Annotated in this window: 53 protein-coding genes (2 of these 53 running past the window's edge); 28 read left to right on the top strand and 25 right to left on the bottom strand. The window is 64.5% G+C overall.

Translation table 11 applies throughout. From position 1 onward, the window contains the following. From EB815_RS15225 to EB815_RS15175, 11 genes are all read left to right on the top strand, one after another. On the top strand, window positions 1–337 hold the 3' end of the coding sequence (locus EB815_RS15225) for a glucose 1-dehydrogenase (protein WP_056570816.1). The gene continues 407 nt to the left of window position 1, outside the view; 337 of the gene's 744 nt are visible here — the last part of the coding sequence; the start codon falls outside the window, past its left edge; its stop codon occupies window positions 335–337. 27 nt (window positions 338–364) lie between these two features. Next, window positions 365–1,462: an isocitrate/isopropylmalate dehydrogenase family protein gene (locus EB815_RS15220; RefSeq protein WP_065005251.1), complete on the top strand. Its 1,098-nt coding sequence runs from the start codon at window positions 365–367 to the stop codon at window positions 1,460–1,462. Window positions 1,463–1,555: 93 nt separating this feature from the next. Beyond that, window positions 1,556–2,401 carry a Rossmann-like and DUF2520 domain-containing protein gene (locus tag EB815_RS15215; protein WP_065005362.1) on the top strand — a complete coding sequence of 282 codons (846 nt, stop codon included), beginning with the start codon at window positions 1,556–1,558 and terminating at the stop codon, window positions 2,399–2,401. A gap of 1 nt (window position 2,402) precedes the next feature. Further along, the gene (locus tag EB815_RS15210) at window positions 2,403–3,542 is read left to right on the top strand and encodes an alpha-hydroxy acid oxidase (RefSeq protein WP_056570813.1); all 1,140 of its coding nucleotides are present in this window, start codon (window positions 2,403–2,405) and stop codon (window positions 3,540–3,542) included. A gap of 184 nt (window positions 3,543–3,726) precedes the next feature. Further along, window positions 3,727–5,238 (top strand): sugar ABC transporter ATP-binding protein, encoded by a 1,512-nt coding sequence (locus tag EB815_RS15205; RefSeq protein WP_065005250.1) that lies wholly within the window; start codon window positions 3,727–3,729, stop codon window positions 5,236–5,238. Between the two features lie 35 nt (window positions 5,239–5,273). Next, window positions 5,274–6,239 carry an ABC transporter permease gene (locus EB815_RS15200; RefSeq protein WP_245303349.1) on the top strand — a complete coding sequence of 322 codons (966 nt, stop codon included), beginning with the start codon at window positions 5,274–5,276 and terminating at the stop codon, window positions 6,237–6,239. Window positions 6,240–6,268: 29 nt separating this feature from the next. Next, window positions 6,269–7,225 carry an ABC transporter permease gene (locus tag EB815_RS15195; RefSeq protein WP_155772430.1) on the top strand — a complete coding sequence of 319 codons (957 nt, stop codon included), beginning with the start codon at window positions 6,269–6,271 and terminating at the stop codon, window positions 7,223–7,225. A 204-nt stretch (window positions 7,226–7,429) separates the two neighbouring features. Continuing rightward, window positions 7,430–8,407, top strand: coding sequence for a sugar ABC transporter substrate-binding protein (locus EB815_RS15190; RefSeq protein WP_056570809.1), 978 nt, complete (start codon window positions 7,430–7,432; stop codon window positions 8,405–8,407). Between the two features lie 66 nt (window positions 8,408–8,473). Then, a complete protein-coding gene (locus EB815_RS15185) occupies window positions 8,474–9,271 on the top strand; it encodes an SDR family NAD(P)-dependent oxidoreductase (RefSeq protein WP_056570808.1) in 798 nt (265 codons plus the stop codon). An 11-nt stretch (window positions 9,272–9,282) separates the two neighbouring features. Next, entirely contained in the window at window positions 9,283–10,140 is an 858-nt protein-coding gene (locus EB815_RS15180) for a sugar phosphate isomerase/epimerase family protein (RefSeq protein ID WP_056570807.1), read from the top strand. A gap of 11 nt (window positions 10,141–10,151) precedes the next feature. Beyond that, window positions 10,152–10,958: an SDR family NAD(P)-dependent oxidoreductase gene (locus EB815_RS15175; RefSeq protein WP_056570806.1), complete on the top strand. Its 807-nt coding sequence runs from the start codon at window positions 10,152–10,154 to the stop codon at window positions 10,956–10,958. Between the two features lie 3 nt (window positions 10,959–10,961). On the opposite strand, the gene EB815_RS15170 is transcribed toward EB815_RS15175, so the two are convergent. The 4 genes from EB815_RS15170 to EB815_RS15155 all read right to left on the bottom strand — a co-directional run bounded on the left by EB815_RS15170 (window position 10,962) and on the right by EB815_RS15155 (window position 15,078). After that, window positions 10,962–12,659 carry an extracellular solute-binding protein gene (locus tag EB815_RS15170; RefSeq protein WP_056570805.1) on the bottom strand — a complete coding sequence of 566 codons (1,698 nt, stop codon included), beginning with the start codon at window positions 12,657–12,659 and terminating at the stop codon, window positions 10,962–10,964. A gap of 91 nt (window positions 12,660–12,750) precedes the next feature. Then, the gene (locus tag EB815_RS15165; RefSeq protein WP_056570804.1) at window positions 12,751–13,668 is read right to left on the bottom strand and encodes an intradiol ring-cleavage dioxygenase; all 918 of its coding nucleotides are present in this window, start codon (window positions 13,666–13,668) and stop codon (window positions 12,751–12,753) included. A gap of 30 nt (window positions 13,669–13,698) precedes the next feature. Beyond that, window positions 13,699–14,760 (bottom strand): maleylacetate reductase, encoded by a 1,062-nt coding sequence (locus tag EB815_RS15160; protein WP_056570803.1) that lies wholly within the window; start codon window positions 14,758–14,760, stop codon window positions 13,699–13,701. 15 nt (window positions 14,761–14,775) lie between these two features. Then, a complete protein-coding gene (locus EB815_RS15155; protein WP_196772379.1) occupies window positions 14,776–15,078 on the bottom strand; it encodes a YciI family protein in 303 nt (100 codons plus the stop codon). Window positions 15,079–15,397: 319 nt separating this feature from the next. Between EB815_RS15155 and EB815_RS15150 the strand changes: the two genes are divergently transcribed. Together EB815_RS15150 and EB815_RS15145 are read left to right on the top strand one after the other, a co-directional pair. After that, complete coding sequence (locus tag EB815_RS15150) at window positions 15,398–17,500, top strand: FAD-dependent oxidoreductase (RefSeq protein WP_056570802.1); 2,103 nt, start codon at window positions 15,398–15,400, stop codon at window positions 17,498–17,500. Between the two features lie 68 nt (window positions 17,501–17,568). Next, window positions 17,569–19,107 (top strand): trimethylamine methyltransferase family protein, encoded by a 1,539-nt coding sequence (locus tag EB815_RS15145; protein WP_065005249.1) that lies wholly within the window; start codon window positions 17,569–17,571, stop codon window positions 19,105–19,107. On the opposite strand, the gene EB815_RS15140 is transcribed toward EB815_RS15145, so the two are convergent. From EB815_RS15140 to EB815_RS15110, 7 genes are all read right to left on the bottom strand, one after another. Then, entirely contained in the window at window positions 19,104–19,784 is a 681-nt protein-coding gene (locus EB815_RS15140; protein ID WP_056570800.1) for a TetR/AcrR family transcriptional regulator, read from the bottom strand. The genes EB815_RS15145 and EB815_RS15140 overlap by 4 nt on opposite strands. A gap of 142 nt (window positions 19,785–19,926) precedes the next feature. After that, window positions 19,927–21,474: an ABC transporter substrate-binding protein gene (locus tag EB815_RS15135; protein ID WP_244494059.1), complete on the bottom strand. Its 1,548-nt coding sequence runs from the start codon at window positions 21,472–21,474 to the stop codon at window positions 19,927–19,929. Between the two features lie 16 nt (window positions 21,475–21,490). Next, complete coding sequence (locus EB815_RS15130) at window positions 21,491–22,519, bottom strand: oligopeptide/dipeptide ABC transporter ATP-binding protein (protein ID WP_056570798.1); 1,029 nt, start codon at window positions 22,517–22,519, stop codon at window positions 21,491–21,493. Further along, entirely contained in the window at window positions 22,516–23,481 is a 966-nt protein-coding gene (locus tag EB815_RS15125; protein WP_056570797.1) for an ABC transporter ATP-binding protein, read from the bottom strand. Before EB815_RS15125 ends, EB815_RS15130 begins: the two co-directional genes overlap by 4 nt. Continuing rightward, window positions 23,478–24,365, bottom strand: a complete 888-nt coding sequence (locus EB815_RS15120; protein ID WP_056570796.1) for an ABC transporter permease — start codon at window positions 24,363–24,365, stop codon at window positions 23,478–23,480. Before EB815_RS15120 ends, EB815_RS15125 begins: the two co-directional genes overlap by 4 nt. Continuing rightward, a complete protein-coding gene (locus EB815_RS15115) occupies window positions 24,349–25,299 on the bottom strand; it encodes an ABC transporter permease (RefSeq protein WP_056570795.1) in 951 nt (316 codons plus the stop codon). The genes EB815_RS15120 and EB815_RS15115 overlap by 17 nt, the downstream gene beginning before the upstream one ends. 15 nt (window positions 25,300–25,314) lie before the next feature. Further along, complete coding sequence (locus EB815_RS15110) at window positions 25,315–27,324, bottom strand: CocE/NonD family hydrolase (protein ID WP_065005248.1); 2,010 nt, start codon at window positions 27,322–27,324, stop codon at window positions 25,315–25,317. A gap of 275 nt (window positions 27,325–27,599) precedes the next feature. Between EB815_RS15110 and EB815_RS15105 the strand changes: the two genes are divergently transcribed. Further along, window positions 27,600–28,814, top strand: coding sequence for a pyridoxal phosphate-dependent aminotransferase (locus EB815_RS15105; protein ID WP_056570791.1), 1,215 nt, complete (start codon window positions 27,600–27,602; stop codon window positions 28,812–28,814). 90 nt (window positions 28,815–28,904) lie between these two features. On the opposite strand, the gene EB815_RS15100 is transcribed toward EB815_RS15105, so the two are convergent. The 4 genes from EB815_RS15100 to EB815_RS15085 are packed head-to-tail and all read right to left on the bottom strand — an operon-like array spanning window position 28,905 to window position 33,972. Continuing rightward, the gene (locus tag EB815_RS15100) at window positions 28,905–29,570 is read right to left on the bottom strand and encodes a hypothetical protein (RefSeq protein WP_056570789.1); all 666 of its coding nucleotides are present in this window, start codon (window positions 29,568–29,570) and stop codon (window positions 28,905–28,907) included. A gap of 1 nt (window position 29,571) precedes the next feature. Further along, complete coding sequence (locus EB815_RS15095) at window positions 29,572–32,466, bottom strand: 2Fe-2S iron-sulfur cluster-binding protein (RefSeq protein WP_056570787.1); 2,895 nt, start codon at window positions 32,464–32,466, stop codon at window positions 29,572–29,574. Between the two features lies 1 nt (window position 32,467). Further along, complete coding sequence (locus tag EB815_RS15090; RefSeq protein ID WP_056570785.1) at window positions 32,468–32,719, bottom strand: sarcosine oxidase subunit delta; 252 nt, start codon at window positions 32,717–32,719, stop codon at window positions 32,468–32,470. A gap of 11 nt (window positions 32,720–32,730) precedes the next feature. Continuing rightward, window positions 32,731–33,972 (bottom strand): FAD-dependent oxidoreductase, encoded by a 1,242-nt coding sequence (locus EB815_RS15085; RefSeq protein WP_056570783.1) that lies wholly within the window; start codon window positions 33,970–33,972, stop codon window positions 32,731–32,733. Between the two features lie 128 nt (window positions 33,973–34,100). On the opposite strand from EB815_RS15085, the gene EB815_RS15080 reads away from it, so the two are divergent. Next, complete coding sequence (locus EB815_RS15080; RefSeq protein ID WP_162258919.1) at window positions 34,101–34,994, top strand: LysR family transcriptional regulator; 894 nt, start codon at window positions 34,101–34,103, stop codon at window positions 34,992–34,994. Between the two features lie 551 nt (window positions 34,995–35,545). On the opposite strand, the gene EB815_RS15070 is transcribed toward EB815_RS15080, so the two are convergent. From EB815_RS15070 to EB815_RS15035, 8 genes are all read right to left on the bottom strand, one after another. After that, window positions 35,546–36,370, bottom strand: a complete 825-nt coding sequence (locus EB815_RS15070) for an HpcH/HpaI aldolase/citrate lyase family protein (RefSeq protein ID WP_081294843.1) — start codon at window positions 36,368–36,370, stop codon at window positions 35,546–35,548. Beyond that, the gene (locus tag EB815_RS15065) at window positions 36,367–37,230 is read right to left on the bottom strand and encodes an FAS1-like dehydratase domain-containing protein (RefSeq protein WP_065005247.1); all 864 of its coding nucleotides are present in this window, start codon (window positions 37,228–37,230) and stop codon (window positions 36,367–36,369) included. Before EB815_RS15065 ends, EB815_RS15070 begins: the two co-directional genes overlap by 4 nt. An 11-nt stretch (window positions 37,231–37,241) precedes the next feature. Further along, window positions 37,242–38,399 (bottom strand): acyl-CoA dehydrogenase family protein, encoded by a 1,158-nt coding sequence (locus tag EB815_RS15060; protein WP_056570776.1) that lies wholly within the window; start codon window positions 38,397–38,399, stop codon window positions 37,242–37,244. Next, complete coding sequence (locus EB815_RS15055; protein ID WP_056570774.1) at window positions 38,399–39,733, bottom strand: MmgE/PrpD family protein; 1,335 nt, start codon at window positions 39,731–39,733, stop codon at window positions 38,399–38,401. The genes EB815_RS15060 and EB815_RS15055 overlap by 1 nt, the downstream gene beginning before the upstream one ends. Further along, on the bottom strand, window positions 39,730–40,896 hold the full coding sequence (locus tag EB815_RS15050) for a CaiB/BaiF CoA transferase family protein (protein WP_056572032.1): 1,167 nt from the start codon (window positions 40,894–40,896) through the stop codon (window positions 39,730–39,732). Before EB815_RS15050 ends, EB815_RS15055 begins: the two co-directional genes overlap by 4 nt. A gap of 118 nt (window positions 40,897–41,014) precedes the next feature. Then, complete coding sequence (locus tag EB815_RS15045) at window positions 41,015–41,977, bottom strand: LysR family transcriptional regulator (protein WP_065005360.1); 963 nt, start codon at window positions 41,975–41,977, stop codon at window positions 41,015–41,017. 77 nt (window positions 41,978–42,054) lie between these two features. Next, window positions 42,055–42,888: a class I fructose-bisphosphate aldolase gene (locus tag EB815_RS15040; protein ID WP_171883293.1), complete on the bottom strand. Its 834-nt coding sequence runs from the start codon at window positions 42,886–42,888 to the stop codon at window positions 42,055–42,057. A 33-nt stretch (window positions 42,889–42,921) separates the two neighbouring features. Continuing rightward, window positions 42,922–43,707 carry a DeoR/GlpR family DNA-binding transcription regulator gene (locus tag EB815_RS15035; RefSeq protein WP_056570769.1) on the bottom strand — a complete coding sequence of 262 codons (786 nt, stop codon included), beginning with the start codon at window positions 43,705–43,707 and terminating at the stop codon, window positions 42,922–42,924. 369 nt (window positions 43,708–44,076) lie between these two features. On the opposite strand from EB815_RS15035, the gene EB815_RS15030 reads away from it, so the two are divergent. From EB815_RS15030 to EB815_RS14980, 11 genes are all read left to right on the top strand, one after another. After that, window positions 44,077–45,486, top strand: coding sequence for an ABC transporter substrate-binding protein (locus EB815_RS15030; protein ID WP_056570767.1), 1,410 nt, complete (start codon window positions 44,077–44,079; stop codon window positions 45,484–45,486). A gap of 101 nt (window positions 45,487–45,587) precedes the next feature. Next, window positions 45,588–46,460: a carbohydrate ABC transporter permease gene (locus EB815_RS15025; protein WP_081294842.1), complete on the top strand. Its 873-nt coding sequence runs from the start codon at window positions 45,588–45,590 to the stop codon at window positions 46,458–46,460. 3 nt (window positions 46,461–46,463) lie between these two features. Continuing rightward, entirely contained in the window at window positions 46,464–47,414 is a 951-nt protein-coding gene (locus tag EB815_RS15020) for a carbohydrate ABC transporter permease (protein WP_056570763.1), read from the top strand. Beyond that, on the top strand, window positions 47,414–48,502 hold the full coding sequence (locus EB815_RS15015; protein ID WP_056570762.1) for an ABC transporter ATP-binding protein: 1,089 nt from the start codon (window positions 47,414–47,416) through the stop codon (window positions 48,500–48,502). The genes EB815_RS15020 and EB815_RS15015 overlap by 1 nt, the downstream gene beginning before the upstream one ends. Continuing rightward, window positions 48,499–49,605 (top strand): ABC transporter ATP-binding protein, encoded by a 1,107-nt coding sequence (locus EB815_RS15010; RefSeq protein ID WP_081294841.1) that lies wholly within the window; start codon window positions 48,499–48,501, stop codon window positions 49,603–49,605. Before EB815_RS15015 ends, EB815_RS15010 begins: the two co-directional genes overlap by 4 nt. Continuing rightward, entirely contained in the window at window positions 49,605–49,808 is a 204-nt protein-coding gene (locus tag EB815_RS15005; RefSeq protein ID WP_056570758.1) for a hypothetical protein, read from the top strand. The genes EB815_RS15010 and EB815_RS15005 overlap by 1 nt, the downstream gene beginning before the upstream one ends. A gap of 43 nt (window positions 49,809–49,851) precedes the next feature. Further along, window positions 49,852–50,805 (top strand): dihydroxyacetone kinase subunit DhaK, encoded by a 954-nt coding sequence (locus EB815_RS15000; protein WP_056570756.1) that lies wholly within the window; start codon window positions 49,852–49,854, stop codon window positions 50,803–50,805. A 5-nt stretch (window positions 50,806–50,810) separates the two neighbouring features. Continuing rightward, complete coding sequence (dhaL, locus tag EB815_RS14995) at window positions 50,811–51,446, top strand: dihydroxyacetone kinase subunit DhaL (RefSeq protein ID WP_056570754.1); 636 nt, start codon at window positions 50,811–50,813, stop codon at window positions 51,444–51,446. A 30-nt stretch (window positions 51,447–51,476) separates the two neighbouring features. Beyond that, complete coding sequence (lsrF, locus tag EB815_RS14990) at window positions 51,477–52,364, top strand: 3-hydroxy-5-phosphonooxypentane-2,4-dione thiolase (RefSeq protein WP_056570751.1); 888 nt, start codon at window positions 51,477–51,479, stop codon at window positions 52,362–52,364. A gap of 2 nt (window positions 52,365–52,366) precedes the next feature. Continuing rightward, window positions 52,367–53,161, top strand: a complete 795-nt coding sequence (locus EB815_RS14985; protein ID WP_056570749.1) for an SDR family oxidoreductase — start codon at window positions 52,367–52,369, stop codon at window positions 53,159–53,161. 236 nt (window positions 53,162–53,397) lie between these two features. Next, the gene (locus EB815_RS14980) at window positions 53,398–53,901 is read left to right on the top strand and encodes a hypothetical protein (RefSeq protein WP_244494058.1); all 504 of its coding nucleotides are present in this window, start codon (window positions 53,398–53,400) and stop codon (window positions 53,899–53,901) included. A 41-nt stretch (window positions 53,902–53,942) separates the two neighbouring features. On the opposite strand, the gene EB815_RS14975 is transcribed toward EB815_RS14980, so the two are convergent. Both EB815_RS14975 and EB815_RS34255 read right to left on the bottom strand, forming a co-directional pair. Further along, window positions 53,943–54,881, bottom strand: a complete 939-nt coding sequence (locus EB815_RS14975) for a D-cysteine desulfhydrase (protein WP_245303361.1) — start codon at window positions 54,879–54,881, stop codon at window positions 53,943–53,945. Window positions 54,882–54,948: 67 nt separating this feature from the next. Beyond that, window positions 54,949–55,068, bottom strand: a complete 120-nt coding sequence (locus EB815_RS34255; RefSeq protein ID WP_413814133.1) for a hypothetical protein — start codon at window positions 55,066–55,068, stop codon at window positions 54,949–54,951. Window positions 55,069–55,224: 156 nt separating this feature from the next. Between EB815_RS34255 and EB815_RS14965 the strand changes: the two genes are divergently transcribed. After that, on the top strand, window positions 55,225–55,911 hold the full coding sequence (locus tag EB815_RS14965) for a helix-turn-helix domain-containing protein (RefSeq protein ID WP_413814130.1): 687 nt from the start codon (window positions 55,225–55,227) through the stop codon (window positions 55,909–55,911). A 127-nt stretch (window positions 55,912–56,038) separates the two neighbouring features. Beyond that, a protein-coding gene (locus EB815_RS14960) for an ABC transporter substrate-binding protein (protein WP_056570742.1) crosses the window boundary here: on the top strand, window positions 56,039–57,025 show its 5' portion. It continues 561 nt past the right edge of the window; 987 of the gene's 1,548 nt are visible here — the first part of the coding sequence; its start codon is at window positions 56,039–56,041; its stop codon lies beyond the right edge, outside the window.

Below are 57,025 nucleotides of genomic sequence, written 5' to 3'. Positions count from 1 at the left end.
CGTCGCCTCCACAGGCGGCGTCTCGCCGCGCCCGAACCTCACCTGGTACAACGCCTCCAAGGGCTGGGCGATCGCCGCGACCCGGGCCATGGCGGTGGAACTCGCCCCCTTCGGCATCCGCGTCAACGCCATCAACCCGGTCGCCGGCGACACGCCGCTGCTGTCGACCTTCATCGGCTCCGGCGAGGAGAATCGCGCCCGCGTCGTCGCCACCATCCCGATCGGCCGGCTGTCGACGCCCCAGGACATGGGCAATGCCGCCGCCTTCCTGTGCTCGGACGAGGCCAGCATGATCACCGGCGTCGACCTCAACGTCGATGGCGGCAAGTGCATCTGAGAAACTGTTGTCCGTGAGGTTTTGGCGATGAAGGATATCTACGAGATCGCCGTGGTGCATGGCGACGGCATCGGCCCGGAAGTCTGCGCCGCCACGATCGAGGTGGTGAAGGCCGCGCTCGGGCCCGACAGCCCGCTGCGCTTCAGCGAATATCCGGCCGGCGCCGAGCATTTCCTGAAGACCGGCCAGAGCTTTCCCGAACCGACCTTCCTGGCCTGCCGGGCGGCGGACGCCATCCTGCATGGCGCGGGCGGCCTGCCCGGCGTCGTCCATCCCGACGGCACCGAAGCGGGGCTGGATTTCACGCTCAAGCTGCGCTTCGAACTCGACCTCTACGCCAACATCCGCCCCATCAGGCTCTTCGAGGGTGTTGAGAGTCCCTTGCGCGGCGTCAAGGCCGGCGACATCGACTACATCATCCTGCGCGAGAACAGCGAAGGGCTCTACGCCGCGCGCGGCTCGGGCGCGCGGCTGCGCGGCGAGGTCGCGGTCGATACGCTGGTGCAGACCCGCACCGGCATCGAACGTATCGTCCGCAAGGCCTTCGAACTGGCACGCCAGTCGGACGGCGCGCCACGCGACGGCGTGCGCCGGGTGACTTGCTGCGACAAGGCCAACGTGCTGCGCAGCTATGCCTTTTTCCGCTCGGTCTTCGACGAGGTGGCCAAGGACTATCCCGACATCGCGACCGAATATGCGCTGGTCGACGCCATGGCCATGCACCTCGTGCTGAAGCCAGGCCACTTCAATGTCATCGTCAGCGAGAACATGTTCGGCGACATCCTGTCCGACCTTGCCGCCGCCACCGTCGGCGGCATGGGCATGGCGCCCTCGGCCGAGATCGGCGACGCCAACGGCTTCTTCCAGGCAGCGCACGGCTCGGCGCCCGACATTGCCGGCAAGGGCATCGCCAATCCCTATGGCACCATCCTGTCGGCCGCCTCCATGCTCGACTGGCTCGGCCACAAGCATGGCGACGCGAAGCTCAACCAGGCAGCCGGGCGCATCCGAAGCGTGACGGAAGCCTGCCTTGCCGGCGGCCTGCTCAGCGCCGACCTGAAAGGCAGCGCGTCCACCCGCCAGATAACCCATTCAGTCTGCGACCGGCTCGCGGCCGCGGCGTGAGGTCTCACGCCAGAGCCGCTGGCCGGGACAAGTTTGCGCCTGCTTTGCCAAAGCCGATCCTATAGCCTTCGGCCAATGTCGAATGAGGCTGAAATGACGAAGCTCAAGATCAATCTGATTGGGCCCGGCAAGGTGGGCCAGACCCTCATGCGCCGGATCGTCCTGGCCGGCGGGCACGAGGTTCAGGACATTGCAGGCCGCGACGTGGAGGCTGCCTCCCGGGCGGTTCAATTCATCGGCGCGGGAACCGCCGTTTCCGCGCTTGCCGACATGCGACCGGCCGATCTCTGGTTGCTCACCGTGTCGGACACGCGGATCGCGGACGTGGCGGCCCGGCTTGCGGAACTGGCCCCGGACCGGCCCTCCATCGCCGTGCATTGCAGCGGCTTCCTGCCGGCGGCCGAGATGCAGCCCTTGCGTGCCCTCGGCTGGCATCTGGCTAGCGTCCATCCCGTGCTGACATTCGCCGATCCGGCAAGGGCTGTCGGACAGTTCGAAGGGACACTTTGCGGCGTCGAAGGCGATACCGAGGCTGTTACGGTTGTCGATGCGCTGATACGCGACATTGGCGGCCAGCCGTTTCCGCTCAGCTCGCAACACAAGGCGATCTACCACGCGGCCGCCGTGTTCTCGAACAATTTCACCGTGGTGCTGCAGGCGGTGGCGCGGGAAGCCTGGGCGCGCGCCGGCGTTCCAGAGGAAATCATCGGGCAACTGAACGCGCGCCTGCTTGCCGCCACGGCCGAGAATGTCGGAAGGCTGGGGCCGGCCGCGGCGCTGACCGGGCCGGCGGCGCGCGGCGATCTCGCGATCGTCGCGCAACAGGAGGCGGCGGTGCGCTCTTGGCATCCGGACGCCGGCAAGGCCTATGCCGAGCTCAGCCTCCTTGCCGGCCGCCTCAAGCGGACGGGCACGACGCTCGAAACAGGCGGGGTTTGAGATGGGCGCTCTCGCGCGCAGGGTTTCAGTCGACGATTTCCGCACCCTTGCCCGCCGCCGCCTGCCGAAGTCGATCTTCGAATTCGTCGATGGCGGGGCAGGACAGGAATTGACGCTTCGCGCCAACCGCGCCGATTTCGAGCGTATCCGGCTGCTGCCGCGCGTGTTGACCGACGTATCGCGGCCGGACCTGACCACATCGCTATGGTCGCAAACCTTCACCACACCACTGGTGATCAGCCCGATGGGCTCATGCGCGCTGGTCTGGCCGCGGGCCGACATCGCCATCGCCAGGGCGGCGACCGCGCGCGGCATTCCCTACACGCTGTCCACCATGTCGACGACCAGCATCGAACGCATGGCCAGGGCCGTGCAGGGGCCGCTCTGGTTTCAGCTCTATGTGCTCAGGGAATTCGACTTCAACCGCGAGCTTGTGCGGCGGGCGGAAGAATTCGGCTATTCGACGCTGGTGGTGACCGTCGACCTGCAGGCCGGGGGAAAACGCGAAAAGGATATCAGGAACGGCATATCGATCCCGCTGCGCCCCTCGCCTCGCCATCTCTGGGAAGGCATGCTTCATCCCGGCTGGTCGCTGCGCCTGCTGCGCGGCGGGCTGCCCCAGTTCGAGAACGTTCGCGGCTATCTTGGCGACACCAGCGCCGGGTTGACCATCGCCGCGCGTGTCGGCAGCAATCTCCACGCCGGTTTCGACTGGGATGATTTCCGCCGGATCCGCGACTGGTGGAAGGGCCGGCTGCTGGTAAAGGGCGTCCTGCACCCCGCCGATGCCGCAGGCCTGGTGGCGGCCGGCGCCGACGGCATCTGGGTCTCCAACCATGGCGGCCGCCAGCTCGACAGCGCCATATCAAGCATCGATGCGCTGCCCGCCATCCGCCAGGCGGTGGCCGCCGAGGTTCCGATCCTGATCGATTCGGGCATCCGCACCGGAATGGACGTGATCAAGGCCAGGGCGCGCGGCGCTGCCGCCGCGGCGATCGGCCGAGCCGCCCTGTTTGGAGCGGCGGCCGGCGAAGCCGGCGTGGCCAGGGTGCTCGACATCCTGCTGGACGACATCGCCAACGGCCTGAAGCTCGCGGGCATGCCGGCGTTCAGCCAGATCGGTCCCGACCTGATCGCGTGAGACGGCCTAGCGTCGGCAGGCAGGACTGGTGGGCGTGATCGCCGCCGTCTTGGACCAGGCCCCGCGGCACATCGACGGCACTGCAGATCCGTTAGTCCAATCTGGACAAAATTGCCGCCATCGCACCCACCGTCATTCTGTAGCGTAGCCCTCACGCCGTTTCAAACGGTTGTGGGAGGAAATCATGGAGACGCCAGCCGTTCTGACGGTCAGAGGCCTGCGGAAATCCTTCGGAGGAGTCCAGGCTCTGAAAGGCGTCGACTTCGATCTCGAAGCCGGTGAGATCCATGCGCTGTGCGGCGAGAACGGTGCCGGCAAGAGCACGCTGGTGCGGATGATCGCCGGGCTGATGAGCCCGGACGAAGGAGAGATCCGCGTTGATGGCAATCTGCTCAAGCCGGGGCAACTGACCAGCGTCAGGCAGGTCTCGGTCGTCTACCAGGAACTGTCGATCATCCCGCATCTGTCCGTTCTGGACAACGTTCTTCTGGGCGATCCCGATGTCGGCCAGCTCTATATCCGCAAGCGCTACGCCGCCCGCGCGCGCCAGACCCTCGACCAGCTCGGCCTGGCGGAGGTGCCGCTCGATATCGAGGCCGGCTGCCTGGCGATCGCCGAACAGCAGCTGCTCGAAATCTGCCGCGCCGTCATGCGCGGCGCCCGCATCCTGATCCTGGACGAGCCGACCGCGAGCCTTTCCGACGCCGAGATCCAGCGCGTCTTCAAGACGGTCCGCTGGCTGCGCGAAAACGGCACCGCCGTCATCTATATCAGCCATCGCCTGCCCGAGATCTTCGCGCTCACCGACCGCGTCACCGTGTTCCGCAACGGCCAGCGGGTTCTGACCAAACCGACGGCGCAGTGGACCAACGAGGAATTGGTCGCCGAGATGATCGGCCGGGAGATAAAATCCGCCCATTCGGTGCGTGACCGTGCCGATCTCCAGCAGGCCGCCAAGGTCCTTGAACTCAAGGCGCTCGCGGTGGCCGGAAAATACCGGCCGGTGACGCTGGATTTCCGCGCCGGCGAAGTCGTCGGCGTCATCGGCCAGCTTGGATCGGGCGCCAATGCACTGATCGAGACGCTGGCAGGGTTGGAAAGCCGCCATGAAGGCACAGTGTTCCTGAATGGCACCGCCATCGACGTCACCTCGCTGTCGTCGGCGATGGCCCGCGGCATTGCCTATGTCCCGGAAGATCGCGGCGGCAAGAGCCTGTTCCTCGGCGCGCCGATCGAGGTCAACCTCACATCCGCCATACTCGACCGCCTGAACCGCGCCGGCGTGCTTTCCCTCGGCGAGGCCCGCAAGCGGGCGCTGGACCTTGCGCGCCGTTTCCAGATCGACGGCCGGCGGCTGCCGTCGGCGGCGTCGACGCTTTCGGGCGGCAACCAGCAGAAGGTCGCCATTGCCAAGTCCGTCGCGCTGGAGCCGAAAGTGCTGGTTCTCAACGAGCCGACGCGCGGCGTCGATGTGGGGGCGCGGACCGAGATCTACCGCGAGCTCCAGGCGCTCGCGCGCCAGGGGCTGGTCGTCCTGTTCTTCTCGACCGACCTCGAGGAAATCCGCGAACTGTCGCAGCGCGTGATCACCGTTTTTCGCGGCGAGATCGTCAACGATCTGCCGGTCGAGGAAACCGCCATGGACTCGATCCTGGGTGACGTCCTGCGCGGACCAGGCATGGCGAGGGCGGCATGAGCATCGAAACAAGGACAGGAAGCGGAGGTTCCGGCTTGGCCGCTCTCGAGATGAAGTCGGTGGGCGCGGCATTGCTGAGCCCCGAGCGTGTGCAATCGACGGCCGTATGGATCGGCACCATCCTTCTGGCCATCTGGGCCAGTGCCGCGGTGCCCGGCTTTGCGTCGAGCGCCAACATTTCGGCGATCATGTATTCGACATCGGCGGTCGGCATCGCTGCCGTCGGCATGGCGTTCATCACCCTCTCGGGCAACCTCTTCATGCTTTCGATGGGCGCGACGGCCGCTGTTTCGACGATCGTGTTTGCCTCCTTTCTTCATCTTGGTCTCCTCCCGAGCATCGTCGTGGTGGTGTTGGTCGGTGCCTTGTTCGGACTTGCCCAGGGCATTGCCGTGGGTGTCTTCAAGACAAATCCGATCATCACCACCATTGCGATGGCTTCGATCATCACCGGCGCCGGCTCCTTCTATTCGGGTGGCCTGACCATTGTCGGGCAAGGCGATGCGAGCTGGCTCGGCATCGGCCGCACGGCCGGCATCCCCAACCAGATCGTGCTGTTCCTGCTTGCGGCGCTCGTCTTCAGCTTCATCGTCGAGCGGACCCGCTTCGGCCGCGAATTGCGCCTGATCGGGCTCAATCCGAAGGCCGCGCATTTCACTGGCCTGCGCGTCGGACGAACCCTGGTGATCGCCTATGTGCTGGCGGCGGCGGCCGCGGCCTTTGCCGGTGCGCTCTACGGCTCGCAGGCCGCGCAGGGCAACCTCAAGCTCGGTGCCGGGCTGGATTTCGACGCCATCGCCGCCGTGCTCGTCGGCGGGGTGGCGATCAAGGGCGGCCAGGGCCGCATCCTCGACGCGGCCATCGGCGCGGTTTTCCTGGCCATCATCACCAACATCCTGCTGCTCAAGGGCCTGTCGCTGGAAATCCAGCTGATCGTGAAAGGCCTGGTCGTGATCGCCTCGGTCATTCTCGGCGCGCTGGCGCTCGGCGGGAGGAAATGACCATGGCCTCCCCAAGGAAGTCACAGCCCATGTCCACGGCCACCTTGCTGCGCATCGCGCTCCTGATCGCCCTGGTCGTCGCCTTCGCGCTGTGGAACCCGGCCTTCATCAGCGGCCGCAACATCTACGCGCTGACGCAGTCATTCGCGCTGCTCGGCCTGGTGGCGCTCGGCCTGTCGCTCACCATGATCGCCGGTGAATTCGACCTCAGCGTCGGCTCCATGGTCGCGGTCGGCGGCCTGCTGACGCTGGTGGCGGGCGGAAGCAATCTCGTCCATGGCATGGGTGTCGCATTGGCCTTCGCGGTGGTGATCGGCGCGGCCAACGCCTTCGTCGTCAACCGCTTCAACGTATCCTCGCTGGTGGTCACCGTCGGCTCGATGATGGCGCTTTCGGGGTTTGCCTTCTGGCTTGCCGGCGGCAAGGTGATCAGCACCGACAATTTCGACCTGGGCTTTGCCCTCGACAACCCGATCCTGACGGTCCTCTCCTGGCGTGGCGCGATCACGCTGGCTGCCTTCCTCCTGGCCGGACTGTTCATGCGCCACACGCTGATGGGCCGCGACATCCGCGTCATCGGCAGCAAACGGCTGGTGGCGGCGGCGAGCGGGGCGAAGGTCGGGCTGTCGCTTTATATCGTCTTCATCGTCTCGGCCCTTTGCGCCGCCCTCGCAGGCAGCCTTCTCTCGATGAGCCTCGCCAGCGCGGCCGCGACCACCGGGAACAATCTCATGCTGCAGGCGGTGTCGGCGGCCATCGTCGGCGGCGTGGCCCTGTCGGGCGGAGCCGGCTCGCCGCTGCATGTGCTGATCGGCTCGCTGATCCTGACGGTGATGAACAACGGACTGAGTTTGATGGGCATGGGCGCGACGGGAATCCTGTTCGCGAACGGGCTCGTGCTGATGGGAATCGTGCTGCTCGACGGACAGTTGGGGGCATGGATGAGTGAACGGTTCGCGGCATCGCGGGCCAGGCATTCCGCCTAGAGTCGGATGATTTCAGATCATGCCGATCTGAAATCTGAATCCGCCTCTAAATCAAAGAGATAGAGCATGATGTCGTCCGAAAACCGCTTCACACTTTTCGGCATCATGCTCTAGCGGAAGTAACCGACGAAACCCAGTTCTGCCTGCGCCGTGTTGGGCGGCGGGGATGGGCGACGTGCAACCTGAAACGGGAGGAAAGACGACATGAATACCGCAAAACTGACCAAACTCGCGCTGATGGCCAGCGTGTTCACGGGACTGGCCATGCCCGGCATGGCATTCGCCGGTGCCAAGGGATCGAAAGTGATCCTGCTGACGGTGAGCGAGGAATGCGAATACTGCGCCCTCCACCAGCGCGCCTTCAAGGAAGTCGCCAGCGCCGCCGGCATCGATCTTGACGTGAAGATCACCAACTTCGATGCCGCCGAGCAGGCATCGCAGGTCGACCAGGCGCTTGCCCAGAACCCGGCCGCGATCGTGCTTTGGCCGGCGGACGCGAGCGCCATCGTGCCCTCGCTGCGCAAGATCAACCAGGCCGGCATTCCGCTGGTCATCACCAACTCGAAGCCCGACGACAAATACGCGGACTATTGGAACGTCTTCACCGGCCCTTCCGATATCGGCAACGGCCAGTCCGCCGGCGAGGCCATGATCAAGGGTTTCGCCGAGAAGAAGTTCGGCACGGAAGGCAAGATCTTCATCGTCGAGGGTGTGCCGGGAACGCCGCCGCAGATCGCGCGCTCCAAGGGCCTCGAGGAGGTGCTGGCCGAGAAGGCCAAGGGCATCGTCGTCGCCGGCAAGCAGAACGGCAATTGGGACCAGACGAAGGCCACCGACGCCGCCGCCGCGCTCTTCACCCAGGTCGGTCCCGAGGTGAAGGGCGTCTACGCCCAGGCCGACAACATGATGTCGGGCGTGATCGTGGCGGCCAAGCGCGCCGGCATCGATCCGGCCAGCCTCGTGCTCGTCGGGTCCAACTGCTCGATCGAAGGCGTCAACCAGATCAAGGACGGCACGCAATACGCGACCGTGCTGCAGTCGCCGATCGATGACGGCAAATACGCGGCCAAGGCGGTGATCGATCTCCTCGACGGCAAGAAGGTCGAGAAGGAGATCTTCCTGCCGCACGAGATCATCACCAAGGCCAATATTTCCGACTGCGACGCCGCCATCGGGCGCTGATCCATTCAGGCGCGGCGGGCCTCCCGCCGCGCCTTCCAATCTGACTTATGAACCGAGGAGTACCCCATGGCCGAGGAGCCACTGTTTACCAATGTTCTGCCTGAGCTCGTCGTGGTTTCAGGCACGGCTTCCGGTCTGGGCACCAAGATCGCCCATCTTCTGGTCGCGAGCGGCGTGCGCACCATCGGCGTCGATCTCGCGCCCGCGCCTTCCGAGCTCTCCAGCGAGCTCTATACGCATGTCCGGGGCGACGTATCCCTTGAGGAGACCTGGAGCGATATCGCCCGCTCCGTGACCGCCATCGATCCGGGAACGCTCGGACTGGTCACCTCGGCCGCCATGCTGAACGTCGGCACCGTGCTGGAGTTCGACAAGGCGGCGATGGAAAAGACCATGTCCGTCAACTTCATCGGCACGGCGCTTGCCTTCCGCGCGCTGCTGCCGCTGATGATCGCGCGCGGCGGCGGCCCGATCGTCGCCGTTGCCAGCATTGACGCGACCTTCGCCGAGCAGCAACTCGCGATCTACGCCGCCTCCAAGGGGGCCGTTCGCCAGCTGACGCGAACCGTGGCCATGGACCACGCCCGCCAGGGCATTCGCGCCAATGTGCTGAGCCCCGGCCCGATGCTGGCCGGCCTGTTCGAACGGCATATGAAGTCGGCCAGCGACCCGGACCGCTTCCTTGCCACGCGCGCCAATCGCCAGCCTTCGGGCCGGATCCTTGATCCGGGCGAAGTCGCCCGCGCGGCGCTTTTCCTGCTCTGTGACGCCTCGACCGCGCTCAACGGCGCCGAAATCGTCGCCGATGGCGGCCTGACGACCAGCTTCGACTTCCGGACCGGGTCCGAAGGCGCATCGGTCTGAAGGGGCGAACCATGATGAAGAACACGGAACTCGTTGCCGCCTACTGGACGATCGCGGGCGATGTCTATCCCTTCGCGCCCAACGAGATCAGCCCCTTCCCCTTCGCCCAACGCGTCGAGGCGGCGGCCAGGGCCGGCTACAAGGGCGTCGGTCTTATTCACGCCGACCTCCAGGCCACGCGCGAACGGATCGGCCTCGAGGAAATGCGCCGCATTCTCGATGCCAACGGCATGCCGCATGTGGAGCTGGAATTCATCACCCACTGGTTCTCCGGCGGCGAGCTGAAGCTTGCCTCCGACAAGGTGCGCAGGGAGTTGTTCGAGGCGGCCGAGGCGCTTGGCGCGCGCGACGTCAAGATCGCACCGGAATTCGACGCCACGACCATCGACCTGGCGCATGTGACCGACAGCTTCGCCGAGATCTGCCAGGATGCGGCGCGCTACGGAACCAGCATCGCCCTGGAGGTGATGCCGTTTTCCAATGTCGGCACGCTGGAAACCGCGCGCGCCATTGTCGAGGGCGCGGCCCAGCGCAATGGCGGCCTGCTGCTGGACATCTGGCATATCGGCCGCGGCGGCATCCCCTATGAGGCGGTGGCCAAGGTTCCCCGACAATATGTCGTCTCCGTCGAACTGGACGACGCCGATGCCGATGTCGTCGGCACGCTCTGGGAAGACACGATCTATCAGCGGCGGCTTTGCGGCGAAGGCGTACTCGATCCGCCGGCCTTCATCGACGCGATCCAGCGTACCGGCTTCGACGGTTTCTACTCGGTCGAAGTGATCTCCAGGAAACACCGCGTCCTGCCGCTCGAGGAAGCGGCGCGGCGCTCTTTCGAAACCACCATGGCGCAGTTCGCCGGGACATAAGGGAGGATAGGATGGATACCAATCTCAAGGGCAAGACGGTGCTGATCACCGGCGCCGCCAAGGGCATCGGCCGGGAAACCGCGATCGCCTTCGGGCGCGAGGGGAGCCGCCTGGCGCTGCTCGACATCGATGCCACGGGCCTCGGCGAAACAGTGGAGGCCGTGAAGGCGGCCGGCGGACAGGCCACGGCCTTCAAGGCCGATCTCTCCTCCGCCACTGATATCGAGGACAAGGTCGGCGCCGCGATCGCCCATCTGGGCGGCGGGCTCGACGTCCTCGTCAACAATGTCGGCTCGGGCGCGGTCCGAACCTTCGACCAGCTGACCGATTCGGAGTGGGACAAGACCTTCTCGCTCAATTTCATGAGCTATGTGCGCACCACGCGCATCGTGCTGCCGGTGATGCGCAAGCAGGGCAAGGGTGCGATCGTCAACAATGCTTCCGATCTTGCCCGGCAGCCCGAAGGCGTGCCGATCGACTATTCCGCCTCCAAGGCGGCGGTGCTCGCGCTGACCAAGGGGCTGGCCCGCAGCGAAGGGGCAAACAACATCCGCATCAACGCCGTGGCGCCGGGCCCGGTCTGGACGCCTTTCTGGACGCAGCCGGGCGGGTTTGCCGAGACCATGGGCAAGTTCCACAACATGGAACCGCAGAAGGCCGTCGAACACGAAATGTCGTTGCGTCAGCTCCCGCTCGGCCGGCTCGGCAAGCCCGAGGAAGTCGCCAACGTGATCGTCTTCCTCGCTTCCGACCTTGCGTCCTTCGTCACGTCCTCTGTCTGGGGCGTGGATGGCGGCTCGATCCGCGCCATAGCTTGATGGTCACACGCCGATCGTGCTGTCGATGATCCGGTCGAGGCGATTCTGCGCGTCCTTCAGAGCCGCCCGGTCGGATTTTCCGCCGGACAATGCGTCATGGATTTCCTCGCCGATGATGCGCTCCATGTCGGTGTAGAAGGGAACCGGCGGCCGCTGCCAGTTCCTGAGCAGGTTGCGGTTGCCGAGGTTGCCGACGAAGCGCACCAGCTGCGAACGGCCGGTGGCTTCGGGATCCGCGCTCACCGAAAAGCGCGGCGCAACCGGAAAACCGTTCTTCACATGCTCTTTCATCGCTTCGCGTGAGGCCATCCAGGCAAGCGCCTCCGTTGCCAGCGGCAGTCTTTTCGGATCGATGTTGGAGGGGATGCAGAGCAGGAAGCCGCCGATCGGCGACGTGTTGGTGCCGCCAGGTCCGCTGGGCTGCGGCACATAGGAGACCCGGCGCTTCACGGCCGAGCGCACTTCCGCCTCGAACTGCGCCGCGCGCATGGTCCAGACATAGCCCATGGCGCTCTGGCCCTTCAGGAACACCGCGCAGGAATCGTCCCAATGCGCATCGAGCGCGCCCGGCTGGGCGATTTCGAGAAGCCTGTGCATGTAGTCAAGCACGGTGAGTGCGGCCTCGCTGTCGATCTGCGGCCGCATGTGCTGGCGGTCGAGATTTTCCGTCGAGTAGCCGGTCGGCGTGCGCCGGATCGACAGCACTGTCTGGCCGCAGCAGCCGAGAAAGAACATGAAGCTTGACGCGAGCGGCATGCGCGCCGCGTTCCAGGCAATGCCGTAGCGCTCAGCGGACGAATTGTGGAAGGTCCGGCCGGCCGAGATCACCTCCTCGAAGGTCCTGGGCAGGGCGAGACCGGCACCGTCGAAAAGGTCGCTGCGGCAGGCGAGCACCTCGATGGTGCAATAGATCGGCACCCCGTATTCCACCCTCTGCCAGGTCGTCGTCGACCAGATCGACGGATGGAAATCCATTGGATTGATGCCGGATTCGCGGATCATGTCGCCGATCGGCATGACCAGGCCCCTGCCCGCGAACTCGCCGAGCCAGGGCATGTCGATGGCGATGATGTCATAGGCCGACACCGAGCGCTGGCCGTTGGCCAGACCTTCGCGGTAAAGGTCGTTCTGGTGGACGAGCTTGAAGCTCCTGGCGCTGGCGAGGTTGTTGCGGAAATCCGACCACATGTTGCGCATCGCCGCGAAATAATTGTCGTCGTTGAGCAGGAACTGCAGCTCGACGCCTTCGGTGACCCGGCTTTTCAGCAGGTTGATCGGCGGAATGACCGGATTGCCGCGTCGCGGCGCGCCGAAATAGTAGTTGGTTTCGTGTTCCTCCGTGCCGCGCCCGCCCAGGATCTCCGCGATCAGAGCCTTGGTTTCCGCCGCATAGTTGACGGCGAGCGTCGTCAGCTCCTCCGTCGGATGCAGCGTGAAGCTCTTCGGCTTGTCCGGCGACGGCCTGCGCTCGACAAGCCCCTTGCCGATCATATCCTGGATGCGCCGGATCGCCGTTCCGTGGCTGAGGCCGGAGACGAGCGCGAGCTTGCTCATCGTCACCGGATAGCCTTCGAGCTCCGATCGCATGATGTAATGGACCATGCGCCACGACGCCTCGTCCTCGACATCGGCGACACCGAGGAACGGCGTCCTCAGCCGATCGACGAAATCGTAGACGCGCAGGAATTCGTGGTCGTTCATGAGACCTCCTCTGGGTCGCGCCAAAAAGGGCGGCGCTATGATCTAGTCCAAAATGGACGAAACTATAGCGGTGTCGGAGGAATGTCGGATCTCAGGCCGTACCCGCCGATTTGCGCGCCAGCACGAAATCCCAGTTCACCGCCCAGTAGGGAGACGTGAAGCCAAGCTCCGCCGCGCTTGTCGGGTCGGTGATCTCCTTGAAATCCGCGATCAGCGAATCCTTCACGCCGAAGACCGCGTCCTCGGCGAGATACTGGCAATCGGGCGCGAAGATATGGGTGATGACCGGGTCATAGCCCGGCGCGCTGATGATGAAATGGATATGCGCGGCCCGGTTGGGATGGCGTCCCAGCGCGGCAAGCATCTTGCCCACGGGTCCGTCGTCCGGGATCGGATAGTAGCGCGGCTTGACGGCCCGGTACCAATAGTCGCCGTTCTCGCCGCTGGTGAACACGCCGCGCAGGTTCCAATCCGGCTGCAGCCCCTTCTGCTGGACGTCGTAGAAGCCGTCGTCATTTGTCTGCCAGACGTCGATCAGCGCGCCGGCCACCGGTTTGCCTTCGGTATCCACCACGCGTCCGCGCACCACCAGCGGCTCGCCCTTGCCGTCCAGGCAGATGTTCGCGCCGTGCTCGTAGCGCGGCGCCTCGGGCACGTAGAACGGTCCGAGAATCGTGTTCTCGGTCGCGCCATTCGGACGCCGGTGATTGATGGCGTCGACCAGCATCGAGACGCCGAGCGTGTCGGACAGGAGGATGAATTCCTGCCGCCACTCGGAACACATCTGGCCGACTTCCGTCAGGAAGGTGATGCCCTTGAGCCATTCCTCATGGGTGGGCTCGATCTCCTTGATGGCGGCGTGCAGGTGCTTGACCAGCACGCTCATCACCTCGCGCAGGCGCGGATCGACGTCCGGCCCCATGCGGGCGTTGACGACGTCGACCGAGATCTCCTCCTCGAAATACGGATATTTCGGCGGCCGCGGATGGCTGGCCTCTGCTTTGCCCAAGATCGATCCTCCTCCAGATTTCGCCACGCCTCAGGAGCGCGGCCGTTCGCCTGCATAAGCCCGGCCGATCAGCCCCTTCAGCGCCTCGCGCTCAAGGGGGCGCGGGTTCCAGTAGGGGTTGGACAGCGCCCTGTCCGTCGCAAGCTCGATGCCACTTTCAGGCATGCCGATATCCGCGAGCGCTCGCCGGGCGCCGACCCTGCCGGCAAGATCGTAGAGCGCCATGGCCGGGTCGTCCGTGCCGAGCACGTCGCGCAGCCTCTGCATCACGTCGGGCACTGCCGGGGCATTGTAGGCAAGCGCGTGCGGAAGCACGATCGCATGCGTTTCGGCATGCGGCAGGTCGAAGCTGCCGCCGAGCGTATGGCAAAGCTTGTGGTGCAGCGCCATGCCGACCGAGCCCAGGCAGATGCCGCAAAGCCAGGCGCCGTAAAGCGCCTTTGAACGCGCTTCCCGGTTGTCGGGCTCGACGGCGATCGTCGGCAAGGCCGCGGCAAGCGCGCCGATCGCCTCTGTCGCCATCAGGCTGATGACCGGGTTGCGCTCGCGTGCATAAAGCGCTTCGACCGCATGCGCGATCGCGTTGAGCCCGCTGGTGCCGGACATGGCCGCGGGCAGCGACAGAGTGAGGTCGATATCGTAGATCACGACCTCGGGCAGCACCTTGGGGCTCGACTGGGTAACCTTCACTCCGTCCCTGGTCTCACCGAGGATGGGCGTCATTTCCGAGCCGGCATAGGTGGTCGGCACCACGATCTGCGGCAGGTCGGTCCGCAGTGCGATGGCCTTGGCAAGGCCCGTGGTCGAGCCACCGCCCACGGCGACGAGCCCGTCGGCCTTGAGGTCCACAATGACACGCAGCGCATCCTCGGTGACCTCCACCGGCGTATGCATCGTCGCCCGCGCGTAGACGCCGGCGGCGCGGCCGCCGAGCTGTTCGACGAGCCGCCGCGCTTCCGGCTCCTGCGGCGGCGTTGCCAGCACGGCGACCCGCTTCAAACCCAGCCGGTCCAGTTCCGCCGGCAGCTGCTGTATGGTGCCGGATCCGAAAATGACGCGGGCCGGCTGGCCGTTATAGACGAAGGTGTCCATGAATTCGCCTCGGGCTTAGAGCAATTCCAGGCTCCGGTTGTCGACGCGCATCAGGAACGGGTTGATGCTGACCGACCGCCAGACATTGGCCGCGTTGAAGGGATCGGCGGCATTGAATGCCCTGACATCCTCGATCTTTTCGGCGGAAAACACAAAGAGCGAGCCGATCATCGTCTCCCCGTCCTCTGCCACCAGCGGACCCGAGATGACGGTCTTCACACGCCCCTGGGCGAGATGCGCCTTGTGCGCGTCATAATTGGCCAGGCGCCTCGGCAAGGCATCGGCATGGTCCAGGCAGTGGACGGCAAACAGTGTCACGACATTCCTCCCAAAAGGCCCGGCAGGCCGTTGCCAGCGATCGTAACGAAACGACCCCAAAAACGGTCGAATGACATTCGAGGGCTCGCGACGAAAGACGGGCCGACAGACGTTAGCCCGAAACAGGGCTGACCGGCTTCAAGATCTGTCCAATTTGGACAAATGCGATGCTGTTGTGAACCCACCCGTCCCAACACCGTCGCATGGGCCCTGCCGTCGAACCGATCCCCAGCGCCATCGCTTTGGGCCATTGCGTTCTGCAATGCCGGCGAATATGCTTGTTGTACGATCGTTCAACAAGCATATTCGCCGAGCCCCGATGACCTGCAATCCCCGCTACGAGATCCTGTTCGAGCCGATGCGGATCGGGCCGGTCACCGCGCCGAACCGCTTCTACCAGGTGCCGCATGCCAGCGGCATGACCAACGCCCTTCCAAGGGTGCGCGCGGCCTTTCGCGAAGCCAAGGCCGAGGGCGGATGGGGCGTGATCTGCACCGGAGCCTGTTCGATCGATCCGAGCTCGGACGACACGCCGCTGCCTTTCGCCACCTTGTGGGACGATAATGATATCCGCGCCCATGCGCTGATGACGGAAGCCGTGCATCGCCATGGCGCGCTTGCCGGCGTGGAACTCTGGCATGGCGGCGCGTCCGTCATGAACAGGACGAGCCGGCTGCCGCCGCTGTCGCCATCGGGAATTCCCTGGATGGCCACGCATGTCGGCTTCATGGGCAATCTGCGGCCGAAGACCATGGACAAGGCCGACATGAAAGAGGTGCTGCGGTGCCAGGCCGAGGCGGCGCGCAAGGCGCGCACCGCCGGCTTCGACGTGGTCTATGTCTATGCCGGCATGGGCTATCTCGGCTACGAATTCCTGCTGCCGGAGTACAACCATCGCACCGACGAGTACGGCGGACCGATCGAGAACCGCGTACGCTTCGTGCGCGAGATGATCGAGGTCACCAGGGATGCCGTGGGCAAGGACTGCGGCGTCGCCTTGCGCGTCAGCCTCGAGGAACTGCGCGGCCGGCCCGGCCGCAACCAGCCCTCCGAGGCGCATGAGCTGATCGAACTTTTGGCCGACCTGCCCGACCTGTTCGACGTCAAGATGGATTCCAGCCCGACCGACTGTTCCGCATCGCGTTTCACCGGCGAAGGCAGCCATGAGCCGGTGATCGATTTCGTCAAGTCGCTGACGAAGAAGCCCGTTGTCGGCGTCGGGCGCTTCACCTCGCCCGACACCATGGTGTCGCAGATCAGGCGCGGTGTGCTCGACTTCATCGGCGGCGCGAGGCCCTCGATCGCCGACCCCTTCCTGCCGGCCAAGATCCGCGAGGGCCGCGAGGCCGAAATCCGCGAATGCATCGGCTGCAACATCTGCATTTCCAGCTGGCACGACGGCGTGCCGGTGCGCTGCACGCAGAACCCGACCGCCGGCGAGGAATGGCGGCGCGGCTGGCACCCCGAACGCGTCGAGCGTGCCGACACACCGGAGCGCATCCTGATTGTCGGCGGCGGACCGGCCGGGCTCGAATGCGCGCTGACGCTTGGCCAGCGTGGCCATGAGGTGACGCTCGCCGACGGCAGCCGCGGCTTCGGCGGGCGGCTGACCTTCGAGAAGACACTGCCCGGCCTGTCGGCCTGGAACCGCGTCGTCGACTACCGCCTCGGCCGTCTCGGCGATATCAGCAATGTCTCGCTCTATCCCGAGAGTTTTTTGGGCGCCGACGAGATCATCGACCTCGCGCCGGACCGGGTCGTGCTTGCGACCGGCGCACGCTGGACCAACATGCTCTATTCCTCGCTGGAGATACCGGTCGGCCGGCTCGACCACGCGGAAGTGTTCACACCCGATGACATCGCCGCCGGCCGGCTCCCGCAGGGGCCGACGCTGGTCTTCGATTTCGACAATTACTACATGGGCGGTGTCCTCACCGAGCATCTGGCCGCACAGGGCGTTCCGGTCAGCTATGTCACACCGGCCGGCCAAGCGTCCGCCTGGACGATCATGACCAACGAGCTGCCGCTGGTGCATCGTGCGCTGGCGTACCGCAACGTGCCGGTGACGACGTTGCATCTGTTGAAATCCTTCGACGGCGAGACCGCGACGCTGGCCCATCTGTTCACCGGCTGGGAGAGCCGCATTGCCTGCCGCTCGGTGCTGATCGTCGGGCTGCGCTTGCCGCGCAGCGAGCTGTTCGAGGCGCTGACGGAACGGGCGGACGCGCTTGCGGCCGTCGGCATCCGCAGCGTCGATCGTATCGGCGACACGCTGGCGCCGGGCGCCATCGTCCACGCCGTTCACAGCGGTCACAAGCTCGCCCGCGAGATCGGCACGAAGGTCCGCTGGCAGCCCTACCGCCGCGACACGCCGATCGTCGATGCGGTGGCGGATTTCGATATGCGCACGGCAGCCGAATAGCAGCAATTCCAGGAAAAGTGTGAAGCGGTTTTCCGCCCGGAATTGCGTCAAACAAGGAGTGAGGACGCATGGAACGCACCGCCGCACGTCGCAGGCCCGGCCGTCCGCAGCGCGAGGTCGGCGGCATCGAGCAGCGTCCGTGGAAGCAGCTGACGCGGCCCTACGCGCCGATCGAGATCCTGTCGGCCGATCAGGTCCAGACGATCCACGAAATGGGCCTGACCATCCTGGAAGAGATCGGCATGCGCGTGCTGCAGCCGCGGGCGCGGCAGTTCTATCGCGCCGCCGGCTGCGATGTAGACGAAGGCGCCATGCGGGTGCGCTTCGACCGCGCCATGGTCATGGAGCGCGTCGCCATGGCGCCATCATCCTTCGAGCTGCGCGCCCGCAATCCCGCCAGGAACGTCAAGGTCGGCGGGCGGCACTGCATCCTGTCGTCGGTCGGCGGTCCGGCCTATGTCATGGACAATGATCGTGGCCGCCGTCCCGGCACCTATACCGAGATGTGCGACTATCTGAAACTCATCCAGTCGTTCAATGTCCTGCACCAGGAAGGCGGCGGCCCGTTCGAGCCGCTCGACCTGCACCAGAACACGCGCCATCTCGACCTCTACTATGCCGAGATCACCTTGCTCGACAAGAACTGGCAACCGCAAACCCTTGGTCAGGGTCGCGCCATCGACGCGCTGGAAATGGTGGCGATTTCGCTCGGCACGACGCGCGAGAACCTCGCGCGGGAAATGCCTGTCTTTACCGGCATCATCAACACCAACTCGCCGCTGCAGCTTGACGAGCCGATGGCCGAAGGGCTGATCGCATTGGCCGAGCATGGCCAGGTCAATGTCATCACGCCGTTCACGCTGGCCGGCGCGATGAGCCCGGTGACACTGGCCGGCGCATTGTCTCAGCAGCATGCCGAGGCGATGGCCGGCATCGTGCTAACCCAGATCGTGCGTCCGGGCGTGCCGGTCATGTATGGCGGCTTCACTTCCAATGTCGACATGAAGACCGGCGCGCCGGCCTTCGGGACGCCCGAATACACACAGGCCGCGCAGATCACCGGACAGCTCTGCCGGCTGATCGGCGTGCCGTTCCGCTCCAGCAATGTCACCGCCGCCAACTCGGTCGACGCGCAGGCCGCCTATGAGAGCGCGATGTCGCTGTGGGGCTGCCTGATGGGCGGCGCCAACCTGGTGCTGCATGCCGCCGGCTGGCTCGGCGGCGGGCTGACCGCATCGTTCGAGAAACTGGTCATCGATGCCGAGATGCTGCAGATGATGTCGGCCTATTTCGATCCGCCCGCGGTCGACATCGACACGCTGGCGCTGGAAGCGGTGCGCGAGGTCGGCCCGGCCGGGCATTTCTTCGGCGCCGCGCACACCATGCAACGCTACGAACGCGCCTTCTATTCGCCGCTGGTGTCCAACTGGGACAACTACGACACCTGGGTCGAGCGCGGCCAGGTCACGGCGCGCGAAAGGGCCAACGTCGTGTGGAAGCGCATGGTCGCCGAATACGAACAACCGCCGATCGATCCCGGCATCGACGAGGCGCTGCGCGACTATATGGAGCGGCGGAAACGCGAAGGTGGTTCACCGCTGAACTAAACGCCCCGCAAGGGCCCCACCTGCGCTTCGAGCATTTCGAACCCAGCCGCCTCCGCCGCCTGCGGCGTCACCACACTTTCATCGAGGCACCATTCGAGCCAGAGCCCGTCCACCAGGGCGATGAAATTGCGCGCCAGCGCCGGCGCATCGACTTGCCTGCCGCGCGGTATGGCGACAGCGGCGATGTCCTCCGCGAGTTCCGCGCGGTAGGCATCGTAGAGTTCGCGATGCGCCGCCTTGAGCCGCGGGTTGACGGCGATCTCGCCCCACAGCGACAGCCAGATCAGCAGGTTCTCGCGGCTGAAATATTCCGGCGAGAAGTTGGAGTGTACCAGGGCGGCAAGCGCGGCCTGCGGCGACCAATCGGAAGTCTCCGCACGACGGCGCTTGGCCTCGGCGATCTGGTTGTTGACGCTGGCGTAGAGCGAGGATTTGTAGACCTCGACCAACAGCCCGTCGAGGCTTTCGAAATGATGGTTGATGAGGCCGCGCGAGACGCCTGCTTGCCTGCAGATGCGATCGATGGTGAAGGCGCCGATGCCGCCGACCGACAGGCATCGCGTCGCGGCTTCGATCAGCATGGAGCGGCGCACGTCGGCCTGTTCGCGGCTGAAGCGCGGCGGAGCCTTTTTCGCGCCGCGCTTCCTTTTTGCATCTTCTGGTTGGGCTTCCGTCATGGACTCCAGCTAATAGATAATGCCCTTCCTGTCCACTTAGAGCCTGTTCCATCCCGATGACATCGGGATGGGGCTCTATCTCCTTGTTTGACCATGATCTTATCCGAAAACCGGTTCCCACTTTTCGGGATCATGGTTCGGTTCACGCCTTCTTCTTGAACAGCACCGGATTGGGGTGACCGTCGGGATAGATGACCGGGTCGAACGCCGTCTTGTGGATGGCGACCAGCGGCTGGTGGCAGATGAAGACGAAGCCGCCGGACTGTTCCATCAAATCCTCCATGCGGTTCGACAAGGCGATGCGCTTGGCCTCGTCGCTTTCGGCCACCAACTGCTGGTAGCTGGTCTCGAATTCGGGACTGTCGAAGCCAGACCAGTTGTAGGCGCCGATCTGGTCGGGGCGGAACCAGACCAGGTTTTCCGACGGATCGATGCCGCCGGCGAAATCCATCAGCGCCAGGTCGATGTTCTTGTAGCCTTCGCCCTGCGTCTTGTCGCCGACGCCCCAGAAGGCGGCTTCGTCATAGGGCTGGATCTCGACCTTGATGCCGGCCTGTTCGAGGCTGGCCTGGATGATCTGCGCGGTCGCGGTGCGGATGGAATCGTTCATCACCGTCAGGGTCAGCGACAGGTCGCCGACGCCAGCCTCGTTGAGGAGTGCGGCGGACTTCTCATAGTCGGGCGCCGCGATCAGATTCGAGGCGCGCGCGAACTTGGTACCGGGCTGGACGACACCGGTGGAGCGCTTGGTCAAATCGTCATAGACGCCGGTGAGTATCTGGCCGACATCGACGCCATATTGCACCGCCTGGCGGACCTTCGGATCCTTGAGCCGCGGGCTAAGCATGTTGATGGTCAGCCAGACATAACGGGTCGACTGCGCCTCGATCAGGTTTGTGTCCGCTGGCGGCTTCTCCTTGACGGCCTTGGTCGCCGAAATGGCGATCTTGGTGTAGTCGAAGGCATCGGCCTCATAGGCGAGTTGTGCCGCCTGATCGTCCGACACCACATAGATCTCGACCTTCGAAAAGTCCGGCTTCGGGCCCGGCCAGTCCGGGTTGGCGGTCAGCGTAACCTTCTGCTTCTGCTGCCAGTCGGAGAAGAGATAGGGCCCGCATGTCGCCGGCGGCTGCGTGGTGAATTTGCCGCCCGCCTTCTCGGTACCGGCGCGGCTGATGATGTGGCCACCATAGTAAGGCAGGCTGGTAACGAAGATCGGCTGGTAAGGCTCCTTCAGGTGGATGATGCCGGACCTGGCATCGACGACTTCGACACGGTCGAGCTTCTCGAACTGATAGGCCCAGGGCGATGCTAGCGCCTTGTCCGCGATGCGCTCGAACGAGAACTTGACGTCGTCGGCTGTCACCGCGCCGAAACCGCCAGACCACTTCAGCCCGTCGATCAGGGTGAAGGCGATGGTCTTGGGGTCTTTCTGCTCGAGCTTTTCCGCGCCCCACAGCGACCAGGGCGAGCCTTTCCTGATGTCGCCGAAATGGTTGAGCGAGACATAGATGCCGCGCATCATGACATCCTCGATGCCGCCATTCATGAAGGCTGGATCGAGGCACTGCAGATCGCCTTCCATGCGGATGCGCAACGTGTCGCCGGACGCCGACCAGGCAAAGCCCGGCTTCATCGCGAGGCCGGCGCCCAGTACGCCGGCCGCCTTCAGGAATGCACGTCTGTCCATGGTCCATTCTGACATCTCAGTTTCCCCTTTGGTTGATGGAAGCGCGTGAGAAGGCTTCCCGTTCTTGCCCGCCGTTCTCGAGCGGGAAATGGCAGCGCACCATGCGATCCGCGCCCATCGGCCGGTAGACCGGCGCCTCGGCCCTGCAGCGCTCGCGTGCGATCGGGCAACGCGTGTGGAACTCGCAGCCCGAAGGTCGCCGGAACACGCTCGGTATCTCGCCCGTGACGGCGGGGGTGTGGCTGCGCCGGCGCGGATCGGGTATCGGCTCGGACTGGATCAGCGTCGCGGTATAGGGATGCAGCGGCGCGGAAAACACGGCTTGCGTCGGTCCGGTCTCGACCAGCCGGCCGAGATACATGATGGCCAACCGGTCGCTGACATGGCGGATCATGGCCAGGTTGTGGGTGACGATCATGGCGGCGAAGCCGAGCTCGCGCTTGAGTTCGCCGATCAGGTTCAACACATCGCCCTGCACCGAGACGTCAAGGCCGGCTGTCGGCTCGTCGGCGAGCAGCAGATGCGGCTTCATCGCCAGGGCGCGCGCAACGCCGACGCGGCGCGCCTGCCCGCCCGACAGCTCATGCGGAAAGCGGTCGACAAAGGAGGCCGGCAAACCGACAAGCGCCAGCAGCGCCTTGGCGGCGGCGCGGCGGTCCGGCATCGGCAACCCCTGGATGATCTGCGGCTCGGTGAGCAGCTTGCCGATGCGCAGGCGCGGGCTGAGCGAGGCGACAGGGTCCTGGAACATCATCGCCGAGCGCCGGCGCATGGCGCGGAAATCAGCCGGCGTCCGCACCTCCCTGCCCTCGAAGACGATGCGGCCGGCGGCTGCCCGGATGAGCCCGAGAATGGTGCGGGCCAGCGTCGTCTTGCCGGAACCGGATTCGCCAACCAGCCCGAGCGTCTCGCCCGGCATCAGCGACAGCGTCACGCCGTCGATGACGTTGAAGCCCGGCAGCGGGAACGGATTGATCAGGCGGTTGAGCAAGCCGCCGCGCACGAAGCTCACGGAGAGGTCTTCGACGGCAAGCAGCGGGCTCATGGCGTCACCGCATGGCAGCGTGCGACATGGGCGGCGGCGAGTTTCGCCAGCGGTGGCGCGACGGTCGTGCACGGCGCGAAGGCACGGTCGCAGCGCGGTGCGTAGACGCATCCGGACGGGGGCTGGGTGAGGTTGGGCAGCGAGCCCGGAATGGTCGGCAGCCTGTCCAGCCGCTCATGGAAGCGGGCGGGGTCGCAGGCGAGCAGCGCTTGCGTATAGGGATGCCTGGCGTCGTGGAAGATCGCGTCGACCTCGCCGCCTTCGACCACCTCGCCGGCATACATGACATAGACGCGGTCGCAAAGTTCGGCGATGACGCCGAGATGGTGCGAGACGACAATGATGATGCCGTTGTAGTCGCGCCTCAGCTCCCGCAGCAGATGGATGATCTGCGCCTCCATGGTGACGTCGAGCGCCGTCGTCGGCTCGTCGGCGATGAGCAGGCCGGGATCGGTCAGCAGCGCGGCGGCGATGGCGACGCGCTGGCGCATGCCGCCGGACAGTTCGTGCGGATAGCTCTGCATGCGCCGTTCGGCGTCCGCAATGCCGACGCGGCCGAGCATGGCGGCGATGCGCGCCCGCTTCTGTGCCCGGCCAAGGTCCTTGCGGTGGTGCTGGAAGTCGACGAGTTGGTCGCCGATGGTCAGCACCGGGTTGAACGCCGTCATCGGATCCTGGCTGACCAGCGCGATCTCGTCGCCGCGCAGCAGGCGCTGGTGGTACGCGTCGAGCTTCGCCAGATCGACGCCATTGTATGAGATCGAGCCGTCGATGCGGGCATTGGCCGGCAACAGGTTTGCCAGGGCGGTGACCAGCGTGGACTTGCCACAGCCACTCTCGCCGACGATGCCGATCACTTCACCCGGATGCGCCTCGATGTCGACATGGCGCAACGCGTGCACGGCGCCATGCGGCGTCTCGTAGCGGACGCTGAGATCGCTGGCGGCGAGCGAGCCGGTCATGCCGGCCTCCGCAACTGCAGGCGCGGATCGAGATAGTCGCGCAGGCCTTCGCCGAGGAAGGTGAAGCCAAGCGTGGCCAGCACCAGCGGCAGGCCGCCGAAGATGACCATGAAGGGTGCCGAGCGGATGCTGGTGTAGCCGTCATAGAGGATCGAGCCCCAGGATGGTGTCGGCGGACGCACACCAAGGCCAAGGAAACTCAAGCCGGCCTCGACCATGATGACGACCGGAATATCCATCGACAGAAGGATGATCAGCGGCCCGACAACATTGGGCAGCAGATGGACGAAGATGATGCGCGCCGCACTGGCGTCGATCAGGCGCTCGGCGAGGATGTAGTCGCTGTTCTTCAGCGCCAGCGTCTGCGCCCGGATCAGCCTGGCGTAGCTCGGGAAAGAGGTCGCCGCGATGACGATGATCAGCGTGCCGGTGCCGGCGCCAAGCACGGTGATGATGGCGAGCGCGAACATGATCATCGGCAGCGAGTTCAGGCTGTCGAAGCTCAGCACCAGGATGGCGTCGAGCCAGCGCGGCCCGTAGCCGGCGATCAGGCCAAGCATCAGGCCGATGGCGCCGGCGATGGCCACCGACACCATGGCGATGGTCAGCGCGGTGCGCGCGCCATGGATGACGCGCGACAGGAGATCGCGGCCGAGATGATCGGTCCCGAACCAGTGTTGCGCCGATGGCGGCTGCAGCTTGTGCAGCACGTCGATCCTGACCGGCGAATAAGGCGCCAGCCATGGCGCGAAGATCGCGGTGACAAGAAAGCCGGTGACCAGGATCAGCGCCACGCAGGTGAACGGATCGGCAAGCAAGGCGCGCAGCAGCGGAAACCGTTGTCGGCCCGGAACGGACAACGAGGCATCAGCCACGGAAGACATCGCGCACCCTCGGATCGAGCCGCGCGATCAACAGATCGGCGGCAATGGTGATGGAGACATAGATGGCGGTCATGATCAGCACGGTGCCCATGACGACCGGATAGTTGCGGGTGTTGACGGCGTCGGTGATCAGCTTGCCGATGCCTGGCCGGGCGAACACCGCCTCGACGAAGACCGCGCTGGACAGGATGCTGCCGAGGCCGACAGCGACCAGCGAGATTGTTGGAATGATGGCGATGCGCAGCGCGTATTTGGAGACGATCTTCCACTCGGGCAAACCAAACGAGCGCGCGGTGCGGATATGCGGCTCGCCCATCACTTCCATCATCGAGGCACGCACCATGCGGGCGATGTAACCGATCCAGCCGAGCGCGATCGCCGCCGCCGGCATGACCAGCGCCTTGGCCTGGCTGATGAAGTCGCCGGCCTCGCCGGCGCCGATGGCCGGCAGCCAGCGTAGCGTGACGGCAAAGACCAGCAGCGAATAGATGGCGACGACGAAGGACGGCACCGCGATGACGCCGACCGAGAGCACGCCGATGACGGCATCGGCCGCCGTGCCGCGCCGCATCACAGACAGGCAGCCGAGCGGAACGCCGATCAGGAGCGCGACGGCCAGCGCCGTCAGGCCGAGGATCAGCGTGTTCGGCAACGCTTCCAGCACCAGCGTGGAAACGGGCCGGTTCGACCAGACGTCGTAGCCGAGATTGCCGGTCAGCGCGTTGCGGAAGAATTCGATGATCTGCCACCAGACCGGCTGGTCGAGCCCCATCCGCTCGATCAGCAGCCGCTTTAGTTCCGGCGTGGCGCGCGGACCAAGCGCCACCGTGGCCGGATCGCCCGGCACCAGGAAAACGGCCGCGTACATCGCGACCATGACGAGAACGAGGATCAGGAGGCCAAGACCAATGCGCTTCACTGCATATGCGAGCATGGCCTCCTCCCTTCTTCAGGCAAAATCGCGCCTGATGCGCCGGCTTGCCGAGGCGCTGTGGACGAGCGTGCCCCGTTCTCGCGCCTCGAGCCGCCAACTCAGGTTGAAATGGGTTTCGTCCGATGTCAGTTCGGTCACCGCGATCGCTTCGGTATCGGCATTGCCGCTGGCAATCGCCCAGCGATATTCGGTGACGAGTTTTGCCGACAGCGGATCGTCGCTCCGGATGCTCATCGTGTCGCTGTTGGCCGAGGAGACGGTGATGGCGCGGTCGTCATAGCGCCGGCGCCCGTGATCGGAGGTCAGCGCGATGGTCTGCACGCCCGAGCCGACATTGTCGGTGACAATGCGGCGGTCGAAGCCGTCGTCCAGCGCCGTGGTGGGGACCGGCGGCGCGGTTTCGGCCGGCTCGAAGCGGACGTCGCGGTCGCGTTCCGACGGCGGGCGCACCGGAAGCATGATGGTGCCGTCGCCCGTTACGACCGCCAGCGTCGACAGTTTCGGCTGCGGCCACAGGATCGGCCAATGCTGGTTGGCCAGCGCCAGCCGGATGCGATGGCCCTTGGGCACGGTGCGGGCGAAATCATTGAGCTTCAGCCGCACGCGAAACGGCGTTCCGACCGGACAAGGTGTCGGATGCTCATGGCTGTCGCGGTGGCTGAGATTGAGCACGCCGTAAGTCATCAGCGCCGAGGTGCCGTCGGGATAGACGTCGCACAGCCGCGCGGCGAGATTGACGTGTGGCTGGTCGACTGTAACGAGCAGGTCGAGTTCCGGTGCGCCGAGCAATGTCAGGTCATCGTCGAGCGGCGGCGTGTCGAAGCACAGCGCCATGCCGTCCTCGCGGCGCTGGTCGATGGGCATGTCCGGACAGGAGCCGCCATAGCCGCCCCAGCGGCCGCAGTCACGCCCGGCGGTCGCCGGCGAGCGGACTGAAAGCGCGGCGCCCGGTGCCGGCTCATTTGCCAATCCAGCAGCGTTCAGGTGCAGCGTGCGGCGCTCGATGCGGGGCGACGGCCATTGGTCCTCGGCGGCCCAGCTGCCGGCATGATCGGGCAGACAGAAAGGTTGCGGCCGCTCTTCCCCCGTCACCCAGACGCGGTAGAGCGGCTCGTCCAGGATGCCGGTGTCTTCGCCGCAGAGCCAATGGCACCACCAGCGCAGCGCCTCCTGCAGGTAGCCGATCAGCGGTCCAGGCGCACCACGGCAGGGATAGGCATGCGACCATGGTCCGACAATGCCGAGCTTCGGCCCCTTCAGATGCTTAAGCAGGCGCGGCACGAAGTTCGAATAGCTGTCCTCCCAGCCGCAGACGGCCATGACGGCGCATTCGATCGCGGAAAAATCCTCGCAGACCGAGCCTTGCCGCCAATAGTCGTCGCGGCGCTGATGCGCGAGCCACACTTCCGACAGCGAGCTTGTCGCCGCGAGCCGGCTTTCCCACATGGCGCGCCAGGCATCGCCGACGATCTGCGGGTCGGGCGCCATGGCCTTCTTCACCAGCATGAAGTTCGACCACATCTCCTGCTCGGTCAGCAGCGCGCCGCCCATATAGTGGATGTCGTCGGCGTAGCGGTCGTCGGTGGCGCAGTTGGTGATGATCGCCTTCAGGGCCGGCGGCCGGCGCGCCGCCACCTGCAGCGCGTTGAAGCCGCCCCAGGAAATGCCGGTCATGCCGACATTGCCGTTGCACCAAGGCTGGGCGGCGAGATGGGCGATGATCTCGCAGGCGTCTTCCTGTTCGCGTGGCAGATATTCGTCGGCGAGATCGCCGTCGGAATCGCCCGAGCCCCTGATATCGATGCGGGCGCAGGCGACGCCGTGCCCAGCCAGCCAGGGGTGGATGTCGATGTCGCGCGCCACGGTGCCGTCGCGGCGGCGATAAGGCACCATCTCGACGACGACCGGCACCTTGCCTTCGGTGCGCGGACGCCACAGCGTGGCGGCAATGCGGGTGCCGTCGGCCAGCGTGATCCACAGCGGATCGACGGTTTCGACGGCAAAGGGAAACTCGGTTCGTACCACGGCAGGTACCCGCAAATGCTCTTGTTGAACGTTCGTACAACAAGAGCATTTGCGGCGCAATCCCGCTTCGCTTTTTTGATGCCGAATGCGCTTTCTGGCCGGTGTCTGTCATCACGATGTTGAAACACAGCCGATATGCCTTCGCGATCGAACCGCATCCGCGAGGGTCGGAAAGCTGTCCGGAAATCGGCGGGTTCCATCTTCCAAATTTCGTTGCTTGATATGTGCCGCTATGGCATCGCGGGAGCGGCAGTGCCTTCACTCAGGAATTTCCGATGACGATCCAGAGCAAATTCAGCGGCCTCGGCACCGACGCGGCGCCCGGACAGGAGAGCCGCCAGTTGTCCGGCGGGATCGACGCCATATTGCTGGGCGACGCGATCACCGGCCGACCGGTGGATTTTTCGCATGGCGACGTGGACGCGTTCACCCCGACACCCGGCTCGTTCGAGGTCTTCTCGGCCGGCGTCGAAGCCGGCGGCAGGCAGGCCTACACGGAATATCGCGGCGATCTCGGCATCCGCGAAGAACTGGCCACGCGGCTGGCAGGCTTCACCGGAGCCCCTGTCGATGCGCGTGACGGCCTGATCATCACCCCCGGCACGCAGGGCGCGCTGTTCCTGGCCGTCGCCTCCACCGTGTCGCGGGGCGACAAGGTGGCGATCGTCCAGCCCGATTATTTCGCCAACCGCAAACTGGTGGAATTCTGCGAGGGCGAAATGATGCCCGTCCGGATGGACTACGCAACGGCCGAAGGCCGTTCGGGCCTCGATCTCAGCCAGTTGGAAGACGCATTCAGGTCGGGCGCAAAAATCTTCCTGTTCTCGAACCCAAACAATCCGGCCGGCGTGGTCTACTCCCGAGCGGAGATCGAGGCCATTGCCGCGCTGGCAAGCCAATACGGCGCGACCGTCATCGTCGACCAGCTTTACTCGCGCCTGCTGTATGCCGGCGTGGACTACACTCACTTGCGCGCGCAGAAGCTGGACGCGGAAAACGTCGTGACCATCATGGGGCCATCGAAGACGGAATCGCTCAGCGGTTATCGGCTGGGGGTGGCCTTCGGATCGCGAGAAATCATTGCCCGGATGGAGAAGCTGCAAGCCATCGTCTCCTTGCGCGCTGGCGGCTACAGCCAGGCCGTTTTGCGCAGCTGGTTCGACGAACCGGCTGGCTGGATGGACCAGCGCATCCGCGAGCACCAGGCGATCCGCGATGATTTGTTGAAGGTTTTCCGCGCCACTTCCGGAATCCAGGTCCGCACGACCGAGGCTGGCAGCTACATCTTTCCGGCTCTGCCCCGCCTGGCCGTGGCGGGTGGCGATTTTGTCCGCATCCTGCGCCTGCAAGCGGGCGTCATCGTGACACCCGGAACGGAATTCAGTCCGTTTTCCGAAAGCAGCGTCCGCCTGAACTTTTCGCAGGACCACGCCGCCGCCGTTGCGGCCTGCGAGCGTCTGGTGACCCTCGTCGACCGCTATCGCGCGTGAGCGGCAACAGTTCGGATCCACAACGGTCCTCCCGCGACACGGCAGCGTGATGGTCACCGCGACCCGAGCGGGAAACAGGCGAGGACCGAACTATCCCGCGGGGTGGAGAGCCGCCAGTTGAAAGCCGGCATTCGTTCCCGCGGCCGTCTCGGTCAGGACATCCAGTGCAAACGCCGCCGAGGCGATGTCGAAGAAAACGTCATAGGATATCGCGCCGAAGCGGTCGAAGCGGGCAACGACCGCATCCAGATGCAAGGCGCGGGTCTGGGAGAGATCGCCGGCCTTGAGGCTTTCCGGCCTTAGATCGGCCATCGAGATCCGCCGCATCAGCGCGGGCGACGCCGGGCCCGATATCACGAACCACGCCCAGCCTTCGTCGCGATAGGCGTCATATCCCTTGGAGGGAAGCGCACTGTCGCGCCAGGCCTTGCGCAGGTCGCGCAACCGCGCACCGCTGCCGCCGGGAGGCGCCGCCAGCAGCACCTCCTGCTGGCCAAGTCGCAGCACCGACGTGCCGCAAGGCAAGACAATGGCGGTATTCACCGTTTCCGGCGTCGATAGACCTGCTTCACCGAGCCAGTCCATCGTGCCGGGACCGCGCAGCCCGAACCGCTCGATCAGCGTGCAGTCGAGCACGACGTTCTCCTGCGCTCCGGGCGGTCCATCCCTGCGTGCGAGGCGCCGCGCCAGGGCGTGGTGGCGCAGACTGGAATCAATACCCTGACCGACCGATGCGGAATGGCTGCTCGGGGGCATCCTACATCTCCTGCCGCTGGTTTTCGGGGTCATGGAACGGCGTCGGCACCACCTTGGCCTGCAGTTCCTTGCCGCACAGGCCGCGTATGCGCAGGCTGGATCCCGGCGCCGCGTCACGCGGGTCGGCGTAGGCCAGTCCGATCCATTTGCCCAGCGTCGGCGAGAAGCAGGTCGAGGTGACGAAACCCACAGGACGTCCGTCGCGCAGCACAAGACAGGATTCCGCCAGCCGGATGCCGTGCCCCTCGGGCAGTTCGAAGCCGCAAAGCTTGCGCTTCAGGCCCAGCCTGGCGCGCGCCTCGATGGCGGTCTTGCCGACATAGCGCGTCTTGGTCTTCGACAGCGCCCACCCCATGCCCAGTTCATCGGGAGTCGAGAGCGCGTCGGTATCCTGGCCGATGATGATGTGCCCCTTTTCCAGACGCAGGATTCGCGAGGCTTCCAGCCCATAGGGTTGCAGCCCGTGGGGGGCGCCCACCTCCAGCAGCTTTCGCCAGAGCGCCGCGCCGAAGGATTGCGGCACATGAAGCTCATAGCTCAGTTCGCCGGTGAAGCCGATGCGCATGACCCGGACCGGGCATCCGCCGATCACGCCGCTGCGGCCATTGAGGTAGGGGAAGCCCTCCGGGGAGAGATCGATGTCCCCGCCGAGCGCCTCGAGAACCTTGCGTGCCGAAGGGCCGGTGACATTGATCGCCGCGAAGGCGGCGGTGACGTTCTGGATATCGACCCGCATGCCCCATTGCGTGTTCGCGAACAGCATGTCGGTAAAGACGCGGGCGACGGCGCCGGTGGTGGCGGTCACGTAGAATTCGGTCTCGGACATGCGGTAAGCCACCCCGTCGTCGATGACCGATCCCATGTCGTTCAGCATCAGGCAATAGCGCACGCGCCCCACCGGCTGCCTGGCATGCGCCATCGTATAGATGCGGTCGAGGAAAGCACCGGCATCCGGCCCTCGTATCGCCAGCTTGCCCAGGGTCGAAACGTCAAGCATGCCGACCTTGTCACGCACCAGCCTGACCTCGTCGGAGATCGTCTTGGGGACATCGCCGCCTCCGCCGTAGTGCAGCGGTCGCCACCACGCACCGGCGGGTGTCAGCTTCGCGCCGCTTGCGACATGTTCGGCGTGGATCGCCGTATGCCTGTAGGGCACATGGTTAGGGCCGGCCAGAAGTCCCAATTTTTCCGGGCCGAATGGCGGCCGCGACGTGGTGATGCCCACCTCGCCCACCGTGCGGCCCGTCTCCGCCGCGACGATCCTGGCCGTCATCAAAGCCGAATGCCGGCCCTGCGACGGCCCCATGCCGACGGTGGAATAGCGCTTCACCAGTTCAAGCTCGCTATAGCCGTCGCTGACGGCGTTCCTGATATCCTTGACCTGCAGGTCCTCGTCGAAGTCCACGAAGTCACGCCCCTTGGCGTGCGCGGACAGCGATTGAAAATGGTTCATCGCCGCCGCGCTGGCATCCGGGATGATCGCCGGCAGGTCGGCATCATGCCCCGCCCCCCGCGCCGCCGCCGCGCCCGCGATCTCGCCGCTGCGCAGCACCGAGTTCAGCTCGAAACAGCCTGCCGCCGAGCCGGCGACATGAAACGCCTCCGGCAGATTGCTCAGCACGAATTGCCGGCTGGTCTCGTCAAATCCCAGCTTCGCGCCGGCATGCAGCGGCAGCTGGTAGGACGGCGTGTAGCCCGCCGCCACCACCAGGTGATCGCACTCCAGCAGTTCCGCGCCATGTTCGGGCGTGCTGAAGCGGATGGCTCTTATATGGCGATTGCCTCCCGTCCCCAGCGCTTCCATGACGGTGACATTCTGGATGATCCTGACGCCGCGCTCGACGAGGTGTCGCGCGAGGGTTTTGTCGGACGCATCGGTTGCCGGGTCGAGAACGGCGGCCAGGGACACGCCTGCATCGAGAAGGTCGTGAGCGGCGAGATATCCGTCCCCGTTGCCAGCAAAGACCACGGCGCGCCGGCCAGGGCGAACCGCGTAGTGGCGCATCAGCCGCTGCGCCGCGGACGACAGGAGGATGCCCGGCAGGTCGTTGTTGCGAAACACCAAGGGTTGTTCATGCGATCCCGCGGCCACCACGACCTGCTTGGCGCGAACGCGATAGAGCGTCTCGCCCTGCAGCACCGGAAGCCAGTTGTCGGCGAACCAGCCATTGCAGGTGGCGCCGGTCAGCACCCGCAGATTGCCGAGCTTCTCGGCAGCGTCGCGCAGCGCCCGCAAGGTCGCATCGGCCTCCGCCGTATCGAGGCCGAAGCGCGCATAGGTCAAGGCGCCGCCGATTTCCGGGTTCAAGTCGACCAGCAGCACCCGCGCACCCGCTTCGGCTGCCTTGACGGCCGCCGAAAGCCCTGCCGGGCCAGCGCCGACGACCAGCACATCGGTGTGCAGGTTTTCCCTGATGTAATGGCCATGACCGGCGGTGAGGTCGACCTTGCCGAGTCCGGCCGATCTGCGGATCATCGGCTCCCAGAATTTGAGCCAGCTTTTCGCGCCGGGGCCAAAGAAGCCACGGTAATAGAACCCGACGGGCATGAAGCGGCCCAACCTGTCGAGCACCGCGCCACGGTCACGTTCGGCGGTGCCGTAGACGTTCTGGGCAGTGACCTCCAGCCCTTCGGCGATCGGACGCAGATCAGCCCGCACATTCGGCTCGTCAGGCAGTTGCACCAGCGTATTGGCGTCCTGCCCGGCCATGGTGAGGATGCCGCGCGTACGGTGATACTTGAAGGAGCGCGACAGGATCCAGCGGCCGCTGCCGGCCATGGCGGAGGCAATGCAGTCGCCGGCGAAACCTTCGAGCGGTCGGCCGTCGAAGGCGAAACGGATTTTTTGGGTGCGGTCGAGGCGCGATCCCCAGGGAAGCGGCAGCCGTTCGGTCATGTTAGGCAGGCTTTCGATTGGGAAGATAGGTGGCGAGGATCTGGTCGCTGACGGTGTGGCGTTCCGCGATCAGCACGGTGTTGGACGGGGTGTGCCGCCACCACTCCCGCATCACGCCGAGCGGGTTCTCGGCATGGAACAGGGCTTCGATCAGTTGCTCGGGCTGGTCGGCGCTGGCCTCGCGGACCGGTCCGAGATACTGAAATTCGGTGATGTTGCGCGGGCCGTTCACCGGGCAGGTCAAGAGCTTCATCGGAATACTCGTCAGTGGCTGGCGGCCGTGGCGCCCATTTCGTTCAGCAGCGCGAAGCTGTCGAACCGGCTGAGGTCGAATGGTTTGAGGATATCGGGCACGCGCCCGGTGGCGATGGTCTCGGCCATGCGTTTGCCGGCCACGGGCGTCGCCTTGAAGCCCCAGGTGCCCCAGCCGCAGTCGAGCCAATAGTTCCGCAATGGCGAGGCGCCCATGATCGGGCTGTAGTCGGGCGTCATGTCGGTGATCCCGGCCCACTGCCGCAAGAGCTTGACCTTGTGCAGGAAGGGGAAGAGGTGCAGCGCGCCTTCGGCGAGATGTTCCTTCTGGTCCAGCGTCGAGCGCGTCGAGGCCAGCTGGTAGGGATCGGAGCCGCCACCGATGACGACCTCGCCACGCGAGGACTGCACCAGATAGGTGTGCAGATTGGCCGACGAGACGAGGATGTCCAGGAATGGCTTCAGCGGCTGCGTCACCATCGCCTGCAGCGGGAAGCAGCGTATCGGCAGCCGGATGCCCGCCATGGCGGCGACCTGGCCGTTGAGCCCGCCGACGGCCTGCAGCACCTGGCCCGCGGCGATCGTTCCACGGTTCGTCCTGATGTGGGTGACCCGGTCGCCCGCGTGCTCGATGCCGGTCACCTCGGTGCGCTGGTGGATCTCCACGCCGCGCGCGCCGGCATGCCTGGCATAGCCCCATGCCACGGCGTCATGGCGGGCCGTGCCGCCGTCGGCATGCCAGAGCCCGCCCATCACCTCGTGCTGACCGCCGAGATCGAGGTTGAGATGCGGGCAAAGCTCCTTCACCGTCCGGACATCGACCACTTCGATCCTTGTGCCCATGTGCTTGCCCATTTCGGCACGCAGATGGAAGCTGCGCAGCGTCGCCTCGGAATGCGCGAGCGTCAGTTGCCCGCGCTGCGAAAACATGACGTTGAAGCCTAGATCCCGCGACATCGTCTCGAACAGTTCGACACCTTCCTTGTAGAAGCGGACCGATTCCTCGGTCATGTAGTTCGAGCGGATCGTGGTGGTGTTGCGCGCCGTATTGCCACCGGCGAGATAGCCCTTTTCCAGCACGGCGACGTTGCGGATGCCATGCAGATTGGACAGGTAGTAAGCCGCCGCGAGGCCGTGACCACCTCCGCCGATGATCACCACATCGTAGGATCGTTTCAGGTCGGGTGTCGGAGGGATGTCGCGAAAGGACACGTGCCTGGCGCGCAGGCCGTATTTCAGCAGAGAGAAAGGCATGGTGTCCTGCGGCTCGGCGGCTGGGATTGGCCTTAGAGAACCCGCCGGATCGGCCTGGTGCAAGAAATCGTTCTTTACCCAGTGACCTCGTTTTCGTAATGGATCAAGAACCGAAAGGAGGTCTCGGCATGCGCAATCTCCCGCATCTAACCTATCTCGAGGCCTTCGAAGCGGCGGCCCGGCATCTGAGCTTCACCAAGGCCGCCGAGGAATTGAATTGCACCCAGGGCGCAATCAGCCAACGGGTCCGGGCGCTGGAGCAGTTCTTCGCCAGGCCGCTCTTCCATCGGCGCAGCAACGGCTTGGAACTGACCGAGGTCGGCACCGCCTATCTGCCGGGAATAGCCGAGGCGCTGGATCGAGCCGAAGCGGCGACCGAGGGATTGCTCGGCGCGCAGGCGCAGACCAGCGTGACGGTTTCGGCCCCGCTCAGCTTCGTCACGCTGTGGCTCGCACGGCATCTGGTTGGTTTTTCCGCCGCCCATCCGAGGATCGAAGTCCGGCTGAACAGCACGATCTGGACCGACCCCAACGTGGAGCTGGCGGATCTGAGCATTCTTGCGCTCGATCCGCTGCAGCCGGCATCGGGCGCCGTGCGGCTGGGGCGAGAGCGGCTGGTGCTTCTCTGCGACCCCGAGACCGGCCGCCGGGCTGAAGCGAGGCCCAGTGCCGATTGGTTCAACGCCGCCCGGCTCATCCACGTGCAAGGCAGGATGCAGCTGCTGGATCTCTGGGCGAAGAAGGAGAACATCGTCATCGCGCCGCACAAGGCGCCGATCAAGGCCGACAATGCGGCGGCGGCATTGGAGGTTGCGGCATGCGCGGGCGGCATCACCGCGGTCATGTCGACTTATGCGGCGGCCTATCTGGCCTCGGGACGGTTGGTGGCGCCATTCGGCGCGGGGGAAATCCTGCCGGTTGCCTTGCATGTGGTTCCCAATCAGCACCGCCGCCTCTCGCGGTCGGCGACGCTGTTCGTGCAATGGCTGTCAGGGGAGATCCCGCTCCACGGCGAGATCTAGATTCAGCGCCGGCGCTCGAAAACAGAGGCGCACAACTCTGATCGAAACGATCGATATCCACCGCGCGCGCCGCGAACCACCTGCCAGGTTCAGCTCGGCATGCTCGGACTCAACCCCGCTTCGGGATCTGGACGTCCTCGAGCGGAAGCGTCAGGGCCATGGCGACGAAGTAGAGCGCCGCCACCCAGAGGAACATCACGTTGAATCCACTCGAATAGCGGCCGAACACCACATCGCGTATCGCGGCCGGCAGGCTTGAGGCCAGATGCGGGTCCAGCCCGGTCAGGCCGTCCGGCAGCAGCGCGGCGGCATCGGCCGGATCCCTGGGCCAGGCGACTATTTCGCCTCGGGCAGTTCCAGCACCGGTTCGGTCCCGCCCAACATTTCCTTGAAGGCCGCATCGCAACGTCGTGCGACTATGGCGAAATCGCCGAATACCCCCCGGCGGTCTCGATCGATTTCGAATGAGACGCCCTGGGCCAGCGGCAGCGTATCGGGCCGTGGATCCTTGTCTTTGATCTTGCCGAGAAATGTCGCGGATACGGCCGTGTTTAGACAGCGTCACCGGATTGCGAACGGCCCCGCAGGAGCAGCGCCCGGGCCTGGGCGATAATGGGAGCGTCGATCATTTTGCCGTCGACAAGGCGCGCCGCGCCATCCTGGGCCGCGTCGACGACACGCTGCGCCCAGCCCAGTTGCTCGGCGCTCGGCCGAAAGGCCGCGATGACATCCGATGTTTGGGCGGGGTGTATGCAAAGCTTCCCGCCGGCCCCATGATTCAAGGCTTGCCGGCATTCGCAGGCCAACCTGGTGGTATCCGCGACTTCGAAGGACGGGCCGTCCAACGGCAGGGCCTTCCCGGCGGCTCTGCTTGCCACGGCCAGCCGCATCAAGGCATGCGCTTTGATCGCGTCGGAAGCTGCCGCACCCAGGTCCAGGGCGAAGTCGGCGGGGCCAAACGCCAATCTTGCGACATGAGGGTGGGCGGCCAGGGCCGCCGCCGCCTCCAGGCCTCTGGCGGTCTCGATCAACGCCATGATCTCGACGTCCTCACCAAGGATCTCGACGATCGCGTCGAGCGTTGCCACCGACTCCGCCTTTGGCAGGCAGATACGTCGAAGCCCTAATGCCCTGACGGCGGCAAGGTCGGCATGGTACCAGCCGCTGTCTTGACTGTTCACCCGCACGAAGGTGGGGTTCTGCAATCTCAGGGCATGGTGAAGGTTCGAGCGGGCGCCATCCTTGGCGGCGGGCGCAACAGCGTCCTCGAGATCGACAATGACCGCGTCGGCTCCAGACCGGTCCGCCTTTTCAAAACGCTCGGGGCGGTCGGCCGGCACAAACAAGGGCGCGACAGGCGTACTGTGCGCGATCATCGGGCCGGTCCCTGGTCGATATCGGCTTCCATGTGCACGGCGCCATGCCCGCCTTGCGCCCAGAACCGCTGCCCATCCATGCCGGCCCTGAAGGTCAGTTCACGGTCCGCGATTGCCGGGGCAACGCCCCGGTAGCGAAACGTCAAGGGTAAATCCGCGCCTTGGGACGCCGCGAGATTCAGGAGCAGCGTCGCCTGGAGGGGGCCGTGGACCACCAGCCCTTCATATCCCTCCGCCTTCGTCGCGTAAGGCAGGTCATAATGGATGCGGTGACCGTTGAAAGTGATGGCCGAATAGCGAAAGAGCAGCGTGGGCGACGGAACGAGAGACCATACCTTTCCAGCGGGCTGGATCATCGTCGGCGCCACGGGTGCATTGTTGGAACGAGCACCGTCCCCCGGCATGGCCGCCTCCCGGTAAACGATATCCTGCCGTTCACTCAGAACCAGGCCACGATCTGAGTGATAGTCGTGGCCCACAGCGACAAACCACAGCTCACCAGACCGGCCTTGCTTGCGGACGATGTCGCGGATGGTGGAGACCCGGCGAACCTCATCACCAACTTGGAAAGCATCAAGCACCCGGAGTTCACCGCCCGCCCACATGCGGCGCGGCTGCGGGACGGGCGGCAGCGACAGGTTCTTGGCCGGATGGCCATCGGCACCCAGCTGGTCCATGCCGGCTATCGCCGGCGACAGGCACCAGTGGATGCCAAGCGGCGCCTGGCCTGCGGCCGAAGGTGCGAGATTGGGTTCGAAAACTGCCTTGAAACTCCGCACGAGGCGTTCCGAAACGACATCGAAGCTCTCGCTCTGCCGGCCAATCCATTCCGCGAATGGCTTCTGTTCGGTCGCGTCCACCCGACCGCTCGTCAATAGGAACGTGGCATTCCGAGCACGTGCTCGGAAAGGTAGGACAGGATAAGGTTCGTCGAGATCGGCGCGACCTGGTAAAGCCGGGTTTCGCGGAACTTGCGCTCGACATCATACTCTTCGGCGAAGCCGAAGCCGCCATGGGTCTGGACACATGCGTTGGCGGCTTCATTCGAAGCATCGGCGGCGAGCATCTTGGCCATGTTGGCCTCGGCACCACAGTCGAGGCCGGCTTCGTAGAGCCGCGTCGCCTCGCGTACCATCAGTTCGGCCGCGCGCATGTTGGCATAGGCCTTGGCGATGGGAAACTGGATGCCCTGGTTGGCGCCGATGGCCCGGCCGAAGATGTTGCGGTCGCAGGCGTAAGTGGAAGCCTTGTTGATCAGCCACTTGGCGTCGCCAACGCACTCGGCGGCGATCAGGATCCGCTCGGCATTCATCCCGGACAGGATGTAACGGAAACCCTTGCCCTCTTCTCCGACCAGGTTTTCGGCGGGGACTTTGACATTGTCGAAAAAGACCTCGGTCGTGGAGTGGTTCATCATCGTGCGGATCGGCCGGATCGACAGCCCCTCTTGAAGCGCGTCCCGCATGTCCAGGATGAACACTGAAAGACCGTCGGTCCGTTTGGCCACCTGGTCCTTGGGAGTGGTCCGCGCGAGCAGGAGCATGAGGTCGGAATATTCCGCCCGGCTTGTCCAGATCTTCTGGCCGTTGACGACGTAATGATCGCCCTCCTTGCGGGCGAAGGTCCGGATCGAAGTCGTGTCCGTGCCGCTGGTCGGCTCGGTGACGCCGAACGCCTGCAGCCTCAATTCGCCGGAGGCGATCTTTGGAAGATAACGCTCCTTTTGAGACGCATTGCCATGCCGCAGGACTGTGCCCATGACGTACATCTGCGCATGGCATGCGGCGCCGTTGCACCCGGCTCGCTGGATCTCCTCGAGCACCGCGGCCGCGGCCGACAGCGTCAAGCCGGACCCGCCATATTCCTCGGGGATCAAGGTCGCGAGATAACCAGCCTCCGTCAGCGCGTTGACGAAATCCACCGGGTAGGCGCGGTCCGCGTCGAGCTTGCGCCAGTATTCGCCCGGAAATTGCTCGCAGAGCCGACGCACGGCTTCGCGGATGTCTTCGTTGTCAAAGTCCTTGAACATCAGGCGCTCCGTGCGGCACGGACTGGGGCACGCGCATCGCCAGCTATTTCAACCAATCCCAGCGAGCGCACGGGACGGTTATCGGGCAGGCCAAGGATGGCCCTGATCAGGTCGTCGGCACGGCCTTCCGAGCAGCCGCCTTCGACAAGCTGCGCGCGGGCCTTCCGAGACAGTTCGGCGCTCGTCACCGGATTGTCGGGATCGCCCTTGGCGTCGTGGCGCGTGGCCGAAAGGCGCCTCCCGGAAGCGGTCTCCACCACGATCTCGGCTCCCCATGACCTGGGATAAGCCGCTTCAATCCCGGGCGCGAGTTCGACCTTGACCTTGCCGCGTTCGCCGACCATCCGTTGCCGTGCATCCGCATTAAAGCTGGCCTGGTCGACGCGGCCGTCCGCCAAGGCTATCGCGACCGTGTGCTGCAGCGAGAATTTGGCGCTGTATGGATCTTCCGGGCTCGGGCGATCGCACACGTCGAGGGCGGCACGATACGTTCCGACTTGAACCCGTGCGATGGCCTCGCCGGCGATCTCGTGATGCAGGGCGATTGCGCCGTCGATCGCGGGGTGGGTATGCCGGCAGCAAGGCCAAGGCTTGATCGAGGTGTTGATCAGCTGCCACGGGCGCCCCGGGCCGCTTGTCACGGCCTCCGGGATCGGGTCCGGACAGAGGCCGGCGTAAAACCCCTTTTCACCTTCGAGGATATTCTCCGCGCCGGTGAATCCCTCCTTCGCCAGGAGTGAGGCGAGAAGGCCTGATTCCGCGGCTCTGGCGGTGTGGAGATGCTTGCTCATGGCGCCTTCGGCCAGGAATTCCCAGAGCCCTGACGACTGCGTGCCGGCATTGCCAAGCGCCCACACGGTCTTGGTATCGTCGAGGCCAATAAGTTCAGCCGCGGCAAACGCGGCGCCGAAGGGACCGCAGGTCGAGGTGTTGTGCCAGACCCGGTAATGCTTCTTGCCGACGGACATGCCTATTCGGCAACAGGCCTCATATCCCGCGAGAACTGCCTTGAGAAAAGCTTCGCCGCCAAGATCGAGGTCATGAGCCACCGCCCAGGCCGCGGGAATGACGACACTGCCCGGATGGGTCACCGAATCCCGATGCAGATCGTCCATCTCCAGGATATGGGACAGACCACCCAGATAAAACGCCTTGCGGGCGGTGTCCGCTTGTGTCGGCGGCGCGACCGTCCTGAGCATGCGGGCCGGCTCGGTCGGCAGCGCGCCAAGGGCACAGGCAAGCGTATCAAGGACGAACAGCGACGCCCATTCGAGGTCGCGTTCGGTTACCGGCTTTTCGCGGATCAGGCGGGTCAGGTTACGGGTCAAGCTCATGGCGCTGTATTTCCTATCCGTTTGGCATCCACCCTGCCGGCAGTGCCGAACTCCCGCCGCAAGGCCAGGTCGTGTTCGCCAAGCGTTGGCACCCTGCCAAGCACCGGCCGCCGGCCGTTGACCGTGACAGGTGGGGCAAAGAGCTCGACCAGCCCCACCGATGTCTCGACCGGGACTTTGGTCGCGCTGCGGTGCACCGCCAGATCCGCCATGGTTGAGACACGCCCATATGCAATGCGGACCCGGTCCAGCAGTTCGCATAGTGTAGCCATGGTATAGCTCGCCAGCAGCGCCTGCACGCATGCGTCCAGCGGCTCGCGGTTCTTGATGCGCAGGACGTTGCGTTCGAACCTTGGGTCCGTTGCGATCGACGACTGGCGCAGGACACTGTCGCAGAACACCGCCCATTCGCGCTCATTCTGGACGGCGATCAGGATTTCGCCGTCGCTCACCCTGAACAGCCCATAGGGCGCGATCGAGGGGTGGGCGAGGCCGAGCCGTCGCGGCTCCTTGCCGCCGTAGCGCCGCGCCAGATAGGGCACGTTCATGTATTCGGCGAGCGTGTCGAACAGCGAAACCTGCAGGTGAGCCCCTTCCCCGGTTCGAGCGCGCACGATCAGCGCTTCGAGGATCGCGGCGTAGGCCCCCTGCCCCGTGGCGATGTCGGATATCGATATGCCGACGCGGGTCGGGCCCGACGAAGCGGATCCCGTTACGCCCGCCAAACCCGCTTCAGCCTGGATCAGCAGATCGTAGGCTTTGCGATCATGGTCGGGTGTTCCGGGCGCATAGCCGCCAATGTCACAGACGATCAACCTGGGAAACCGCCTCCTGAGATCAGCGCTGCCGATGCCCAGCCTGTCGGTCGCGGCAGGCGCAAGGTTCTGCACGAACACATCGGCGGAAGCGAGCATGGACTCGACCAGTGCGAGATCGTCGGGCCGCTTCAGGTCGACGGTGCAGGATTGCTTGCCGCGGTTGTTCCAGATGAAATAGCTGGAGAGGCCGTCAACGTAGTCGTCATAGCCTCGCGCGAAGTCACCCTCGGGGCGTTCGAGCTTGATGACGCGTGCGCCCGCGTCAGCCAACCGCGACGTCGCCAAGGGCGCGGCCACGGCTTGCTCCAGCGAAATGACGGTCGTTCCCTCCAGCGCGCCGGGCATGGCATGCTCCCTGTCCTGCTTTTCCGACACCATCGCACCGGAAGGGGCCACTGCGTCAAATAGCGTTTTGTAATGGGAGGTATAGCGAAACGGTACAGCGTGCGCCCGCCCGAACAGGCTAGCCAAAGAGGTTGGGGCGCTGATTTTCGTCGGACAGTTCGGCGCTCCAGATCTGGTCCTTGACCAGCTGGCGAAGGATTTCCCACGATAGCTGCCCGACGGCGCGGGGAGCGGTTTGCAAGGGGCGTTCCGTCGAGTAAGCCAGATACACTTTCCGGGTAATCGGAGGGTTCTTGAAACTCCATGCCCGGCATAGTCCGGCCTGGGCCTCCGCGTTGATCGCCATCCTCGGCAAGATCCCGTAACCGATTCCGCGCGTCACCAATCTCTTGATCTGGGTGTAGGAGTCGATTTCGATCGCCGGGTTGATGACGGCCTGGACCGACGTCGCCACGGCATCGATCAGTTCCCGCAGGCCGTGCCCGGGGCCTGGCACGACAAGCGGCAATCCGGCGACGTCGCGAAGCTCCACGGAGGAGCCCTCAAAAGCGTCCGACCCGGGCATCGACGGGCTGGCAAAGAGACAGATCTCCTCGGACAACCCATGGTGTACCGCGAGTCCCCGGGGATCCGACGTCGCGTAGATCATCGCAAGGTCGACTTCCCCGCGTTTCAACCATTCCAGAATGTAGCCGCTCATCGCCTCCACAACGCGGATGCGAACCTCGGGGAAGCGCTCGCGGGCGGCCTCGATCAGCGGCGCCGCGAGCAGTTCGCTGACTGTACCCGGCAATCCGAAGCGCACCTCGCCACGGGGGGCGATGGCGGCGCCCCTGACGCTGTCGGTGATTTCAGCAAATTCGGCAAGAATGCGCTTGGCGTGCACCATGAGCCGCGCGCCGGCCTCCGTCGCGCTGACCCCATGCGGCCCGCGATGCAGGAGAGAGAGGCCAAGCTCCTCTTCCATGTGCCGGACATGCTGGCTCAACGCCGGCTGCGCCACGTGCAGCTGCGTCGCGGCCTTGGAAAACGAGCCGCTCTCCACGACCTGGGAAAAATATCTAAGCTGACGAAGGTCCAAACCGGCTCCCTGGGCTTGATGCAGGGCCACCGTATAACATTTTGTTATTGAGGCAACGGCGAAAACCGGCCTTCCGTCTATCCCGCCCCCAACGGCATCGCGCAAGGATCGCCCTGGAGTTCCGAGCGATCATGAACCACGTCCGCCAATCTCGCCAGAGTTGCCGCGACATCAGCCTGCTGGAACACGTTGCGTCCGAACATCAGGCCGGTCGCGCCGGCGCTGATCGTGTCCTTTGCGAACTGCAGCGTACCCGCCAGGGTGGCCAAGGCGGGGCCGCCCGCGACAGCGATGGGCGCCAGCGATTGCCTGGCAATGTCGGCGAAGCGCTCTGGTTCGCACCAGTCGGTCTTGATCATGTCGGCGCCGAGCTCGCCGGCCATGCGGCAGTTCATCGCCACCACGGCCGGGTCGTTGGCGCGCGCGAAGCCGCCCTTTGCCGCCATCGCCTCGATGACGTGCACGACACCCCATTTCCGGCATTCGGAAGCGACGATGCCCGCGGTTTCAAACGATTTCGTTTCCTCCTCCGGACGGTTGTTGCAGGTGAAGAGGTAGGTGATCACCGCTTCGGCGCCCATTTGCACGGCTTCCTCCACCGTCGCGACGAGACGACTGTGCGTGTCCGCATACCCTGTCGGCGTCCCGTGGCGCCACATGGTCGTCTGGTTGAGGCGCAGGATTACGGCGGGCCCGCCTGCCAGGCGGTGGCCGTGACGCAAGAGCATGCCGGGATTGACGATGACCGCGTCGACCCCTGCCTCCACCACGATGTCGATCAAAGGCGCGGGATCCGCGATGCCGGCGATCGGTCCGACCTGCATGCCGTGGTCGAGCGGAACACAGAGCATTCGCCCCGAATTCTTGTTGAGCAACCGGGCAAGCCGGCGTGCCTTACCGATTTCAGACATTTCTTTCATTCCTTCGGGTGGGACGCGGCCCGGTCAGACAAGCTCCAGCCTGACGCCCGCTTCCTTCATGTTCTGCACGATGTCGCGGTCGACCGATTGCGAAACCAGGACCACATCGAATGCCGTGAGTTCGGCCACGTAATTGAGAGCCGAGAAGTGGAATTTGCTCTCGTCGACAAGAAGGATTTTCTTGCGCGCGATCTCCATCATGGCCTGCTTGGAGCGCACGACCTGTTCGTCCTGCGTATAGAGGGACATGCCCTGGATGGTGGTCGTCGACATCAACGCCACATCGACATGGTAGGAGCGGATCGCCCTTTCGCAGGCTATGCCGAAAAAGCCGTTGTAGACGCGGTGGTATTTGCCGCCCAGTCCGATCAGTTCGACGTCCTGCTTGTCGCGCAGCCGCTCCATCACGGGCAGCGCATTGGTGATGACGGTTATCGGCGTCACCTGCTCGATGAAGTCGCACACATGGAAGGTCGTCGAACTGTCGTCCCAGACGATGGCGTTGCCGGGTTCGATATGGGCGGCCGCGGCGCGCGCCAGCCGGCGCTTCTCCTCCACGTGCTGACGCGCCCGGTAAAGGTAGCTGCTCTCGAACAGCATCGACTTCTCTACCGAGACGGCGCCACGAATACGCCGCACCAGCCCCTGGTCATGCAGATCGTTGAGATCGCGGTGGATGGTCATCAGCGATACGTCGAGCTGGACGGCCAGGTCCTTGATCTGCGCCGTTCCGCTTTCCATCAGAATGCGGATGATTTCCGAACGGCGATGGTCCGCCTTCGACAAATGTTGCGCCTCTTCGGATTCCAAGCTGCTTGTCCTTCCGGCGATTTGCCCTCGCCTGTTTTAACATCATCGGCAAACCGCGCCAGAGAAAAATGTTAAGATATCAAAATTTCGATGCTGCACTGCGCCGCGAGAAAACATCCGGATTCCGCAGTCTCGGCGCGAAGCATCTCAAAATTATGAGTTTAATGGCTTTTTTGCAGTGCAGCACGGCACCAGAATGGGCGTGTTAGCAAATGTTTCGTGCAAGCCGCGCGAAGACACTTAACATCAAAAAGTGCTGTTTGTAACTTTTCTATTGATATTTATAACGCCGATGCATAGGCTTCAGATAGGGGTAGGAGAGGGTCGGGTCCGACCATTGCCCCCTTGAACTGACAAGTGGAGGAGAACATGAACATGGCCATGCGCACGCGTCTGTTGACGTCAGCCGCAGCGCTTGCAGCCGCGCTCGCTGCAACCGCGGGTTCTGCCCGCGCCACCGACCTGACTTTCGTCTGGCACGCAGGCACTTGCGCCGACGCGCTGACCACCATCGCCAAGGACTATCCGGACAAATCGGTAAGGATCGTGCCCGCGCTTGTCCCCTATGGCCCGCAGTGGCACGACAAGATCGCGTCCGAATTCGCCATCCAGGGCGACGCTTTCGACTTCGCAATGTGGGACAGCCAGTCCACCGCCGAGTTTGCCCAGCATGCCGTCAAGCTCAATGACATCTTCGAAAAGTCGACCTACCTGAAGGCCGACATCTTCCCGGCGGCTTCGCTCTCGCGTTATGGCGAGTATCCGGATGGCTCCGGGCAGTTCTTCGGCCTGCCGGCCAACCAGGATGCCTATGGCCTGACCTACCGCAAGGACCTGTTCGAGGATCCCAAGGAGAAGGAAGCCTTCAAGGCCAAGTACGGCAGGGACCTGGTGGTGCCGCAGACCTATCAGGACGCCAAGCAGGTGGCCGAGTTCTTCACGCGTCCCGACCAGGGGCTCTATGGCTGGGGCCAGATGGGCGGCCGCGACTATGACTTCGCGACCACGGCATCCAACTCCTTCCTCTGGTCGTTCGGCGGCGAGCTCTACAATCCGGAAACGATGGAAGTGAAGGGCTATCTCGACTCGCCGGCTTCGGTGGATGGGGTGCAGGCCTATGTCGATATGTTCAAGTATGGTCCGCCCGGATCGACCAACTGGGGCTTCGACGAGGTCAACACCGCGATCCAGCAAGGCCAGGTCGCCATGGCGATGCAGTGGTTCTATTTCAACGGGTCCAATGTCGATCCCAAGGTCAGCAAATTCGCCGACAAGATCGCATTTGGGGTTCTGCCGGGCGCGGTCGGCCGCGACAAGAAGTTCCGTCGCCAGTTCTCGGTCGGCGGCCAGGGCATGGGCATCAACAAGTACTCCAAGAAACTGCCCGAGCTGACCAAGTTCATGGAATGGTATTTTCAGCCCGAGCAGCAGAAGCGCTATGCCGCCGTCTGCCAGACCGGCCTGAAGCAGGTGCTGGAAAGCCCGGATTGGCAGGGGTTGAATTCCTACAACCGGCAGTTCTCCACCGCGCTGCAATACCTGAACGACTATTGGCACCTGCCTGAATATCCGGTGCTGCTCGACGAGCTGCAGCAGGAGATCTCAAACGCCGCCACCGGCGCCAAGACGGTGCAGCAGGCGCTTTCGGACGCCGCGGAAAAGAACGAGCGCACGCTCCAACGCGCCGGATACGAAATCAAGCGTGGCGACAAGACCCCGGAAGTGCCGGACGAGGTCATATCGCCGGTTGGCGTCGACGCGGTCGTTCCCGTCGAATAACGCCTTGACCCGAAGGGCACGCGGAGCGTCTTCCGCGTGCCCTCTCTCATCCCGTCCCAGGCAACAGAGCCCGCACCGCGCCGGCTCGAAGACAGGTCGTCATGACGCACTCCAAGACATCGACGATGGACCTTGCCGGCAGATGGCTGGTGCTGGGATTGCTCGCCATCTACACGGTCTACAATGTCGGCCCGATCTTCTGGCTGCTTTTGTCCTCGTTCAAGAGCCGCATGGATTTCTTCACCATGCCGCCGAAACTCTTCTTCACGCCGGACTTCAGCGGCTACCAGGCGGTCTTCGGCATCGGTGCGGCCAAGGACAGCGCTTCGGCGGTCGGGGTCCTCGACTCGTTGATCAACAGCATCATCGTCTCTGTCGCCGGCACGTCGCTCGCCGTCTTCTTCGGGACGCTGGCCGGCTATGTCTGCTCGCGCTTCAATTTCATCGGCAAGGGCGACTTCATGTTCTTCGTCCTGTCGACCCGCATGCTGCCGCCTGTAGCCGTTCTCGTCTTCTATCATCTGATGTTCGCGCGGCTCGGGCTCGCCGACACGCGCATCGGCCTCGTCCTCGTCTCGATCTTCGCCAATGTCGGTCTGGCCACCTGGATCATGAAGGGTTTCTTCGACGGCGTGCCGAAGGAAGTCGAGCAGATCGCCATCGTCAACGGTTACACGCGCATGTACGCATTCCTCAAACTGGTGCTGCCAATGGTGAAGGGCGGCATCGCCGCCACCGCCGGCTTCTGCTTCATTTTCGCCTGGAACGAGTTCGCCTTCGCATCCATCCTGACGACCACCCAGGCCAAGACCCTGCCCGTCAAGATTTCGGCCGCTTCCGGCGCAACCGGCATCGAGTGGACGCAGATATGCGCGGCCGGCGTCGTCCTCATCATTCCCGTGCTGATCTTCTTCTATCTCATCCGCAAACATCTGCTGATGGGAATGACCTTCGGCGTGCTGGGAAGGAGGTAGACCATGACTGCCACCAACACGCCTCTTGCACCCGAAGCGCAGGCCGCCGCTCACGCGGCGCGGCAGACGCAACTGCGCAAGCGCTCCTCTGGCCGCATGATGATCTTCGGCTTCCTGTCGCCGACGCTGGCGATCCTGATATTCATGGTCGCCTATCCGATCTTCTCGCTGATCTATTATTCGTTCTTCAATTTCTCGGCCTTGCGCCAGGGCACGATGAAGCCGGTCGGCTTCAACAACTACAAGTTCCTGCTTTCGGATCCCGATCTCTGGGACCGCTTCATATTCACCGGCAAGTTCGTGTTCATCTGCGTCACGCTGCAGATGCTGATCGGCATTTTCGTCGGCTACCAGATGCAGAAGAATTTCCGTGGCCGCGACGTCATCTTCACCATGCTGATGATGCCGATGATGCTGTCCCCGGTCGTGGTTGGCTTCCTGTGGCGCTACATGCTGAATTCGGAGTGGGGCGTCATCAATTTCCTGGTGTCGTCGGTCGGCTTCAGCAAGGTCGACTGGCTCGGCCAGACCAGCCCGGCGCTCTGGGCGGCGGCGGCCGCCGACACCTGGATGTGGACGCCCTTCATCGTGCTTCTGGCGACCGCCGCCTTCCGCGGCATTCCCGAGACCATTTACGAGGCGGCCGAGGTGGACGGCGCCAGCCCCGCCTATCGTTTCTTCCGCATCACGCTGCCGATGTCGGCGCCTGTGCTGTTCATCGCGCTGATCCTGCGCCTGATCGACAGCTTCAAGCAGTACGACCTTTTCGTCGCGCTGACAGGCGGCGGTCCGGGGTCGAGCACGGAGACGGTATCCTTCTCGGTGGCCAAGACGGCATTCAGCTATTTCTACACCGGGGAGGCGTCGGCGCTCGCGGTCATTCTTCTGGTCATCATTATCGGTCTGTCGATGATCCTTGTCCGGCACCTGACCAAGATGGGCGAGAAATACTGATGGCCGAGATCACTCTCAGGAACCTGAGCATCCAGTTCGGCGCCTTCAAGGCGGTGGACGACGTCAGCCTGACCGTGAAGAACGGCGAATTCGTCGTCTATCTCGGGCCCTCGGGCTGCGGCAAGACGACGACCCTGCGCTGCATCGCGGGCCTGGTGAAGGCAACCAGCGGCGACGTGCTGTTCGACGGTGCCGCCGTCAACGATCTGAGCGCCAGCGAGCGCAACATCGCCATGGTGTTCCAGTTCGTTTCGCTCTACCCGCATCTCAGCATCAAGGAAAACATCGTGTTTCCGCTGAAGGCGCGGGGCGTCGCGAGAGCCGAAATCACGCGCAAGCTCGACTGGGTCACCGACATCTTCAAGCTCGGCGACGAGCTTGCCCGCTATCCCGGCGCGCTGCCACCCGGCGCAAGGCAGAAAGTGGCGCTTGCGCGTGCCGTCATCCGCGATCCGGCCGTCCTGCTGCTCGACGAGCCGCTATCGGCGATCGACGAGCAGTTTCGTGAGGAAATGCGCTGGGAGCTCGGGCACCTGCAGCGCCAGCTCGGCGTCACCACGATCTATGTCACGCACGACCAGCGCGAGGCCATGTCGCTCGCCGACCGCATCGTGCTCATGAACAACAGCCGCATCGTCCAGGTCTCGAATCCTGACCGCATGTTCTTCGAACCGGTCGACATCTTCGCCGGCCAGTTCATCGGCTCGCCGTCGATGAACCTCATCGACCTCGCGCCCGTCGAGGGCGGCCTGCGGCTGGGCGACAGCGACGTCACGCTGACTGCGGCGCGCGACCGGCTTCCCGACTGGGCCCTGTCGTCGAAGCGGCCGTTGAAGCTCGGCGTGCGCCCGCTAAACGTGCACCTGACCGACGATCCGGCCGCCGGCGTCGCGATCGCGGTGGACGATGTCTTTTCCATCGGCCGCGAACGCTTCTTCTCGTTCCGCATCGGCGACACGATACACCAGGGTGTCGACAAGCGCCGGTCGCCATCGGGCTCCGTGATGCGCGTGCATTTCGATCCGGATGGCCTGCTGTTTTTCGATGCCGCCACCGGCCGGCGTGTCGACGCGGAGGTCGCGGCATGACCCCCAGGCCAATGCTCCAACTGAAGGGACTGAAGAAGTCCTATCGCGGAAAGACGGCGCTTCGCGGCCTTGACCTCACCGTCAATGACAACGAGATATTCGCGCTCCTCGGACCGACCGGCGCCGGCAAGAGCTCGACGCTGCTCGCCTCCGCCGGCCTGATCGATCTCGATGCCGGGCGCGTCGACCTTGCCGGGCGCGATGTGACCGAGTCCGACCCGGGCAGCCGCGACATCGCCATCGTGTTCGAGGGCTTCAACCTTCTGCCGGTGCTCGACGTCAAGGACAACATTGCCTTTGCGTTGCGCTCGCCGGCGTTTAGCGAATCCGAAGGCGAGATCAGCCTTCGCGTCGGCCGCACCGCGGAACTGCTGCGCATTTCTCATCTGCTCGATCGCGACGTGGACACGCTGTCGGGCGGCGAACGTCAACGTGTCGCCATCGCCCGCGCGCTGGTACGCCGCCCGGTGATGTTCCTGCTCGATGAGCCGCTGTCGGCGCTCGATCTAAAATTGCGCGAGGGCCTGCGCGCGGAACTGCGCCAGATCCACCGCCAGCATCGCTCGACGATGCTCTACGCCACGCACGACTATCATGGCGCCATCGCCATAGCCGACCGGATCGGCATCATCGACGGCGGTGTCATCCAGCAGGCGGGCACGATAGAGGACATATACCGGCTCCCGGCCAATGTCGTCGTCGGCCGATTGGTCGGCAGCCCTTCGATGGCCTTCTTCGAGGCCGGCATCGAGGACGGCCATGTCATCGTCAAGGGTGCGCGGCAGCGCATCCCGATCGGCGAGTTCGGCACGGTCGCCAGCGGCAGCGGCAAGGTGCTGCTGGGTGTCTGGCCGGAGGACATCGAGGTCGGCTCCGCCGATGCCGCCGGCGCCAGCACGGGCACGATCTATGCCGTGGACAATCGCGGCTTCGAGCGCGCCATCCAGGTCGACACATCGGGGGGTTCGTTCCGCAAGGTCGTTCCGCTGTCGATGCGCTTCACGCAGGGCGATGCCTGTTCATTCCGCATTCCGGAAGGCCGCGGCTTCCTGTTCGACGCAGCCGGCGGACGCCGCATCTCGCAGGCGGAGGGTGCCCGCTGATGGGTCCGTTGTTCAGCAAGAAATGGTTTTATCGCCTGGCGAGCGTGCTGATCCTTGGCGGCTTCGCCATGCTCTGCCAGCCCTTCACGCACAGGCTTTTCGTCATCGGTTTCCCGGTGCTGCTTGCCGGGGTTGTGCTTTTCATGATCCTGGATCACGTGCCCGACGGGCGGCCGGAAACCGAGGAGGAAGACCGTGGCTAATCCGAAGAAAATCCTTAACGACGTCAAGCGCGTCGTACCAGAAATGATCGAGGGGCTGGCGCTTGCCAATGACGGCCGTGTCTACAAGCTCGACGGCAAGCCGGCGCTGATCCGCAAGGACATCCCGGACGGCAAGGTGGCGCTGCTCATCGGCGGAGGCTCGGGCCACGAGCCGCTTTTCCATGGCTTCGTCGGCAAGAACATGGGTGACGGCGCCGCCTGCGGCAACGTCTTTGCCGCGCCCTCGCCCGATGTGATCGCGGCCGCGGCCAAGGCGGTGCATCGCGGCAAGGGCGTCCTGTTTCTCTACGGCAACTATGCCGGCGACAACATGAATTTCGACATGGCCGTGGAACTGCTCGAGGACGACGGCATCGAGGTCCGCACCGTGCGGGTCTGCGACGATGTCGCTGCCGCGCCGCCCGAACGGATGCACGACCGCCGCGGCATCGCGGGCGACATCTACATGATCAAGGTCGCGGGCGGCGCAGCCAGCGAGCTTGACACGCTCGACGAGGTCGAACGCGTCGCGCGTAAGGCACAGGGTTGGGTGCGCAGCATGGGCGTGGCGGTCTCCGCGGGATCGATCCCGGAGACCGGCAAGCTGACCTTCGAACTCGGGGACGACGAGATCGAGGTCGGCATGGGAGCCCATGGCGAAGCCGGCATCGCGCGCCAGAAGCTGAAATCGGCCGATGCGATCGCCGACGAGCTCATGGACAAGATCCTCGCCGACCTGCCGTTCGCCAGGGGCGACGAGGTTGCCTTGATGATCAACAATCTCGGCGCCACCACCATGATGGAGATGCTGATCGTCAACCGGCGCATCCGTGCGATCCTGGAGCGCGAAGGCATCTCGGTCCACCGCACCGATGTCGGCACATGGCTGACCGTGCAGGAAATGGCCGGTTTCTCGGTGACGCTGATGAAGCTCGATGACGAGTTGAAACACTATCTCGACATGCCGGCGGAATCGCTCGGCTATTCAAGGATGTAACGGCGATGATCGAAACGCTCGATGCCAACGCTGCGCGCGAGATGATGCGCTCCGTCGCGCAATCCCTGATCGACCAGACCGACGTGCTGACCGAGGCCGATCTGACCATCGGCGATGGCGATCATGGCGTCGGCATGCGCCGCGGCTTCGAGGCCGCGCTCGAGGCGCTCGACGCCGGCGCCGCCGAAAGTGCCGAAGCCGCCTACAAGGCAGTCGGCACCGCCATCCTGTCCAATACCGGCGGTGCGGCGGGTGCTGTGTTCGGCACGCTGTTTCGCGCCGGCTCCAAGGCCTTCGCGGCATCCGAGGTCATCGACGACGCCTCGTTCGCGATGGCGCTGGAAGAGGGCCTTGCGGCGGTGCTGAAGCGTGGCGGCGTGACCGAGGGCCAGAAGACCATGGTCGACGCGCTCGCCCCGGCCGCGCGGGCCGCGCGCGCCGCCGTTGGCAAGGGCCTCGCCGCCGCGACGGCGGCCGCCACACAGGGCGCGCTGGATGGGGTCGAGGCCAGCAAGGCAATGATAGCGACGACGGGAAAGGCGCGCTCGGTTGGCGAGCGCAGCATTGGCTACCCGGATCCGGGCGCGATCTCGGTTTCGCTCATTCTGAAGGCAATGCAGGACTTCACGGCCAGGGCTTGACCCTGCCGGTTAGGCGAAAAGGACTTCGACATGGCTGATCTCGACGACATCAAGGACGGCAAGGACTGGGGCCGGGACCGTCCCGCCGACACCAGCCGCTTCTACCTCAAGGGAGCGGCGCATCACGACTGGGGCATGAAGGCGAGGCTGTCGCGCATCTTCAATCCCGACAGTGGCAAGACAGTCATGCTCGCCTTCGACCATGGCTATTTCCAGGGTCCGACGACGGGCCTTGAGCGGATGGACCTGACGATCGCGCCGCTTGCCCAACACGCCGATGTGCTGATGTGCACGCGCGGCGGCCTGCGCGCCACGATACAGCCGGAAGTCAACAAGCCCGTGGTGCTGCGTTGCTCGGGCGGTAACTCGATTCTGACGGAACTGTCCAACGAACTGGTGGCGGTCGACATCGACGATGCGATCCGCCTCGGCGCCGTGGCCATGGCCGCCCAGGTCTATGTTGGTGCCGAATACGAGCACAAATCCATTTCCAACGTCGTCAGACTCATCGACACCGGCACACGCTATGGCATTCCCACGATGGCGGTTACCGGCGTCGGCAAGGACATGGTGCGCGATGCCCGCTATTTCGGCCTGGCAACGCGCATCGCGGCCGAGCTCGGAGCCCAGTTCGTGAAATCCTACTATGTCGACGAAGGCTTCGAGCGCATCGTGCTTGGCTGTCCGGTGCCGATCGTGATTGCCGGCGGCAAGAAGCTGCCGGAGCGCGAGGCGCTTCAGATGGCGTGGCTGGCGATCGACCAGGGCGCGGCCGGCGTGGACATGGGCCGCAACGTCTTCCAGTCGTCGAACCCCGTCGCCATGCTCAAGGCGCTCGCCGCCATCGTTCATCGCGGTGAGAAGGCGGACAAGGCCTATGCCATGTTCCGCGATCTGGAAACGGCAGAGGCAGCTTGACGATGACCCTCGACGAGGCATCACGCGACGTGGCCCTCAAGCCGATGCAGGGCAAGGTCGTGGCTGTAACTGGCGCGGCCAGCGGGATAGGGCGCGAGATTGCGCGCGTCTTTGCCCTGGCGGGTGCCGCTGTCGCGACGCTGGACATCAATGATGCCGCACTCGGGTCGCTCGCCGCCGAATATGGCTGCCGGCCATACCGGTGCGACGTGACGGATGCGGCGTCGGTGAAGCGCGTGCTCGACCTGGCGGCGGATGAGCTGGGCGGCCTTGATATCCTCGTCTCCAACGCCGGCTCGGCCCAGCAAGGCGCCATCGGCGACCTGCCGATGGAGGAGTTGCGGCGAAGCTTCGAACTGAACTTCTTCGGCCACCAGAACGCCTGCCAGGCGGCGATACGGATCTTTCGACGCCAAGGCAGGGGCGGCGCGATCCTGTTCAACATTTCCAACCAGTCCGTCAATCCGGGAAAGGATTTCGGTCCGTACGGCATACCAAAGGCCGCGACGCTGGCCTTGATGAAGCAATATGCGGTCGACCATGGCCGCGAGGGGATCCGCGCCAATGGCATCAATGCGGGGCGTATCCGCTCCGGCCTGATGACCGATCAGATGATCGTTGAGCGTGCCAGCGCGCGCGGGATGACCCCGCACGAATACATGGCCGGCAATCTGCTCGGAGTAGAGGTAACGGCAAGCGATATTGCCAACGCATTCCTGCATCTGGCTCAGATGGACAAGGTCAACGCGGCCGTCCTCACTGTCGACGGCGGCGTAATGGCAACATCGCTGCGATAGCTCAAAGCTTCGAACAGCGAGGCGCATTGCCAAGGTCGGAGGCTCGCGCCTTTCGCAACGCCACGTGCAACGCGGAGCTATCGCTCAATTGCTCGCCAGCCAGATCCAGTCGAGTTAGGACGATGAGCGACGATAGAAGGATTGGCACGACAAGGCGCGGAGGCGGCGCTGCTTTCCAACGGACCGATAGTCGGCGGCCTGCTGGCAGTTGCAGCGGTGTTGACGGGCTTGCTGGCGTGGCGGATCCCCATGATGTTTTCCTGTGTGAAAGGCTGAAGGGAGGGATTGCCGATTGCACGAACGCGTCCATAGTCGCGGGGATGGGGGCGCAGTACGTTGATCTCGTTTTGCTTGAGCAGTCGCTGGCCGATACCGGGGGGTTGAATCGCCCGTTCTCCGATCGTGTGGGCGACATTGCGCAGAAGACCGCCGGCTCCGTGTTGTTCGACGTTCGCGTCGACGGCGATCCTGGCATTCAACGGATCGCGGCAATCGGCTACGGGGCGGAGGGGGTCGTCGCGGTCGTCATGGATAGGGACGGAGGACTTGCTTCAGCGCCAGTCGACGGAGGCAGCTACGCTCTGATCGCGGAGCTGAGCGCCTGGTGCGCGTTGCCGATGGCCGAGCAGATAAGCGCCAGCTACCTCGAGGCGGCGACCAAGCTGCTTGCCGAGCTTGCCAAGGCTGGCCGCATCGACCGTGACGGGCCGGCCTCCGTCGGTGGCAGCGAGACGTCTTGAAATGCCGTCACCGCCGGGCGAGGCAACGAACTCCCGGCCGGTCATGGGCTCAGCACATCTTCGTAGGCAAACAGGCCGGGTACGCCACCCGTATGAACGAAGACCACGTTCTGACCGGCACGGAAGCGTCCCGTTCTCACGAGATCGATCAGGCCGGCCATGGCCTTGCCGGTGTAGACCGGATCGAGGAGCAACGCCTCCAGCCTTGCGCACAGGTCGATGGCTTCGCGCATGGCTTCGGTCGGCAGCCCATAGCCTGGTCCCACATACCCGCCGAGAACGTCCACCTGCTCTCGCTTTATCACGACGGAAGCTCCGAGCTTGGTGATCGTCTCGCCGCACAATTCGTGCACGCGCGCTTCGATCACATCGCTCGGTTCGGCCGAGCTGATGCCGACCACGGGCGTCTGATGCCCCAGGACAGCGAGGCCAACGAGAAGGCCGGCTTGCGTGGCACCGCTTCCGGTACAGTGGACGATCGCGTCGACCGTCAAGCTGCTGTCGCTGCCTTGTCGAACAAGCTCCTCGGCGCAGCCGACATAGCCAAGCGCTCCGGTCGCGGTCGAGCCGCCGATGGGCATGACATAAGGCCTTCCGCCGCGCTCACGGATGTCCTCGGCAAGACGTTCAAGTTCGATCGCGGGGATTGTATCACCGGAGACGAAGTGCAGTTCGGCCCCGAACATCCGGTCGAGCAGAACATTTCCGGTGCGGTCGTAGCCCGGCGTGTTGCGCGCGACGTTGCGCGACAAAACCAGTTCGCAGCGCAATCCGTGTCGCGCCGCGACCGCCGCGGTCTGACGGCAATGGTTTGACTGTACGCCGCCGGCCGTCACCAGTGTGTCGGCACCAGAAGCCATGGCCTCGGCAACGAGAAATTCGAGCTTGCGCGTCTTGTTGCCGCCGAGCGCCATACCCGTGCAGTCGTCGCGCTTGACGAAGAGGTTGGGTCCGCCAAGGTGGCGCGACAGCGCGGTCATCGGCTCAAGCGGCGTGGGCGTGTGACAGAAGCGTGATCGAGGGATCGTATCCGGCAACATGGGCGCCTCAACAGTCATTCAGGTTGGTCGTGGTGCATGAAGCGGGCCGGCGACAATGGGCTTCGGCTTCAAGCACGGTCACCTGTCGACCGGGCGCAAGAAAGAACGCCGCCGAAGCGCCGGCCATGCCGCCGCCGATGATAAGAACGTGCTGCATGGCCTCCCTCGCGCAAGTGCCGGCAGCCAAGCAGAATATTTCCGATCGGTCAAACATCTTTCCTATGATAAAGGCGCCGTCGCTTGCGAGTCGACTTTGTTCGGTCTCAACCCTAGACTGCGGCCAATGCAAAAAGGGTCCGCCATGAGCGATTCGAAGCCAAGTCTGGGAGAATGCCTCAAACTGCTGCGCCGGGAGCGGGGCTGGACACTGACGCAGGTCGCCCAGATGTCGGGGCTCGCCATCTCCACCCTGTCGAAGGTCGAGAACAACCAGATGTCGCTGACCTACGACAAGCTACTGCAGCTTGCCCAAGGGCTCAAGGTCGACATAACCGAGCTTTTCGGCGTGAGAAAGGCCAGCGTCTCTCCCATCGCGCACGGCGCGCGTGCCGTCTCCCGGCTTGAGGACGGACGGATCGTCGAGACCCCCAACTACGTCTATCGCTTTCTGTGCACGGAGCTGTCGCGCAAGGAAATGATTCCCATGCTGGGGGCAGTCACCCAGCAAAGCATAGAAACGTTCGGCGAGCTTATCCGTCATCCCGGCCAGGAGTTCACCTATGTTCTCGAGGGCGAAGTCGAGCTGCATACCGACGTCTACGAAACGCTGAGGCTGAAGACAGGAGAGTCGGTCTACTTCGAAAGCACAATGGGCCACGCCTATGTCAGCGTCGGCGACACTCCGGCCCGGATCCTGTGCGTGTGCACGTCGGCATCCGGCCAGTCGGAGCAGACCCTCATCAGCGGCGCCAGGGGCGTGCGCCCTCATGACGAGCGCGAGACTGTCGACGCGGAAATGACACTTGGCTAATTAGAAAAATCTCTTTCCTATCAGAAAAATCGGCTTGCCATCCGAAATGCGGGTGTTAGCGTGTGCGAAAGGCATCCCTCGGTGATCCCGTGAGAGATGCAAAACACAAGCTCGAGGGGAGCGCATCATGTTGTTACGTCGCCTGCCGACTTTTGCGGCATTTGCCGCTTTGACAGCCTTGACTTTCGCGGGACCGAGCTGGGCCACCGACAAGGATGTCCTGGTTATCGACAAGGCCGAGGATCCGCCCACGGCCGACCCCGGCGTCGAGGTCTCCAACAACGGCTATACGCTGATCTTTCCGGCCTACGAGCGTCTGGTGAAATATGACGGCGCCAAGACCGAGGTCATTCCGGAGCTTGCCGAGAGCTGGACCACGGCGCCCGACAACCTCAGCTGGACATTCAAGCTGGCGTCGGGACACATGTTCGACGATGGTTCGCCGGTCGATGCCGCCGCGGTCAAATATTCATTCGACCGCGTGAAGAAGCTGGCGGCTGGCCCTGGCGACATGTTCCCGACCGTCAAGGACGTCGTCATTGTCGACCCGCGGACCGTGAAGTTCGAATTATCGGCGCCATTCGCACCGTTCCTGTCGGCGCTCGCCACGTCGGCCGGGTCGATCATCAATCCGAAGGCGCAAGAGCACGCGGTCAACGGCGACGACGCGAAAGCCTGGCTCGCCGAGCACACCGCCGGCAGCGGCGCTTTCAAGATCTCGGCCTGGGAGCGCAACCAGCAGATCACGCTCGATCCCAATCCCCACTATGCCGGCAAGAAGCCGGCTTTCAAGCAGGTCATCTTCAAGATCGTACGCGAGATGTCGTCGCGTCGCCTGCAACTGGAGAACGGAGACGCCGACCTGATCGACCAGGTTCCGGTCGACCAGGCCGAGGCCATGAAATCGAGCGCGGGGGTGGTCATCGAGAGCAATCCCAGCCTCTATGTCATCTATCTCTATCTGAACAACAAGAAGGCCCCCTTCGACAATCCGAAGGTCCGTCAGGCCATATCCTATGCGGCCGACTACAAGGGGCTAGTCGATGGCGTCATGCAGGGCCAGGCCGAACAGATGCGCGGGGCTGTCCCGGACGGCATGTGGGGCCATGACCCG

Source organism: Mesorhizobium loti (assembly GCF_013170705.1).
GTDB classification, from domain to species: domain Bacteria; phylum Pseudomonadota; class Alphaproteobacteria; order Rhizobiales; family Rhizobiaceae; genus Mesorhizobium; species Mesorhizobium loti_D.
The sequence above is the reverse complement of the archived record's forward strand: the minus strand, read 5'-3'. Positions and strand labels throughout refer to the sequence as shown.

What these genes read in the sequence shown, in the direction of transcription:
- EB815_RS15220 (WP_065005251.1), top strand. Translation starts at nt 365, where the DNA reads ATGAAGGATATCTACGAGATCGCCGTGGTGCATGGCGACGGCATCGGC.
- EB815_RS15215 (WP_065005362.1), top strand. Translation starts at nt 1,556, where the DNA reads ATGACGAAGCTCAAGATCAATCTGATTGGGCCCGGCAAGGTGGGCCAG.
- EB815_RS15210 (WP_056570813.1), top strand. Translation starts at nt 2,403, where the DNA reads ATGGGCGCTCTCGCGCGCAGGGTTTCAGTCGACGATTTCCGCACCCTT.
- EB815_RS15205 (WP_065005250.1), top strand. Translation starts at nt 3,727, where the DNA reads ATGGAGACGCCAGCCGTTCTGACGGTCAGAGGCCTGCGGAAATCCTTC.
- EB815_RS15195 (WP_155772430.1), top strand. Translation starts at nt 6,269, where the DNA reads ATGTCCACGGCCACCTTGCTGCGCATCGCGCTCCTGATCGCCCTGGTC.
- EB815_RS15190 (WP_056570809.1), top strand. Translation starts at nt 7,430, where the DNA reads ATGAATACCGCAAAACTGACCAAACTCGCGCTGATGGCCAGCGTGTTC.
- EB815_RS15185 (WP_056570808.1), top strand. Translation starts at nt 8,474, where the DNA reads ATGGCCGAGGAGCCACTGTTTACCAATGTTCTGCCTGAGCTCGTCGTG.
- EB815_RS15180 (WP_056570807.1), top strand. Translation starts at nt 9,283, where the DNA reads ATGATGAAGAACACGGAACTCGTTGCCGCCTACTGGACGATCGCGGGC.
- EB815_RS15175 (WP_056570806.1), top strand. Translation starts at nt 10,152, where the DNA reads ATGGATACCAATCTCAAGGGCAAGACGGTGCTGATCACCGGCGCCGCC.
- EB815_RS15170 (WP_056570805.1), bottom strand. Translation starts at nt 12,659, where the DNA reads ATGAACGACCACGAATTCCTGCGCGTCTACGATTTCGTCGATCGGCTG.
- EB815_RS15160 (WP_056570803.1), bottom strand. Translation starts at nt 14,760, where the DNA reads ATGGACACCTTCGTCTATAACGGCCAGCCGGCCCGCGTCATTTTCGGA.
- EB815_RS15150 (WP_056570802.1), top strand. Translation starts at nt 15,398, where the DNA reads ATGACCTGCAATCCCCGCTACGAGATCCTGTTCGAGCCGATGCGGATC.
- EB815_RS15145 (WP_065005249.1), top strand. Translation starts at nt 17,569, where the DNA reads ATGGAACGCACCGCCGCACGTCGCAGGCCCGGCCGTCCGCAGCGCGAG.
- EB815_RS15140 (WP_056570800.1), bottom strand. Translation starts at nt 19,784, where the DNA reads ATGACGGAAGCCCAACCAGAAGATGCAAAAAGGAAGCGCGGCGCGAAA.
- EB815_RS15135 (WP_244494059.1), bottom strand. Translation starts at nt 21,474, where the DNA reads ATGGACAGACGTGCATTCCTGAAGGCGGCCGGCGTACTGGGCGCCGGC.
- EB815_RS15130 (WP_056570798.1), bottom strand. Translation starts at nt 22,519, where the DNA reads ATGAGCCCGCTGCTTGCCGTCGAAGACCTCTCCGTGAGCTTCGTGCGC.
- EB815_RS15125 (WP_056570797.1), bottom strand. Translation starts at nt 23,481, where the DNA reads ATGACCGGCTCGCTCGCCGCCAGCGATCTCAGCGTCCGCTACGAGACG.
- EB815_RS15120 (WP_056570796.1), bottom strand. Translation starts at nt 24,365, where the DNA reads ATGTCTTCCGTGGCTGATGCCTCGTTGTCCGTTCCGGGCCGACAACGG.
- EB815_RS15115 (WP_056570795.1), bottom strand. Translation starts at nt 25,299, where the DNA reads ATGCTCGCATATGCAGTGAAGCGCATTGGTCTTGGCCTCCTGATCCTC.
- EB815_RS15105 (WP_056570791.1), top strand. Translation starts at nt 27,600, where the DNA reads ATGACGATCCAGAGCAAATTCAGCGGCCTCGGCACCGACGCGGCGCCC.
- EB815_RS15100 (WP_056570789.1), bottom strand. Translation starts at nt 29,570, where the DNA reads ATGCCCCCGAGCAGCCATTCCGCATCGGTCGGTCAGGGTATTGATTCC.
- EB815_RS15095 (WP_056570787.1), bottom strand. Translation starts at nt 32,466, where the DNA reads ATGACCGAACGGCTGCCGCTTCCCTGGGGATCGCGCCTCGACCGCACC.
- EB815_RS15090 (WP_056570785.1), bottom strand. Translation starts at nt 32,719, where the DNA reads ATGAAGCTCTTGACCTGCCCGGTGAACGGCCCGCGCAACATCACCGAA.
- EB815_RS15085 (WP_056570783.1), bottom strand. Translation starts at nt 33,972, where the DNA reads ATGCCTTTCTCTCTGCTGAAATACGGCCTGCGCGCCAGGCACGTGTCC.
- EB815_RS15080 (WP_162258919.1), top strand. Translation starts at nt 34,101, where the DNA reads ATGCGCAATCTCCCGCATCTAACCTATCTCGAGGCCTTCGAAGCGGCG.
- EB815_RS15070 (WP_081294843.1), bottom strand. Translation starts at nt 36,370, where the DNA reads ATGATCGCGCACAGTACGCCTGTCGCGCCCTTGTTTGTGCCGGCCGAC.
- EB815_RS15060 (WP_056570776.1), bottom strand. Translation starts at nt 38,399, where the DNA reads ATGTTCAAGGACTTTGACAACGAAGACATCCGCGAAGCCGTGCGTCGG.
- EB815_RS15055 (WP_056570774.1), bottom strand. Translation starts at nt 39,733, where the DNA reads ATGAGCTTGACCCGTAACCTGACCCGCCTGATCCGCGAAAAGCCGGTA.
- EB815_RS15050 (WP_056572032.1), bottom strand. Translation starts at nt 40,896, where the DNA reads ATGCCCGGCGCGCTGGAGGGAACGACCGTCATTTCGCTGGAGCAAGCC.
- EB815_RS15040 (WP_171883293.1), bottom strand. Translation starts at nt 42,888, where the DNA reads ATGTCTGAAATCGGTAAGGCACGCCGGCTTGCCCGGTTGCTCAACAAG.
- EB815_RS15030 (WP_056570767.1), top strand. Translation starts at nt 44,077, where the DNA reads ATGAACATGGCCATGCGCACGCGTCTGTTGACGTCAGCCGCAGCGCTT.
- EB815_RS15025 (WP_081294842.1), top strand. Translation starts at nt 45,588, where the DNA reads ATGACGCACTCCAAGACATCGACGATGGACCTTGCCGGCAGATGGCTG.
- EB815_RS15020 (WP_056570763.1), top strand. Translation starts at nt 46,464, where the DNA reads ATGACTGCCACCAACACGCCTCTTGCACCCGAAGCGCAGGCCGCCGCT.
- EB815_RS15015 (WP_056570762.1), top strand. Translation starts at nt 47,414, where the DNA reads ATGGCCGAGATCACTCTCAGGAACCTGAGCATCCAGTTCGGCGCCTTC.
- EB815_RS15010 (WP_081294841.1), top strand. Translation starts at nt 48,499, where the DNA reads ATGACCCCCAGGCCAATGCTCCAACTGAAGGGACTGAAGAAGTCCTAT.
- EB815_RS15005 (WP_056570758.1), top strand. Translation starts at nt 49,605, where the DNA reads ATGGGTCCGTTGTTCAGCAAGAAATGGTTTTATCGCCTGGCGAGCGTG.
- EB815_RS15000 (WP_056570756.1), top strand. Translation starts at nt 49,852, where the DNA reads ATGATCGAGGGGCTGGCGCTTGCCAATGACGGCCGTGTCTACAAGCTC.
- dhaL (WP_056570754.1), top strand. Translation starts at nt 50,811, where the DNA reads ATGATCGAAACGCTCGATGCCAACGCTGCGCGCGAGATGATGCGCTCC.
- lsrF (WP_056570751.1), top strand. Translation starts at nt 51,477, where the DNA reads ATGGCTGATCTCGACGACATCAAGGACGGCAAGGACTGGGGCCGGGAC.
- EB815_RS14985 (WP_056570749.1), top strand. Translation starts at nt 52,367, where the DNA reads ATGACCCTCGACGAGGCATCACGCGACGTGGCCCTCAAGCCGATGCAG.
- EB815_RS14975 (WP_245303361.1), bottom strand. Translation starts at nt 54,881, where the DNA reads ATGACCGCGCTGTCGCGCCACCTTGGCGGACCCAACCTCTTCGTCAAG.
- EB815_RS34255 (WP_413814133.1), bottom strand. Translation starts at nt 55,068, where the DNA reads ATGGCCGGCGCTTCGGCGGCGTTCTTTCTTGCGCCCGGTCGACAGGTG.
- EB815_RS14965 (WP_413814130.1), top strand. Translation starts at nt 55,225, where the DNA reads ATGCAAAAAGGGTCCGCCATGAGCGATTCGAAGCCAAGTCTGGGAGAA.